This is a genomic window from Aliivibrio sifiae (genome assembly GCF_002954705.1).
GTDB classification, from domain to species: Bacteria; Pseudomonadota; Gammaproteobacteria; order Enterobacterales; family Vibrionaceae; genus Aliivibrio; species Aliivibrio sifiae_A.
In genome coordinates this window covers 298,897-356,442 of record NZ_MSCO01000003.1, presented here as the reverse complement: position 1 = coordinate 356,442, position 57,546 = coordinate 298,897, and the positions used below count along the sequence as shown (strand labels likewise).

Below are 57,546 nucleotides of genomic sequence, written 5' to 3'. Positions count from 1 at the left end.
ACCCCAGTCACGCCATCTTGCGGTGTCTGGTATAAGATTTCAATACGCTCTAATGTTTTCTCTAGAATTGAATCGACATTCTGTGGACCTTCATTTTCAGTCGTACGCTCTTCGGCAATAGCAAATACTTTACTTTCCGCCATATCAAGCAAATCTTCAGACGTTCGACCTTGAGGATCATAACCAGCATCTGCAATCTCATTAGCTACACCAATAAGATTACGTACCATGGCACGTTCACGAACAATATCTGCATACGCATTAATATTCGCCGCACTTGGGGTATTCTTGACTAAATCAGCAAGATAGGCAAAACCACCCACTGAATCTAGTTTTTCATGACGTTCAAGATGCTCAGATAAAGTAATCAAATCTAGAGGCATACTATTTTCTAGGATGGATTTAACTGATTCAAAAATCAGTCGATGTGGTCGGCTATAAAAATCACCAGCCACTACTTTTTCTGCAACAGAATCCCAACGCTCATTATCAAGTAGTAAACCACCAAGTACAGATTGCTCTGCCTCTAATGAATGCGGCGGTACTTTTAACGCATCAACTTGTGCATCGTGTTTACGGTTTTGATTTCGATTATCGGCCATTACTACTTTTTCACCATCCTAAATTTAGCTCTACATTATAACCAAAAGAAACATGGATGAAATAACAATCCTTCCATACCAACCTCACCATTCGCAAAATAAAGATTTTGACTCAAATTTAACTCTTTAATCCAATAAAAAACCTATACTATCTAACCTCTTTACTTTTTCTGAGATTGATACGTGTTAAAAAAAGTTTTACTTACAGGGCTTATCGCAATTAATGCATCTGTTCATGCAAGTGAGATCGATACTGAAGACGCGGATACGTCACCTCCCTCTCCTAGGGAAAACCCAGTCGAAATAGATTATGGAAGCGACAACTCACTATCTCTTAATTGTAGCCTAGAACCGGTTTATACCTCTGGAGAGAACACTCATACCAATGAAGTAAAATATTACTTGTCGAAGGATGATTGTGAAGCCGAGACAGAAGAGCTTACTCTTGAAAAAAAACCAAGTATTAGCCCTATAGCCAGTGAAATAGAAGCTGAAGAACAGGATACAACCCCACCTTCACCATGGGAAAGCCAAGTCGAATTTGGTTATCAATCAAGTAAAGGTAACGATGACTCCCAGTCTCTCAATGGTCGTCTAGAAGCAAGTTACACCGCAGGACAACATCGTCACACCGGCGAGGTTAAGTATTACTTATCAAAAGATGATGGCGAAACAGATAAAGATCAATTAAGCCTTAATTTACAGAGTGACTATAAAATAAGCCCTGATTATTACCTTTATGCCAACTTTAAAGGTTTAGAGACCAAATATAGTGCCTATTTTAAAGATTATACCTTTTCAGGTGGTTTAGGTTACCAAGCAAGTAATACCGAAACCTTAGTATTAGAACTGGAATTAGGTCCTGGTTACCGTTATCAAAATCCAAACCTTGATGAAATTGATGATGATGATCTTATCTTTCCAGAAACCGTTGCCGAGGCAATTATACGAACAAACATGACGTTATCATGGAAACCGATGGACGTTATGACACTAGCCTCTGAAGTCACCGTTATTAGTGGTAAAAGCAACACTCGTGTCGATTCAGAAATCAGCGTGACGAATAACATTACCGAAGAAATAGCCCTGAAAGTAGCACAATCTCAAGAGTATCTAGATCGTGTACCTCCCGGACTAAGTAAAACCGATTCTGTTTTTTCAGTTAATTTACTTTTCTTATTTTAAGTACCTATCTCTATTAGTGCAGTTCTTCATGTTTCTTTACTAAGCCAAAATCCGCCAATATTGCATAAGCGGCAGGGATCATGAAGAGCACTAATAACGTTGAAGTAAAAATACCAAACACAATAGAAACGACAAGAGGCTGAATAACTTGAGCCTGTAAACTGGTTTCTAATAACAGTGGCAGTAACCCTGCTGCCGTTGTTATTGACGTTAAAAATACCGCTCTAAACCTTTCTTGGCTCGCTTTTACAACAGATTCATATACCGAATCTCCATCATCAACATGATGTCGAATGTATTGCACTAATAAAATAGAATCATTCACCACTATCCCAGCCAAAGAAACAAATCCCATAATACTCGGCATACTTAATGGATGATTTAATAATACATGCCCCCACAGTACACCTATCAAGGCTAATGGAATAGCTAACATAACCACAAAGGGTTCAAGGTAGCTTCTGAATTGAAAACTTAAGATAACAAACACACCAAATAAACCCAGCATGAATCCCGTGCCCATTGATTGCCCTGTTTCTGCGGTATCCTTCGCTTCCCCTTCAAAATCAAAACGTAAACTTGGGTATTTTTTCTGAAGTTCAGGAGCAAGCTCTTTTCTAAATTGATTTAGTACTTCGGCCGAGCTCACTTGTGAAGCATGAACATCACCGAAGACACTTAAGGTTCTTAATCCATTGATACGTTGAATTCGAACATAATTACGCTGAAAATCTAATGTTGCAACAGAGGCTAGAGGTATTTGCTCTCCTGTAGGCAAAATGATAGGAAAGTTCTCTAACGTATGTAAATTACCTGCTTGCTCTTTATTTAAACGAACTTCAATTTCAATATTTTCAACACCGAGTTGGATCTCATCGGCCGTTTGTCCGAAATACGCTGCACGTAATTGATTGGCAACCAATTGGCCTGTAACCCCGTAGGTTTCAGCCCCAGGACGAAGCTTCACAAGCACTTCTTCCTTACCCATTCGCATATCATCAAGCACACCATAAACCCCTGCAAACTCATTGAGATAAGCTTGTACTTCTAGGGAGGCAGACTTTAGCGTATGTAAATCATCATCCATCATGCGAATTTCAATCGCTCGACCACCCGGCCCCATCGTCGGTTGTTTATAAACCATGGTAATTGGCTCAGCTAACTCTCCAACTTCTGCACGCCACGCATCAATAAAATCATCAATGAGTGTATTTCGTTTTTCTGCCCCTAATAAATCTAAACGGATGGTCGCCAGATGAGGTCCTGATTCACTCGCGTCAGCATTGGTATTAAATTGCTGAGTAATATGCTCAACAAGTTGACGTCCCCCCTCGTTCTTGTCACTCCATTCTTTATTTAGCTTTTCGGCAGCAGAAACAATTTTATCTACGACAATTTCAGTCTGAGAAAGTGAGGTACCCGGTGGCAAAATAATTCGAGCTTCCGCAATGTCGCCATCTAATTCAGGAAAACCCACGAACTTAAGCGCGCCACCAGAAATGAGTGAAAAAGAAATCAATAAACTGGCAATCACGGCACCTAAAAAGGCATAACGCCATTCCACCACTTTTGTTACTGCTTTCACTAAAGTGACATTTCTAAAATATTCAAAACGATCTAAGATTTTCTTTTTAAAACCGGTAATTGGCTTGTCTTTTTTCGCCTTATGTAAAGAGTGACTAAGGTGATTGGGAAGAATTAAAAATGCTTCAATTAAACTCAGAGTTAATACAAGAATAAGCACTTGAGGAATAACTTTCAGTACCGCCCCCATCTCTCCTTGCAAAAACATCAAGCTACCAAAAATACATACTGTCGTTAAGAAAGAAGACAATACGCCGGGAAAGACTTTTTTGACGCCGTTATACACCGCATCATCTATCTCTTGTCCTCGATCTAAATGTGAGGCAATCGATTCTGCAATTACAATGGCATCATCCATCATGATCCCTATTGCCATTAACAGTGCGACGAGTGACATAATATTAATAGAAAGTCCTAAACTCGCCATTAAAAATAAGCCACCAAGAAACGCAACTGGCAGACCTGCTGCAACCCAAAAAGAGTAACGGAAAGTAAAAAATAACCACATGGTTAAAAATACAAGAATGATCCCTTGCCAACCATTTTTCACCATCATGGTTAATCGATCCCATAATAAAGAAGAAAGATCATTGGTCATTTCTAATGCGACACCATCAGGAGCGATGGACTGCTGATATTTAACAAACTCAGTCACACGATCTTTAATTCGTAAGGCATCTTCTTCTTTGTTTTTACTGATCTTAAGTAAGGCTGACGGCTTACCATCAAACAATACTTTTTGCTCATCAAGCTCAAAGCGATCGGTTATCGTGGCAATATCACCTAAACGGATCAATGCGCCATTATCCGATGCTCCCATCACCGTTTTAGCTAATTCTTGAGGCGTTGTTTTTCTTTCATCGAAACGAATTAAAAAGTTTTTTTCTGGTGTTTCAATGCTACCGCTGGGTAGCTTTACATTTTGCTCAGCCAGTTTATTTGCAATATCACTGACATTTAAGCCAAGCTGACGAATCGCACTTTCATTTAATTCAACACGGTATTGATGATCAGAAAACCCACTTACTTCAACCAAAGAAACATCATAATCAAGCTTTAAACTTTGTTTAAGTTTTTCCGCATACGCTTTCAACTCTGGCCATGTAGTATCCGCAGTAATAGCAACATCCACCACAGGTTCATTCCAATCTAGCTCTTGAACTATCGGAGATTCTATCTCCTTAGGGAAATCATTAATCGAATCAATTTGAGTTTGAACATCAACCAGCATTCGCCCTATATCTGCTTTTTCATTCAGCTTAATCACTAAACGAGCAGAGCCTTCAATTGCCTCACATTTTGTTTCTTCTATATTTCCTAAGCCATCAACGGCATCCTCCATCCGAACACAAATGCTTTCCTCCACTTCTTGTGGCGATGCACCAGGATAAACAACACCAGCCAAAATATAAGGCGGACTAAATTCAGGAAACGTTTCACGCTTTAATTGAGATAAGGACACTAAACCAAGCAGCAATATAGAGAGCATTAATAAATTGGCTGCCGTTGGGTGTCTTGCAAAAAACTTAATCATTCCACAAGCTCCTTCTTAGGAACGACTGAACGTAACTGCATGCCATTAATAGCAGGAAGAAGATCATTTAAAATCAATAAATCTCCCTCATTAATGCCACCAGAAATGACCACTTGATTATCTCTTCTAAAGACTATTTTTACAGGAAGTATAGTTAATTGATTATCTTGATTTAACAAATAAATCTTATCACCATGAAGGGCACTTTCTGGGATCACCCACTGCGGTGAAGCCTCTCCTTCAATTAATGCTTTTACAAACATGCCATTAACCAACGGAGGTAATGAGCTTGGCTTAAGCATTTTATAGTCTTGTTGGATCTCTAAAATTACACCAACAGTCGCTTGGTTTGGATCGACAGTTTCACTGATACGCTCAACTTGAGCTTTCCACTGAGCATTAAAACGACCACTGCTCAACTGCACTATTGCTTGAAGCGGTAATGAATCAATATTTGGCATTCCTTGCTCATTAGGCAGAAATACATGAAAGCTTTGCGCTAAAGTTTGCATATCATGAATCGATACTTGTGCTTCCATTTCCATGGTTTGAATGCCATGTGCAATAAACATTTCTTGTTGTAGATTCACCACTTGATCGGCTTCAATATTCACTTCTGAAATACGAACATCTGTAGGTAATACGATGGAGGTTTTATCTAAAGATCGTTGTGCTTCCTTTAACTTTGCTTGATTCACTTTGACCATTGCTTGAGCGACTTTCCGCTCATCTGGCAATAACAAAATTTGGTTTTGAATATCTTGCACGACTTTCTGTTGTGCTAAATACGATTGATTTTGTTGATCCAGATCCGATTGAGAAGTTAGCCCTTTTTTCTGTAGATTTACTTTACGATTTAGCTCTTTCTTACTGATGGATAATCTATTTTTTTCAATTTTTAACGTGTTTCTAATGTTTTTTTCTTCAAGATCGACTTTCGCTAACTGTGTTTCACTCGAACCCAAATCAGCCTCAGCTTGAGCAAGCTTTAATTCATAATCGAGTGGATCTATGCGTAAGACTTCAGTTCCCGCTAACAAGACATTACCTTTGTTTAGATCCGGATGGCGATACACGACTTTACCCGAAACTTCTGCAATCGCCTTCCATTCAAATTTAGGTCTTATTTTGCCAAAACCAATCACTTGAGGAGCGATATTCTGTTGTTCTAAAGAGAGAGTTTTCACAATTTTTGAACGGTCTTCTAATGGCTTTACTTCAGCTGATGGACGCAATTTTGTGACCGTAATTAAAATAATGACACCCGCAGCAACCACAGGAAAAAAAAGGAGTTTTTTATTTATTTTCATTAGTATTATCTCTCTTATTTTGTAACAAACCTTCAGTTAACAATCGGATATTATGCTCGAGTAAATCAGTTAAAAATGCTTCATTTAACTCAATATTATGAAAATCCAACATTTTCTTTGGTGCCAAAAAAGGAAAAACCATCAAACTCATCATTGATAGTCTAGCTTTACTTGGATCGACCCCTTTTTTAAATAATGCATGGCTCATATCTGGTGCAAATAGCTTGTCTTGCATCGGTTGTAAAATACCAAAAATAATTTGCTGAAGGTTGGCTTGCTGTTCATTATCCGCCTCCATAATTCTTAGTATCAGTTTAGGAAATGCTGGCACTTTTATCATTGCTTGATAATAAGCACGCATGAAATCAACCAAATCTTGTTCACTATTATTGACTAAAGCTAATTGAAACTGACTTACCACTGGAGATATCGTTTCCTTAAACATTGCTTCAAACAACCCCTCTTTGTTACCAAAGTAATAACGGATCATTGCGATATTTACCTTCGCATTATCAGCAATTAACCTTGTTGATACTTTATTATAAGGCTGAGATACAAAAAGCTCACGAGCATGAAAAATGAGCTGCTCTCTCACTTCTGATTCCCCTTTTGGTCTGCCTAATTGCTTTGCCATTGATAACACCTTATTTACACTACATTCAATTTATGATTATTAATCACACGATTAATTATAAGTAAGTAAGAAAATTGTGCGATCCCTTTAATTCATCCATATTTAATCATTTGATTAATTAATCTCTACTATTCAAAAAAAACATCTCTTTTGTGCAGTAATCCATCACAGCAATCGTTTTTCTTCCTATTTTGTAACATTTAAGCAAAAAAACATTAATAAGTAGTGAAAATGGGATTTAGGGGTTGACGATACTTACTGAGTGCGATATTAATTTGTTAATTATTTTTATGGATTGTATTTCAAATGAAAACAGCATCTTCTTTATTTCTAAACCTCCTCCTGATCGTGAACATCTCACGCGGGTAGGTTGTGGAACAAAAGAAGCCATAAACCAAATTTTAAAACCCGCTGAACATGGCGGGTTTTTTTATGGAAAACCGTCGTTAAAGCGCACGACATACACAAGGAAGCAAGCCCATGAGCGATCAAGTCATTATCTTCGACACCACCTTACGAGATGGCGAACAAGCACTATCAGCAAGTTTAACCGTAAAAGAAAAACTGCAGATTGCGTATGCGCTTGAGCGTCTGGGAGTTGATGTCATCGAAGCAGGCTTCCCTGTTTCATCTCCTGGTGATTTTGAGTCAGTTCAAACCATCGCAAAACACATTAAAAACAGTCGTATTTGTGGGCTTTCCCGAGCCGTTCCTAAAGATATTGATGCCGCAGCTGAGGCATTAAAAGTCGCAGAAGCGTTCCGAATTCATACCTTTATTTCAACTTCTACTGTTCATGTTCAAGATAAATTACGTCGTAGCTACGATGATGTGGTTGAAATGGGTGTAAGAGCCGTTAAACACGCACGTAAATACACCGATGATGTTGAGTTTTCTTGTGAAGATGCAGGTCGTACGCCAATTGATAATTTATGTCGCATGGTAGAAGCTGCCATCAATGCTGGCGCAAATACAATTAATATTCCAGATACTGTTGGCTACACCATTCCAGGTGAATTTGGTGGCATTATTCAGCAATTATTCAACCGAGTTCCAAACATTGATAAAGCAATTATCTCTGTTCATTGTCATGATGACTTAGGAATGTCTGTTGCTAACTCTATTGCTGCGGTTCAAGCCGGAGCTCGTCAAGTTGAAGGCACAATTAATGGTATTGGTGAGCGTGCAGGTAACTGTTCTCTAGAAGAAATTGCGATGATTTTGCAAACTCGTTCAGAGTACCTAGGCGTTCATACGGGTCTTAAAAATGATGAAATCCACCGCACCAGTAAATTAGTAAGTCAGCTTTGTAATATGCCAATTCAGAGCAATAAGGCTATCGTAGGCGCAAACGCCTTTAGCCACTCTTCAGGCATTCATCAAGACGGTATGCTTAAGAATAAAAACACTTATGAAATCATGACGCCAGAGTCTATTGGCCTTAAAAACAAAGCATTAAATCTAACCAGTCGTTCTGGTCGCGCTGCAGTTAAAAGCCACATGGATGCGATGGGTTATAAAAACGAAGAATATAATCTAGACACTCTATATGCAGATTTTGTGAAGCTAGCGGATCGTAAAGGCCAAGTATTTGATTACGATTTAGAAGCCCTAATGCATTTTGCTAACTTACGTGATGAAGATGACTTCTATAAGTTGAACTACCTAAGCGTTCAATCTGGCAGCGTAATGGCGACAACTAGTATCAAACTACTTTGTGGTGATGAAGAAAAATGTGAAGCCGCTGTCGGTAATGGTCCTGTTGATGCCCTTTACCAATGTATCTACAAACTAACAGGCTATGAAATCGTCCTAGATAAGTTTGATCTAACAGCAAAAGGCGAAGGTGAAGATGGCTTAGGTCAAGCGGATATTATTGCGAACTATAAAGGTCGTAAGTATCACGGTACTGGCCTAGCAACAGACATTATCGAAGCTTCTGGTCAGGCACTGCTTCATGTTATTAACAGCATTCACCGTGCAGACCAAATTGCAGAGATTAAACAAAAGAAAGTAGCTACGGTTTAAAAGAGCCGAAACAAATTTTAAATCAGGGAAATACAAACCTTTCCTGATTAACCAAATTAAATAAAAAGATTAAAGGATTAACATGACGAATAAAACATACAAAATTGCGATTTTACCGGGCGATGGTATTGGCCCAGAAGTGATGGAACAAGCACATAAAGTTCTAGATGCTATTGAGAAAAAACACGCCATTTCATTTTCACGCGAGCAGCACGATGTTGGCGGCATTGCGATTGATAACCATGGTTGCCCGCTACCAGAAAGCACAGTCAAAGGCTGTGAAGAATCAGATGCTGTATTATTTGGTTCGGTTGGCGGTCCTAAGTGGGAAAACTTACCACCTAACGATCAACCTGAGCGTGGCGCCCTACTTCCTCTGCGTAAACATTTCCAGCTATTTTGTAATTTACGTCCTGCACAAATTCACAAAGGATTAGAAAACTTCTCTCCACTGCGTGCTGATATTTCTGGTAACGGTTTTGATATCGTCGTGGTTCGTGAGCTTACTGGTGGTATCTACTTTGGCCAACCAAAAGGTCGTGAAGGTGAAGGTCCTCAAGAGAAAGCCTACGACACTGAAATTTACCACCGCTACGAAATCGAACGTATCGCAAAGATTGCTTTTGAATCTGCTCGTCTACGTAATAAAAACGTCTACTCAATTGATAAAGCGAACGTTCTGCAAAGCTCTATCCTATGGCGTGAAGTGGTAGAAGAAGTGGCACAAGGTTACCCAGATGTAAAACTAAGTCATATGTATATTGATAACGCGACCATGCAGCTCATCAAAGATCCCTCTCAGTTTGATGTGATGCTATGTTCAAACATCTTTGGTGACATCATCTCTGATGAGTGCGCGATGATCACAGGATCTATGGGCATGCTTCCTTCTGCAAGTCTGAATGAGAGCAACTTTGGTCTGTATGAACCCGCAGGTGGTTCAGCGCCTGATATCGCAGGTAAAAATATTGCTAACCCTGTTGCTCAAATCTTATCTGCAGCACTCATGCTACGCTATAGCCTAGGTGAAGAAGCAGCAGCACAAAGTATTGAAGCTGCCGTATCTAAAGCGCTATCAGCAGGCGAGCTAACGGCTGACTTAGCTGGCGATAAACCAGCACTAACTACATCAGCAATGGGCGATAAAATCGCTGAGTACATTTTGAATTCGTAATTCAAGGAAGAAGCAATGTCTAACGCAAAAACATTATACGAAAAAATTTACGATGCCCATGTTGCTGTAGCGGCAGAAGGCGAAAACCCAATTTTATACATCGACCGCCATTTGGTTCATGAAGTTACATCACCACAAGCCTTTGATGGCCTGCGTGAAAAAGGACGTAAAGTTCGCCAAGTAGGTAAAACCTTCGCAACGATGGATCACAACGTATCGACACAAACCAAAGACATTAATGCCTCTGGTGAAATGGCTCGAATCCAAATGGAGACGCTATCAAAAAACTGTGAAGAATTTGGCGTGACCCTTTACGATCTAAACCATAAATACCAAGGTATTGTGCACGTTATGGGTCCTGAACTGGGCATTACTCTACCGGGCATGACGATTGTTTGTGGTGATTCACACACTGCCACTCACGGCGCATTTGGTTCATTAGCTTTTGGTATCGGTACCTCTGAAGTTGAGCATGTCTTAGCGACACAAACGCTAAAACAAGCACGTGCTAAAACCATGAAAATCGAAGTTAAAGGTAAAGTAGCCGAAGGCATTACCGCTAAAGACATCGTGCTAGCAATCATTGGTAAAACAACGGCTGCTGGTGGTACTGGTTACGTGGTTGAATTCTGTGGTGAAGCAATTACTGACCTAACGATGGAAGGTCGTATGACGGTATGTAACATGGCAATCGAATTAGGTGCTAAAGCGGGCCTAATCGCACCAGACCAAACGACATTTGATTACATTACTGACCGTAAATTCTCACCTCAAGGGGAAGATTTAACGGCTGCGATTCAATATTGGTCGTCACTAAAAACGGACGATAATGCAGAGTTTGATGCCGTAGTTACTCTTGAAGCCTCTGAAATTAAACCACAAGTCACTTGGGGCACAAACCCAGGTCAAGTAATCGCCGTTGACCAACCTATCCCTGCTCCAGAGAGTTTTTCTGACCCTGTAGAAAAAGCGTCGGCTGAAAAAGCATTAGCTTACATGGGACTTGAAGCTGGAAAATCTCTGTCTGATTACAATGTAGATAAAGTATTTGTTGGCTCTTGTACTAACTCACGTATCGAAGACATGCGTGCTGCTGCTGCCGTAGCAAAAGGCAATAAAGTTGCCGCTCATGTTCAAGCGCTAATTGTTCCGGGTTCAGAGCAAGTAAAAGCACAAGCGGAAAAAGAAGGTCTAGATGTGATCTTTAAAGAAGCCGGTTTTGAATGGCGCCTACCGGGTTGTTCTATGTGCCTTGCAATGAACAATGACCGTTTGGGTCCACAAGAGCGCTGTGCGTCAACATCAAACCGTAACTTTGAAGGTCGCCAAGGCCGTGATGGTCGAACTCACCTAGTGAGCCCTGCAATGGCTGCTGCTGCCGCAATTGCTGGTCACTTTGTTGATATCCGTACTATTACTGAAAATGCATAAAGGAATTTACTATGTCAGGTTTTAAGCAACATACAGGTCTAGTCGTTCCTTTAGATACGGCGAATATTGATACCGATGCGATCATTCCAAAGCAATTTCTACAAAAAGTAAATCGCACTGGTTTTGGTAAGCATTTATTTCATGACTGGCGCTTTTTAGATGATGGTGGAGAGCAAGCAAACCCTGAGTTTGTAATGAATGCACCACGCTATCAAGGTGCCAGTATTCTGCTAGCTCGTGAAAACTTTGGTTGTGGTTCATCTCGTGAGCACGCTCCTTGGGCATTAGCGGATTATGGCATCCAAGTAATGATCGCACCTAGCTTTGCTGATATTTTTTATGGCAACTCAATTAACAACCAAATGATCCCTGTTCGTTTGACTGACGCTGAAGTGGATGATATTTTCCAGTTCGTCGAAGCAAATGAAGGTGCTGAAATTACCGTTGATTTAGAAGCAATGTTAGTAACTGCTAACAATAAGCAATACCGCTTTGAGATTGATGAATTCCGCCGCCACTGTTTACTGAACGGTTTAGATAATATTGGTTTGACGTTACAACACGCGGATAAAATTTCAGAATATGAAGCGAAGATCCCTAGTTTCTTAAAATAGGATTCAGGAAATAATAGAGGTTGATATGAACGTATCAACCTCTTTTTTGTCTATAAAACACAGGCCATCTATAATAAATAATTATTAGTAAACAAAAGTCAGGTACCTTTCTATGAAAACCCTTATTTCCTCGTTACTTTTGCTTTTCTCATTCAATACGTTCGCTGCACCACAATCTGAGTTATGGGATTATTGGGATGTCAGTAATGAAAAAAATGCCACCACTATTTCACATCAATATTGGCAACAAACCTTAGATAAATACCTTATCACTCAAGGGGAATATACCCTTTTTGATTATGGCAACATCACTGATGCAGATGAGCGAACATTAAATAGTTACTTACGCCAAATTCGACGAATTGACCCAAGAGAGTACAAAAAATCTGAACAATACGCTTATTGGGTAAACCTTTATAATGCAATTACAGTAAAAATAATTTTAGATAATTACCCTATCAAGTCGATTACTAAATTAGGAGGGCTATTTAGCTTTGGGCCTTGGGATGAAGACGTCATTACTGTTGCAGGGAAAACATTAACCCTTAACGATATCGAACACAGAATTCTTCGCCCAATATGGAGCGATCCTAGAACGCATTACGCGGTGAACTGCGCAAGCTTAGGTTGCCCTAACTTACAATCAAAAGCATTTACCGCCAGAAATAGCGATAAGCTATTAGATAAAGCCGCAGCTGAATTCATTAATAGTGAAAAAGGCATACTTATTACTGATAACAAAATCCAACTCTCATCTATCTATGATTGGTTTGCGGTCGATTTTGGTAATCAGCAGCAACTTTTTGAGCATTTAAAAAAATATCGCCCTGAATTAAAACAATTCAAAGGCGATATCAGTTACGACTATAATTGGAAGTTAAATAAACAATAAAAATTAAAAGGGATTACTTAATCCCTTTTGCTTTTTTAATTAAATCGTAAGCGCCTTGAATTTCTTGTGCTTTTTCTTTAGCCATATCCATCATCTCTGGTGGTAATCCTTTTGCTACCAATTTATCAGGATGATGCTCGTTCATTAACTTACGGTGTGCACGTTTAATGGTTTTAGCATCCGCATCTTCATTGATACCTAGTAAATTATACGCATCTTTCAATTGGTCCGCAGAACTTGCTTTCTGCCATTGACCTTGATGAGAGCCACCTTGCTGACCAGAAAAACCACCACTGCGCTGAAAACGAAAGGCCGCTTCTTGCATTTTCAAACGTTTTTCAAGTTGTTCAGCACTAAAGCCAAGTTCTTCAGCTACAATGTGTAAAATGTCTCTTTCACTTGGATGAATATCACCATCTGCAATTGCTGATGCTATCTGAAGCTCTAAAAAGAACTGCAACAGATCATAGCGACCACCGGTAATTGAACGGATTTTCTGTAACGTTTCACGTAATGGAAAATCGTTTTCTTTCCCTTCTCTAAATGCTTCTTGAGCTTCTCTTTTTTGCTCAGCACTTAGATTCATACGATCCATCATCATCGCAGCAAGCTGAATTTCTTGAGCAGTAACTTGCCCTTTGGCTTTAGCTACATGACCCATAACGGCAAAAGCCGCATGGAAAAACTCTGCTTGTTTTTGAGTTTGAGAAGCCCCGCCAGTTTGAAAAGTAAAGCCACTGTTTGCCATGCGCTTTGCTTTATCAAATTGATGGCCAATAAAGATCCCTAATGCCGCGCCAAAAAAGCCGCCAAATAGAAAACCAAAAAAACCACCCAATATCTTGCCGAATATTTGCATTTTAAATTCCAATTAATGAATTATTTTATTTTTACTCTGTCACATAATGAGCAAACGCAGCCTACTACTTTACAACCATTAATAGATGATAGCGACATCTTATAGGTGGTTTGGGCATAGCTTTTGCTTTATTATAAACAAGTGACTCTGTCTAGTCTCTTTGAGTATATCAGCGGATTAATATAACGAACAGGAACGTCTAACTCGATGCCTTTTACCTCTCGCAGCCTACTTGCTTCATTTGCTGGATGCCTTCTTTACGGTTCTCCCGTCATTGCTGATGATGGAAGCACAACCGTACCTCCAGAAAATAGCATTATCTTCCCTTTACAGACCAACGCAGTTAATTCTTGCCCGGTGCCTGAAAAAATGTCAAAAGAGGAAGAAGATCAACAACCAGTACTAATTCAAGCTGACAGCGTTGAAGCCAAAAATAATTCTAAGGCGACCTATAAGGGTAATGTTCATATTATTAAAGGTCGTCAAGAAATAAAAGCAGATAACATAACGTTACACCAACAAGAAAACATTGCGATTGCAGAAGGTAACGTTGACTATTCAAGCATGGAAATGAGGTCAAAATCAGACAAAGTCACTACTGATTTAAGCACCGAAGATACCACAATGATTAATGCGGCCTATAAAATGTCATGCCAACCAATTCGTGGTACTGCTAGCCGTGTATTAAAAACCGGTCAAGAAATCTATCAGTTAGAAGATGCTTCATTCACTACTTGTCCGGCAGACGATAACAGTTGGCGCTTTAAAGCCAGCGATATTGAACTCGATCAATCTGATGAATGGGCAACCTTCTATAATGCACGTTTTGAAGTTCTTGATGTGCCGATTTTATATCTTCCTTATATTACCGTTCCAGTTGGCGATAAGCGTAAAACAGGGGTATTAATTCCAAGTGCAGGTTTAGACAGTAAAGATGGTTTTGAACTTTCAGTCCCTATTTATTGGAATATCGCACCAAATTACGATGCGATTACCACGATTAATTATATGGAAAAACGTGGTACTCAATTAGAAGGTAATTTCCGCTATTTAACCGATTTAGGCGTTGGTGAATTAAATGCAGAATATCTTGGGGACGATGCCAAAAACCAAGATAAAGGCGCTCGTTGGGGGGCCAGTTGGAATCATTCCGGTATATTTAGGCAACACTGGAAATTTGAAGTTGAATACGCTCAGGTTAGTGATGTTACTTACTTCCAGGATTTAAACTCTAGTATTGGTACACGTGATGAAGGTCAATTGACACAATCAGGGGAAGTCTCATATCGTTCTCAAGATTGGGATCTCACCATGCGTGTGCGTGATTTTCAGGTTTTAGTCGAAAATCAAAAACCATATAGACTAATGCCTCAGGTTGAGTTTAATTACTACGCTCCGCAATTTTATAATTCTCTAGATTTTAATTTTCATAGTCATGTTAGTGAATTTGCCACAGATGATAAAACCAAACCATCTGCAACTCGAGTTCATATGGAACCTAAATTAAGCTTACCACTGAGTGATACTTGGTGGTCTTTAACCCCTGAAGCCAGCTTACTTTATACCCACTATACTCAAGATTTTGATAAGAATAATCCTTCTCTATCCAGCTTGGAAGAAGATACATCACGAACCATTCCAGAAGTAAGGGTTAATGGTGCTATTTATTTAGACAGTACACAGAAGTTCTTGGGAGAGTATTTACAAACCCTCGAGCCAAAAATTCAATACTTATACGTACCAGAAGTTGACCAAAGTGAGATCTATGGCGGTCAAGGTGAAGGTGGCTACGATAGTAGTAAACTTCAGTTAGATTATTATGGCCTATTCAGAGATCGTCAATACAGTGGTGTTGATTATATTGCCGCTGCAAACCAATTTAGTATTGGCGCAACATCTCGATTTTACGATGATTCTTATAAAGAACGAATGAATATATCTTTTGGGCAGATATTATATATGGATGGTTCTGGTACATCTAAAAATAATGATAACAAGAATTCATCTGCATGGGCGATAGAAAGTGATTTTAACTATAATGACTATCTATTCTATCATGGTGGTATTCAATACGACTCTAACGAAAGTGAACTACAAGTAGCAAACAGTACCTTAGAATACCGCCACAGTCGTGGCTATATTCAAGCTAACTACCGTTATGTTAGTAAGAGTTATATCGATGATAATGTATCCTATTCTGATCCTGGACCGTCATCTGTGACACGTTATGGTATTTATCAAGCAGGTTTATTAGCACGATACAACATTGGTAATAATTGGAATCTCAATGCTCAATACTTTTACGATACAAAAGAAGAGTTCATGCTAGAAACTTTAGTTGGCGCGACCTATTTAAGTGATTGTTGGTCATTTGGCTTAACCTATAGCGATCAAATTATTGCACCAGAAACCTCAGGTTTAATTGGAAGCTACGAACCAGAATATGAAAGTAACCTCATGCTTTCCATCGCGATTCGAGGTTTAGGCACTAACACTGGCATCACCTCTGGTTCAGCAACCAACGCTTTAGGCTATGGTCGCCCGTTTTATTTAAATAATTAATTTATATGGATATACATGGAATGCTGTTTCCCTAAAGGCATTTCATGCTCCTTACTCTTGGATGACACTATGAAAAACTGGAAATTTCCATTTATTAGCACTCTATTAATGATGCTAGCTATAAATGTACAAGCTGCTCCTGTCGAATTAGACCGAGTTGTTGCCATTGTTAATGAAGGTGTTGTCCTTCAAAGTGATATCGACACATCAATTAAAACAGTAAAAATTAACGCTCAGGAAAAAAACCAACCATTACCTGAAGAATCAGTACTTCGCGAACAAGTACTTGAAAAACTAATTGTAGATACCATTCAAAGCCAACAAGCAGAAAAAATGGGGATTAGAATTGACGACACTCGTTTAGAAGAAGCACTAAAAGGCATTGCAAAAGAAAACAACATGACTCTTGCGCAGTTACAACAAAAAACAGCAGCTCAAGGGCTACCGTATGCAAGTTTTCGTGAACAAATCCGTAAGGAGATTGCAGCAAGTGAAGCTCGAAACGCACAAGTTCGTCGTCGTATTAATATTCTTCCTCAAGAAGTAGAAAGCCTTGCTTTATTACTGTCTGAAGAAACACAAGCAACGGTTCAATACAAAATTAGTCACATTCAACTAAGAACAGAAGATGGCGCGACCCAAGCGGATAAAGAAGCGGTAGAACAACAGGCTAAAGATTTAACTGAGCGTTTAAAGCAAGGTGCAGATTTTTCCACTATGGCATACACCTACTCAAAAGGTCCTAAAGCTCTGCAAGGTGGAGATTGGGGTTGGATGCGAAAAGAAGAAATGCCGACCATTTTTGCCGACCAGATCACAGGAGAAGGAAAGAATAGCATTATCGGTCCTTTCCGCTCAGGCGTAGGTTTTCATATTCTTAAGATTGATGATGTAAAGGGACTTGAAACGATTGCAGTTACCGAAGTAAATGCGCGCCATATCCTGATCAAAACCTCAGTAATCATGAGTGATGAAGGTGCAAAGCGCCAATTAAATAATATTATCGCAGACATAAAAGCGGGTAATTCTACTTTTGGTGAAATGGCTAAACGCTATAGCCAAGATCCAGGCTCAGCGGCAAGAGATGGTGAGCTAGGTTTTCAAACTCCTGATTTATACGTACCTGAATTTAAACATCAAGTAGAAACACTGCCTGTAGATCAAATCAGCGCACCATTTAAAACGGTTCATGGTTGGCACATTGTTGAAGTATTAGAGCGTCGCCAAGTCGATAGAACTGATGCCGCAATGAAAAACAAAGCTTATCGCATCCTAATGAGTCGTAAATTTAATGAAGAAGCCGGGGCTTGGCTACAAGAAATCCGTGCAAGTGCTTATGTTGAAATTCTACAAGATGATAATGGTGAAGAAAATAATGAATAAGATTAAGCGTATCGCAGTTACTCCAGGAGAACCTGCAGGTATCGGACCAGATCTTGTTTTAACTATTGCACAACAAGATTGGCCTCACCAATTAGTTATTTGTGGTAATAAAAACGCACTAAAGCAGAGAGCCAAACTGCTCGGTATTAATATTGCTATTGAAGACTACAACGCTCATGAACCAGCAAAAATGCATAAGGCAGGATCTTTAATTGTCGATAATATCGAATTGAATGACGATGTCGTTGCAGGTGAGCTAAATGAAGCCAATGGTCATTATGTTCTTGATACCTTGCGTCGAGCAGCACAAGGTAATATGGACGGTGAATTTGACGCAGTCGTAACTGGTCCTGTGCATAAAGGCGTTATCAACCGTGCAGGTGTTGCCTTTAGTGGCCACACTGAATTTTTTGCTGAGCAATCCAATACACAGCAAGTTGTAATGATGCTAGCGACAAAAGGGTTACGTGTTGCGTTAGTAACTACTCACATACCTCTTGCTTATGTTGCCAAGGCCATTACAGCGGATCGCTTAAAACAAGTTACTCGAATCTTACATCAAGATCTTATCACCAAGTTTGGAATTGCTAACCCATCCATTTTTGTCTGTGGATTAAATCCACATGCAGGCGAAGATGGCTGTCTTGGACGTGAAGAAATTGATATCATAGCCCCAGCATTAAATAACTTGCGTGAAGAAGAAGGAATGAACCTTATTGGTCCATTGCCGGCAGACACGTTATTTCAAGATAAATATTTACAAGAAGCAGATGCGGTACTTGCAATGTATCACGATCAAGGACTTCCTGTGCTAAAATTCAAAGGCTTTGGAAAGTCAGTAAACATCACATTAGGTTTACCGTTTATCCGAACCTCAGTAGACCATGGTACTGCATTGGAATTAGCAGGTACTGGAAAAGCAGATGCAGGAAGCTTTATTACCGCACTAACCCATGCAATTGAACTGGTAGAAAATAAATGAGTACAAGAAATGATGTCCATCTAGGCCATAAAGCGAAAAAACGCTTTGGTCAAAACTTCTTAAATGACCCTTATGTGATCGATGGAATCGTATCTGCAATTAACCCTTTATCAGGTCAAAACCTAGTAGAAATTGGTCCTGGTCTTGGCGCTATCACAGAGCCAGTTGGTCGTGAAGTTGATAAGTTTACGGTTGTCGAGCTTGACCGTGACTTAGCCGCTCGTTTGCGCACTCACCCTGAATTGGGTAGCAAACTAACTATTCATGAAGGCGATGCAATGCGCTTCGACTTCACGCAACTTATCCAAGAAGGTAATAAATTACGTATTTTTGGTAACTTGCCATACAACATTTCAACACCGTTAATGTTCCATCTTTTTGAGTTCCATAAAGACATTCAAGACATGCACTTTATGCTACAAAAAGAAGTGGTAAACCGTTTAGCTGCAGGACCTGGTACTAAAGCTTATGGCCGCTTAACAGTAATGGCTCAATATTACTGTAAAGTTATGCCTGTACTTGAAGTGCCGCCAACTGCATTTGTTCCGCCACCAAAAGTGGATTCAGCGGTTGTTCGCTTAGTACCTTATGAGGTACTTCCATACCCGGCTAAAAACCTGAAATGGTTAGACCGTGTATGTCGTGAGGGCTTTAATCAACGTCGTAAAACAATTCGTAACTGTTTTAAAGCATTGCTAACAAAAGAACAGCTAGAAGAATTAGGTATTAACCCTTCTCTTCGTCCTGAGAACCTAACGTTAGAACAATTTGTAACGATGGCAAACTGGTTAAATGACAACTTCCAAGCTGAATCAAAAGAATCAGCTTAAGTTAAGCGTATAATCAATAACAGTTAAATATAAAGGTGACTTCATTGTCACCTTTTTTCTATCTAAGCTTTAATAATGAGATGAGAGGAAAGAGACATGGCGACCTATTTTGTAGGTGATATTCAAGGATGTCTAGACGAACTATTATTATTGTTAGACCAAGTTAGCTTTGATAAAGAAAAAGACCAACTATGGTTAACAGGAGATCTCGTCGCTCGCGGTCCAAAATCATTAGAAACCCTTCGCTTTGTGAAATCATTAGGGACAGCAGCAGTTACTATTCTTGGCAATCATGATCTGCATTTACTTGCCGTCTCTCAAGGCATTTCTCGTGTAAAAGAAAAAGATAAAACAGCCCCTATTTTCTCGGTTCCAGATAGCAAAGAGTTATTAACTTGGCTACGCCAACAGCCATTATTGGCAATTCACACTGAACATAAAGTTGTTATGACTCATGCAGGTATTTCTCCTCAATGGGACATTAATACCGCGATTAAATGCGCTCGTGAAGTTGAAGCGGTTTTACAATCAGATAAATGGACTTGGTTATTAGAGAACATGTACGAAAACCAACCCGATTTATGGCGAGAAGATCTTACTGGTATTGAGCGCTATCGCTATATTATCAATGCTTTTACACGCATGCGTTTCTGTCTTCACAACGCAAGTTTAGATATGGACTGTAAACAACCACCACAAGACTTATCATCAGAAGATAAAGATAAATTAGTGCCGTGGTTTGAGTTAAGCTCTCGTCTTCCTCTGACTCATAAAGTCATATTTGGCCACTGGGCTGCATTGATGGGGTATGAAGGGAATGACGTGATAGCGTTGGATACAGGTTGTGTCTGGGGGGAGTATATGACGATGTATCGTGTTGATGATGGGAAGTATTTTACTCAAAAAGCGTTGAGCTAGAAACGATACGCTTCACTGACTAGAGACTTATAAGAGCAAAGAATTCAGATCGGTCGTAAACTCCCTAGTAGAGTTCAGAATTAAACGCTGAAATATCAACGACTACGTCTGAATTCTGCTAGCGAAGCGATCTGAACCCTGTTCTTATAGAAGCGAAGCGCTCTAGATTCTAGTTAGCGCAGCGTATAGTCTCTATCGTTCTAAAACCACAAACTCCATATCGTACTTATTCTTTTCATCTTTCGAATACGTTTCAGAATGAGTCTGCTTCCAACCCTCACCCCAATCTGGGAATTGAGTGTCACCATCAATATCCGCATCAATAAACGTAAGATACAGCTTGTCAGCATCAGTAAGACAGGCTTGGTAAATTGAGCCACCACCAATGATCATTAGCTCTTCAATATCACTGGCGGCTTGTTTCGCTTCATCAATTGAAGTCACACAAGTAACACCTTCGATCTTCAAGTTCGCATCACGGCTTAATACAATGTTCAAACGACCCGGTAAAGGACGACCAATCGACTCATAGGTTTTACGCCCCATCACAATTGGTTTACCCATAGTACATTGCTTAAACCATGCAAAATCAGCAGGTAAGTGCCATGGCATTTGATTATCAACACCAATAATTCGGTTCTTTGCCATTGCGGCGATCATGCTAATTTTCACAATAATTCCTTATGTCACTAAACACTTAAACAATCGACTTTCTACGGTAAAACAGCAGCCCCGGCATAGCAAGGCCAATTGCTAATGCAGCAATGGTAAATAACGTTTTCACTAAGTTATCAATCATCATGGCCCATAATTCTGGAGAATAACCAAGATGGTTAATTTCTACCACTGCGATCATCGCTTTAAAGGCAAATACACCAGGGATCATAGGAATTAAGGCTGCGACTGTAAATACTTTAGGGTGGGCAAGAAAACGATGTGACCAGTGTACCCCAATCATACCTACCGTTGTTGCAGCACATAACGTTGCCCACTCTAATGGTGCTCCATAATGCATTAATAAAAATCGAGTTCCATGGCCAATCGCTCCACCAATTGCACAATATTTTAATGCTTTCACTGGAACATTAAAAACCAGAGCAAAACCAACAGCAGGGATCATTGCAAAAAACATATCGTTTAATAACGCTATAAATAAATCAAAAAAAGAACTCATCGCTACACTATTCATCAATTAATCCATCCCCATACACCGACTAAATTCATTGCACCAACAATACCGATACTGGTTGATAAAGTAAGTAAGGTGGCAAATGTCCAGCGTGCTATTCCCATATTTACGTAGCCTTTCACCATATCAGCCACAGCATTAATTAACGGGAAGCCAGGAACTAACATCAAAACGGACGAGGCCATTGCGAGAAAAGGGATATTACCAATATTGTAAATAACAGCTTGAGAAGAAATAAGAGTGGTAACAAAAGCTGTGATGCCAAAGTTAAGTAAGGGATTAAAATGTCGATGTCCAATCTCTTGTCTCACAATCATACCGAGAGAAGAAGCAAGAAATGTCATCATAAATACTGGCCAATCACCGCCAGCCAATCGGCTAAAACTAGCACAAGAAAGTCCGATCATAACAACCACCAACCAACGATTGTATCTTTCAGGGCTAATAGCATCTAATTTTACTGCAGCTTCATGACGATCTAACAAGCCCTTTTCAGACATAATGCAGATCCTTTGAATCTCAGTGACCGCTCGCATGTTAATCCCACGATCAGGCGCTCTTCGGGCAGTTGTCATACAATGTTCATCAATCATTGTTGTGATAACAAGTGAGCTGGCTGATAATGAAATTTCAACATCATCCGCACCTACTGCAAGTCCTAATCGTCGACTAACATCTGATACTAAACTACTTTCAGCACCATGCTGAAGTAACATCTGCCCAGCTTTAGCGACTAAACGTGATATTTCCCTTTGTTTTTCGTCCATTTTATTCGTAATAGTTAACTAAATGAATCCTCTATTCTATGCTATTCATTTCTATCTTTAATGACCTAAATAAAAAAAACCGCAACAAGTGCGGTTTTTTATAATAATTATCTTGATTAAGATTTAGTCACGGACATAGATAACATGACCGTCATCTTCTTCGTCATCCCAATCATCATCACCGTCTTCAGTAATAACGTTTTGACCTGAAATAGCATCTTTATGGTAATCATCCCACATGAAGTCGACTTTATCAGCCGCTTTCTCTTCATCAGTTTGAATCTCTTTTGGTAGAGTATCCATAAAGTCAGATAGCTCATCACATACTTCTTGAGTACCAGTGCGACTTACCGCTGCAATTTTAAAGTAGCGATCATCCCAAGCAAGTGCTTCTAAGATCTCAGCGATCTTTTCATCAGTTTCTTCTTCACGTAGAAGATCAGTCTTATTAAATAATAACCAACGAGGCTTACCAGCAACTTTCTCACTGTAACGCTCTAATTCATCAATGATAGTTAGTGCATTTTGAACAGGATCACTGCCATCAACTGGAAGGATATCAATTACATGAAGCAATACACGACAACGCTCAAGGTGCTTCAAGAAACGAACACCAAGACCTGCACCTTCAGCAGCCCCTTCAATTAGACCAGGAATATCAGCAACAACGAAGCTCTTATTACCACGTGCACGTACAACACCTAAGCTAGGAATAAGCGTAGTAAATGGGTAGTCAGCTACTTTTGGTTTTGCAGCAGATACAGCGCGGATAAATGTCGACTTACCAGCATTTGGTAAACCAAGCATACCAACATCAGCAAGCAAAAGAAGTTCTAAACGAAGTTCACGAACCTCACCTTTTGTTCCCATTGTCTTTTGACGAGGTGCACGGTTAACAGATGATTTAAAACGAGTGTTACCTAAACCATGCCAGCCGCCTTTAGCAACCATGATCTTCATGCCATGAGCCATTAGCTCTGCAACTTTCTCACCAGTATCAATATCAATAGCACGCGTACCAACAGGTACTTTCAACGTAATATCTGCACCACGTCGACCAGTACTGTTTGTGCCACCACCATTTTTACCACGCTCTGCATCATAAAAACGGTTAAAACGGTAATCAATTAGGGTGTTTAGATTTTCATCCGCTTCTAGGTAAACATCACCACCGTCGCCGCCATCGCCGCCATCTGGGCCGCCCTTAGCTACGAATTTTTCACGCCAAAAACTAACAGTACCGTTACCGCCGTCGCCTGCATCTACTTTAATTGTCGCTTCATCAACGAATTTCATTTTCTTCTCCGAGCTGTAGCGCTGGTAATCTTTTCATTAACTGTTCTATTCTGATACAGATTATTTACTGCAAATCAAAATGACATTATGAGAGTGGATCTTCTATGATCTTTACGCTACGTAATATATCAATATAGTCACTAGGTAAGTATTCTAGCATTTAAACTCATTAGTTATACCAACCTAAAATAAGTATAAACGACAAAATAATTAACTGGTGACTATCCATAAATAAAAAGCCCCGCCAAGTGGCAGGGCTTTTAAAATTAGTTTTTAAAAACGATTATTCAGCGTCGATAGAAACGAATTTACGGTTTTTAGGACCTTTAACTTCAAACTTCACTTTACCTTCAGATAGAGCGAATAGAGTGTGGTCTTTACCGATGCCTACGTTAGTACCAGCGTGGAATTTAGTACCACGTTGACGTACGATGATGTTACCTGCAAGAACAGATTCGCCACCGAAACGCTTAACACCAAGACGTTTGCTTTCTGAATCGCGGCCGTTACGAGTAGAACCGCCAGCTTTTTTATGTGCCATTTGTTATTCTCCTTAAATTAAGCGCTGATGCCAGTGATTCTGACTTCAGTGAACCATTGACGATGGCCCTGTTGCTTACGAGAATGCTTACGACGACGGAACTTAACGATTTTAATTTTATCGCCACGACCGTGCTGAACTACTTCCGCAGTTACTTTACCGCCAGCTACTAAAGGTGCACCAACAGTGATTTCTTCACCGTTAGCAATCATAAGAACGTTGTCGAAATCAACTGTTGCGCCAGTCTCAACGTCTAATTTTTCCAAGCGAAGAGTTTGACCTTCACTTACACGGTGTTGTTTACCACCAGATTGGAAAACAGCGTACATATTTTACTCCGCTACTTTCGCACTACCATTTAATTTGTTTACTCAACAATTTTGGTGTGCGTTAAACTTGTCATCAATAGGGCGTGGATTCTACGCGAATGATTTCAATCTGACAACCCAAAATTGAAGAAAAATGATGAAAAGATAAACGAAATACTCAATCGGCTAAAAGAGAGGAATTTTCGACTGTATTGCGACCCTCAACTTAGTGTATTATTTATGTTATCACTTATTAAAATAAAGCCTAACTTAGGCCCTAACCTTGCTGGAAGAATAATGGATTTTAAAGCTATCCAAGCCCTCACGGCTGATGACATGGCAATCGTAAATGAAACTATCTTAGCCCAACTAAATTCAGATGTTGCGCTTATCAACCAACTTGGTTTCTACATTGTAAGCGGCGGCGGAAAACGCTTACGTCCTGTGCTTGCCATTTTATCTGCAAAAGCACTTGGATACGAAGGTAAAGACCACACAATGGCAGCTGCCTTTATTGAATTTATTCACACTGCAACATTACTTCATGATGACGTTGTCGATGAATCAGATATGCGTCGTGGTAAAGCGACGGCTAATGCTGAATTTGGTAATGCCGCAAGTGTACTCGTTGGCGATTTTATTTACACTCGCTCATTCCAAATGATGACAAGCTTAGGATCCATTAAGATCCTTAGTTTAATGAGTGAATCAGTTAATGTGATCGCTGAGGGTGAAGTTCTTCAATTAATGAACTGCAACGATCCTAATACGACCGAAGAAAGTTACATGCAAGTAATCTATTCTAAAACTGCTCGCTTATTTGAAGCGGCGACTCAGATCGGCGCGCTCCTAAATAACGCTCCATTAGAAATCGAAACAGCACTACAAAATTACGGTAAATATTTAGGCACGGCTTTCCAATTGATCGACGACGTGATGGATTACACTTCAGATGGCGAAGACATGGGTAAAAATGTCGGTGACGATCTTGCTGAGGGTAAACCAACACTTCCTTTATTACATGCTATGAATAATGGTAATGAAGAACAAGCAGCAATGATCCGTGAAGCAATAGAAAAAGGAAATGGCATAGATAAATTAGAGCCTATCCTTGCTTGTATGAAAGAAGTGGGATCATTAGAATATACAAAACAAAAAGCAGATGAAGAAGCAGATAAAGCAATTGCAGAGTTAACTATATTACCCGAATCTGAATATAAAGAAGCATTAAAAGCGTTAGCGCACTTAGCCGTTAAACGCAGTAAATAACACTTTACGCTTAAAAATAAGAAAATAAAAAAGGCAGATAAATAACTATCTGCCTTTTCTCTTTTAATAACTCTAATTGGTATTATTTAACGAACTCTTCACCAATTTTAATATCTGCTTGTAGCGTTTCTAGCATGCTATCAAGTGCTTCTTGTTCAAATGCGCTCAACTCACCATAAGACTGAATCTCTTCAACCCCATTTTTACCAAGTAAAATTGGTTGCGCAAAGAAACGAGCATGCTCACCGTCACCTTCAACATAAGCACATTCAACAACACCTTTCTCACCGCTAAGCGCTTTAACTAGTGATAAACCAAAACGACATGCTGCTTGACCCATTGAAAGCGTTGCAGAACCACCACCCGCTTTTGCTTCTACTACTTCAGTACCCGCATTTTGAATGCGTGGAGTTAATGCAGCAACTTCTTCAGCAGTGAACTCAACACCTTCAACTTGAGAAAGAAGAGGAAGAATTGTTACGCCAGAGTGACCACCAATAACAGGTACACGGATCTCACCTGGATCTTTATCTTTCAACTCAGCTACAAATGTTTCAGAGCGGATCACATCCAATGTCGTGACACCAAATAGCTTATTCTTATCGTATACACCCGCTTTCTTTAATACTTCAGCGGCAATTGCTACTGTTGTATTTACCGGATTAGTAATAATGCCTATACATGCATTTGGGCAAGTCACTGCAATTTTTTCAGCTAATGACTTAACAATACCGGCATTAATATTGAAAAGATCTGAACGATCCATTCCTGGTTTACGAGCAACACCAGCAGAAATTAAAACCACATCGGCGTTATCAAGAGCTGGTGTTGGATCCTCACCACAATAACCTTTAATAGAAACCGGTGTTGGGATATGGCTAAGATCCGCAGCAACACCAGGTGTTACAGGAGCAATATCATAAAGAGCAAGATCAGATCCTGCTGGTAATCGATTCTTAAGAAGTAATGCTAACGCTTGTCCGATGCCTCCTGCGGCGCCAATAACAGCAACTTTCATGTTCGTTCTCCTTGAGTGGTAGAGGTATATTTTTATTATTAATTTACTTTCAAACTGAAAGTGACGTTATAGCAAGCTCAAATTAAATTCAATGCTATTTGCTTCGCTTTGCGACCTTACGCAATGACATCCTAACCAGCTACAAACTGAACGCGACTCTACTTGCATTTATCCTTGTTTGTAAATGAAATTGTCTAACGAATTAGAGATCTTGGGCAAAAAGAAATGAATAATTCATGAGTAAGTATTCACATAAATGCCATTTTGATTTGGTTATACTTAAATAATTATGCGAGAATAGTTATAATTATTGCAAAAAGAATCAAAACATCATGCGAAATAATGAAAAGCAAGAACTATTAGTTAAAGAATTTAAATCCATTCTTAAAGCAGAACGATTTGGTTCGCAAGGTGAAATTGTTGATGCCCTTCGTATCTCTGGTTTCGATAACATAAATCAATCAAAAGTATCACGAATGCTAACTAAGTTTGGCGCGGTTCGAACTCGTAATGCCAAAATGGAAATGGTGTATTGCCTACCCATTGAACTTGGCGTACCTACGGTTTCAAGCTCTTTACGTGAACTAGTGATGGATATTGATTACAACAATGCATTAGTTGTTATTCACACAGGCCCTGGCGCTGCTCAATTAATTGCTCGCTTATTAGACTCTTTAGGTAAATCTGAAGGTATTTTAGGTGTCGTTGCTGGCGATGATACTATCTTCATTACACCAACCAGAAACATTGAAGTCTCGAAGTTATTCGATTCTGTTTGTGACCTATTTGAATACAGTATTTAAACCAGCTTCTTTATAAAGGTCGCTTTTCTTTTATTAAAGCGACCTCTCTCCGTATATTCTTCTCCATTAAAATCATTAGTAAATACAGCAGAAATGTTAAAACCACACATTGTGCTAATTATTAATAGAATCAATAGTTATTTATTTCACAGTTTTGACATAATTTAATTAACACTATTTTAAAAAGTGCGCATTAATTTGCTATCATTCACATGCCATTTCTGTAACAGGAAATTTAAAACACTTTACAATGAAGTGAATAAATACGGTTTCTTACTTTCATTATCTCTCACTTTTAGAGATCTTTTAAAACAGTAAAGAAACACAATAATAAGGAAAGGAATAACATGGCATTAAAAACCTTAATTAAAGCAAGCGCTATTGCTGCAGCAATGTTTGGTGCAGGCATGAGCTCAGCAAGTGCTCAAGATTTCATTACTATTGGAACAGGCTCTGTAACAGGTGTTTATTACCCAACGGGTGGTGCTATCTGTAAATTAGTGAATAAAGATCGCAAGGAGCATAATGTTCGCTGTTCTGTGGAATCAACTGGTGGTTCTATCTATAACGTAAATACTATCCGTTCAGGCGAACTGGACTTTGGTATCGTACAGTCAGATTGGCAGTACCATGGTTACAACGGCACAAGTAAATTTGAAGCTCAAGGCCCTTATAAGAAACTCCGTGCGATGTTCTCTCTTCATACAGAACCTTTTAACATCATCGCTCGTAAAGATTCAGGTATTAACAACGTTGCTGATCTTGAAGGTAAACGTGTAAACATTGGTAATCCAGGGTCTGGTGACCGTGCAACAATGGGTGTCGTAATGGATGCCATGGGTTGGACAAATGATAGCTTTAAGCTTGCTTCAGAGCTAAAAGGTTCAGAGCGTTCTCAAGCTCTTTGTGATAATAAAATTGATGCTTTCATTTACATGGTTGGTCACCCAAATGGCTCAATCAAAGAAGCAACTACATCATGTGACGCAAAACTAGTATCTGCTACTGGACCTAAGATTGATAAAATCGTTGCTGATAACCCTTACTATGCATACAGCACAGTTCCAGCAGGTATGTATCGTGGTACAGAAGGTGATGTTAATAGTTTTGGTGTAGCAGCAACAATGGTAACAACATCAGATGTTTCAGACGAAGTTGCTTACAGCGTAGCAAAAGCAGTGTTTGAAAACTTTGATACATTCAAACGCCTTCACCCTGCATTTGCAACCTTGAAAAAAGAAGACATGGTAAAAGCAGGTCTTTCTATTCCACTACACCCTGGTGCTGTGAAATATTACAAAGAAGTTGGTCTACTAAAATAGTTTTTCTTCTACGTACGTAACTTTTGATAAGTAACGTGACTATAAAGTGAAGAGGCCATTGGTCTCTTCATTTCTTCGCTCCCCCCTGATCTTTCCATACAACGGATAACAATCAATAATAAAACGGATTTGAAGATCGGTTATTTCTAGCCTATATATTGGCTTATATTCAGTAATCTAATACTTAATGATTGAGTGTTAGATTCGACCATCACTAAGGAAAAGTACATGACGCAGTCGTCAAATACGTCACAAGATGTGCAAGAAATGGTGGCCCAATCTGATACAGGTGCCCGTTCACCGCAAGGATTATCAGGCCGAATTCTATGGTTTGTTCCACTATGTTGGTCTCTATTCCAACTCTGGTATGCTTCCCCTTTACCGTTCATTTTTGATTTCGGCATACTTAATGATACAGAAGCTCGCTCAGTACATTTAGCGTTTGCTATCTTTTTAGCTTTCACCGCGTATCCCGCCTTAAAAAACTCACCACGAGATCGTATTCCAGCCATTGATTGGGCTCTTGCTTTCGCTGGTAGTTTTTCTGCTGCTTATATTTATATTTTTTATGCACAACTTGCTGATCGTTCAGGGGCACCAACAACTCCTGACATCATTGCATCAGTCGTTGGTATGGTGTTATTGCTTGAGGCAACTCGTCGTGCTTTAGGTCCACCACTTATGGTTGTAGCTGCAGTATTTTTGCTTTACACCTTTGCTGGCCCTCATATGCCAGATGTAATTGCACACAAGGGCGCGAGCCTAAACAAAGCAATGTCACACCTATGGTTAACAACTGAAGGTGTTTTTGGCGTTGCTTTAGGCGTTTCAACCTCATTCGTTTTCTTATTTGTGCTTTTTGGTGCCATGCTAGAAAAAGCAGGCGCAGGTGCTTATTTTATTAAAGTGGCTTTCTCTTTACTTGGTCATATGAAAGGCGGTCCAGCAAAAGCGGCGGTCGTTGCTTCTGGCTTATCTGGCCTAGTATCTGGTTCTTCTATCGCTAACGTCGTAACCACAGGTACGTTTACGATTCCACTAATGAAACGTGTTGGCTTCTCTGGTGAAAAAGCAGGAGCTGTCGAAGTTGCCGCCTCAACCAACGGACAGTTAACACCACCAATTATGGGTGCAGCAGCATTCTTAATGGTTGAATACGTTGGTATCTCTTATGTAGAAGTAATTAAAGCTGCGTTATTACCCGCCCTAATTTCTTATATCGCCCTACTTTACATTGTTCATCTAGAAGCATGTAAAGCAGGAATGACCGGCCTTCCTCGTCGCCATACACCAAAGTTACTTCACAGCTTACTTTCATTCACAGGAACCATTTTAGGTCTTTGTGTTATGAGCGCTGCTGTTTATTACGGTATTGGCTGGACTAAAGATGCCTTTGGTGATGCCGCAACCCCAATTGTAACCGTTGCTCTATTACTTTCTTATGTTGGCTTAGTTAGCATCTCTGCAAAATATCAAGAACATGCCATGATGGCGATTGATGAAGAACTGACTGAAGTACCCGATCCAGGACCAACCATTAAATCTGGCCTGCATTTCTTATTACCAATCGTCGTATTAGTATGGTGTTTAACAGTTGAACGCTTCTCACCGGGTTTGTCTGCTTTTTGGGCATCAGTATTTATGATTTTCATTTTACTGACTCAGCGCCCATTAATTGGTTTCTTTACCAAAGAAGGCAATGCCGCTGAACAAGTAAAACAAGGGTTTGATGATTTACTAGAGAGCCTAGTATCAGGCGCTCGAAACATGATTGGTATTGGTGTGGCGACCGCAGCGGCTGGTATTGTTGTTGGTGTCGTAACCTTAACGGGTATCGGACTAGTCATGACTGACTTTGTAGAATTTATCTCTGGTGGTAGCATCATTCTTATGCTGTTATTTACCGCGGTAATTAGCCTAATCTTAGGAATGGGCTTGCCAACAACGGCTAACTACATTGTTGTATCCACTTTGATGGCTCCAGTTATTGTAACTCTAGGTGCTGCGCACGGTTTGATTATTCCATTAATTGCGGTTCACTTATTTGTGTTTTATTTTGGTATTTTAGCCGATGACACTCCTCCTGTAGGTCTAGCCGCATTTGCAGCTGCCGCGATTGCTAAATCAGATCCAATCCGCACAGGTATTCAAGGTTTCACCTACGATATTCGTACCGCTATTTTGCCTTTCATGTTTGTCTTCAATACCCAACTATTGCTAATGGGCATTGATTCTTGGTGGCATTTAGCTCTAACAATTATCTCTTCTATCATTGCTATGTTGACCTTCTCAGCGGCAACTCAAGGCTGGTGGTTTACGAAAACAAAATGGTGGGAGGTCGTTTTACTACTTCTGATCACTTTTTCATTATTCCGTCCTGGTTTTTGGTGGGATAAGATCTATCCTGCCAAAGATTATTATCAAGGTATTGAGATTGCTCAAATTGCTGAAGACTTAAATGTGGGACAATCACTGACATTAGAAGTTGTCGGTCAGAATCTTGAAGGTGATGTCGTAAGTAAAACGGTTCGTTTGCCTTTTGAAGATCGAGCAGTTACTGGTGAAGATCGAGTTAGCTCTATGGGACTTATGTTATCTGAGATTGATAACAAAATGATCGTAGACATGGTCGAGTTTGGCAGTCCTGCTGAAGCTTCAGGAATAGATTTTGATTGGGAAATAAAGAATGTGGTTCTTGATGCAGACCGACCATTAAAAGAATGGGTATTTGTACCAACTCTTCTTTTATTGTTTGCACTAGGCTTTAATCAGCGTCGCCGAGCTAAAAAGGAAAACTTAGCGGCATAAATTAATGAATGGAATCTAAGGGGAGAAGTACTCCCCTAATTAGGTAATAAAAATTATGTATAAACAAATTTTGGTTCCAGTAGATTTAAATGATAAAGGCTTTGCTGATAAAGCGGTTGAACTAGCAGTTTGGCACGCAAAACATTCTAATGCTGAACTTCATTTGCTGAATGTATTACCTGGGATTCATATGTCGATGGTGTCGACTTATTTTCCTAAAGGTGCAGCAAAGCAAATGAAAGACGATGTATCAAAACAACTGAATGAATTTGCGGCTAAGTTTGTAGATGAAGACGTGGTATATAGAGTACACGTTGCGGAAGGTAAACCTTACGTCACTATTTTAGATTATGCTGAACGTCTAGGCGCAGACCTAATCGTAATGCCAAGTCATAAACGCTCTAAAATAGATAAAGTCATGCTCGGTTCTGTAGCGAGTAAAGTAGTCGAAAACTCTCCAATCAACGTTATGGTAGTTAAACCTCAAGGTTAACTTATCTGTAACTAAAAATAAAAGGAGCTCATCGGCTCCTTTTTTGTTTTTAGTCGTATATGAAAACCCTTACTGCTTAGGTAAAGTTTTATAATCAGGTCTTATTGGCGCAATATCCATTAAATCTAACACACCAGATTTTGCTTCTGGGTAAAACTCACAAGGCGCAAATAAACTGATAAATTGCTCAGTCTCAGGATGATAAAAACTCAATTCAGCTGAGTGCAATTGCAAACGTTCAGAAAACGCCAGAGCCTCTTCACATGCGTAAAACTCATCACCGACAATCTCATGACCTTCTTCCATCATATGCACACGCAGTTGATGAGAGCGGCCCGTAATCGGTAATAAACGCACTAATGTTGTCTTATCTTCAACCTGTATCACTTGATACCCCGTTTGTGATGGCTTTCCATGCTCGTAACACACCATTTGGCGTGGACGATTTGGCCAATCACAAATTAGCGGTAAATCAATATGACCTTCTGTTTTCTCGACTTTTCCCCATACTCGTGCGTAATACACTTTATGAGTTAAACGGTACTGAAACTGTTTTTTAATGTGCCTTTCAGCTTCTTTATATAAAGCAAAAATCATCAGTCCAGACGTCGACATATCAAGGCGGTGTACAAGTTGAGCTTCTGGAAACTCAGCAATAACACGGGACCATACACTGTCATAGTGCTCTGGCGCCCTGCCGGGGTTAGAGAGTAATCCGGCAGGTTTATTCACCGCAAGAATCGCTTCGTCTTGATAGACAATATCAAGCGGTTCCATTGGTGGATTGTATTCAAGCATTGCCATGATTAGTTATGGCTCACAACGATTAAACGCAGTGAATCAAGCTGAACTTGCGCTTTACCTATGTATCCAGAAAGCTCACTCATTTGAGTTTCGATTTGAGTTAACTCTTCATCACGGATATTTGGGTTTACCGCTTTCAATGCTTGTAAACGCTCTAGCTCTGCATTTAATGCAGCTTTCATCTCTGCGTTTGCATCGACTCGAACCGCTTCAATACGATCTTCAATGCTTACTTCAGCCGTATCAATTAGCGCATGGATCTCTTTTTGAACAGAGTTCACAAGCTTACTTGCCATATGGCGGTTGACCGGACTTAACTGACGATTAAAGCTTTCAAACTCAACTTGAGCTGAAAGATCATTACCTTTACCATCCATCATTAAACGGATTGGCGTTTTAGGTAAGAAACGACCGATACCACTTTGCTTAGGCGCTTGTGCATCCACCACATAAACCAATTCAAGTAATAAAGTACCCGCTGGTAGAGCTTTGTTCTTTAATAAAGAAACAGCCGTAGCGCCCACACCTTCAGTTAATACTAAATCAATACCACCTTGGATCATTGGGTGTTCCCAGCTGATCAAATTCATGTCTTCACGAGAAAGTGCCGTTTCACGATCAAACGTAATCGTACAACCTTCGTAAGGTAAACCTGGGTAGCTTGAGACCAACATATTTTCTGCCGGAGTAACAACAATGGCATTTTCGCCTTTGTCATCCTGATTCAAACCAATCGTATCAAATAGGTTTAATGCAAAATTAACTAAGTTCGTATCACCGTCAGTTGCTGCAATTTTCTCAGCAAGGGCTTTGGCTTTCTCACCACCATTAGAGTGAACTTCTAATAAGCGATCTCGACCTTGCTCTAATTGCCCTTTTAATTCTTTATTAAGTTCTGCAGATTCTTCAATCAAAGATTCTAATCCATCTGATTTACCCGTCGCCAAAATGGCAATGATCGTATCAGAGAATTTTTCATATACCGCTCGACCTGTTGGACAGGTTTCACCAAAAGCATTTAAACCTTCATCAAACCAACGAGCTAATAATTCTTGAGATGTGCCTTGTAAATACGGAACATGAATCTCAATATCGCGTTTTTGACCAATACGATCCAAACGACCAATACGTTGCTCAAGTAGATCAGGATTAAACGGTAAATCAAACATCACCAATTGGTTAGCAAACTGGAAGTTACGACCTTCAGAGCCAATCTCTGAACAGATAAGTACTTGTGCACCACCTTCTTCTTGTGCGAAGTAAGCCGCTGCTTTATCACGTTCAATGATAGACATACCTTCATGGAAAACCGTACCACGAATACCTTCACGCTCACGTAACGCTTGTTCTAGTTGCAACGCTGTTGAAGCACGAGAAGCAATAATTAGTACTTTCTCATTACGGTTCTCTTTTAATAACTCAAGCAACCAGTTAACTCGTGGATCAAACTGCCACCACGTTGCACTATCACCTTCAAACTCTTGAAAGATCTCTTCAGGATAAAGCATTTTCATTGCACGAGCTTCATCACTCATGCGGCCACCCATCATCGTCGCCACACGCATAGAAGTCGCATATTGTGATGGTAAAGGCATTGGCATTAAGTTCAAGTTACGTAATGGGAAACCTTTAATAGCAGCACGAGTATTACGGAATAACACTCGACCAGTACCATGACGATCCATTAGATTATCGACTAATTCTTGGCGCGCTTGGCTTTGTTGTTCTTCTGAATCTGATGATTCAATAATTCTAAATAGCGGCTCTACATCTTGCTCTGTAAGTAACTCTGTAATTCGATTTTTTGCATCATTCGGTAACTTATCACCGCTCATCAAAGCAGTAACGGCATCAGCAACAGGTTGATATTGGCGCTCTTCTTCAACAAACGCATCGTAATCATAGAAGCGATCTGGATCTAATAGGCGCAAACGAGCAAAGTGACTTTCATGACCTAATTGCTCAGGTGTTGCCGTTAACAGTAAAACGCCAGCGGTTTCTTCTGCAATCGCTTCGATTACTTGATATTCACGACTTGGTTTTGTTTGGTTCCATTCAAGGTGATGAGCTTCATCAACAACAAGAAGATCCCAATCAGCTTCAACAACTTGCTCAAAACGACGCTTACTCTTACGAATAAAATCTAATGAACACAGTACCAATTGTGCGGTATCAAATGGGTTTTCTGAATCAGCATAAGATTCAATACAGCGCTCTTCATCAAAAATAGAGAAATGTAGGTTAAAACGACGCATCATTTCAACTAACCATTGGTGCTGCAATGTTTCAGGCACAACAATTAATACACGCTCAGCACGGCTAGAAAGCACTTGTTGATGAATGATCATGCCAGCTTCAATTGTCTTACCTAAACCAACTTCATCAGCCAGTAAAACACGCGGTGCGTAACGACGACCAACTTCTTGAGCGATAAATAATTGGTGCGGGATCAAACCTGCGCGCATACCACACAAACCACGCATTGGATTTTTATGTTGCTCATACTGATTTTGAAGTGCACGATAACGCAAAGCAAAGCGATCCATGCGATCTATTTGACCTGCAAATAATTTGTCTTGAGGTTTATTAAAGCGGATCTGGTGACTTAATAACGTCTCACGAAGAACAACATTTAATTCATCTGTATCTACACGAGTACCTATATAAGTAAGTAGTCCACCGTCTTCAATAACATCTTCAACTTCAAGTGACCAGCCCTCATGGCTTTCAATTGTGTCTCCCTTATTGAACATCACTCGGGTAACGGGTGCATCGTGTTTTGCGTATAAACGGTTTTCTTCTGATGCGGCAAAAAGTATGGATACGGTTCTATCGTCAACAGCAACCACTGTTCCTAAACCCAAATCACTTTCTGTATCACTGATCCAACGTTGGCCCAAAGCAAATGACATAGTAGTAATACACCTCAAAATTAATTAATTGATTTTATATAGAGTGAGAATTTTAGAACCGAGAATAGACAGCCTAAATGGCGAGGTTCAAAAGGGCGCCAATCTTACTGTATGAGAGCAGTTAGGTCACGCCTATTTATCATAAAACTGAGTGTAGACGATTATACCTAACTTGAGAGCGAAAAGTTTACTTAACCGCATCTAAATATCGGCTTAATTCTGGAGGCGTTACTTGCGTCATTAACTCTGATATTAAACCATAACTTAATACTTTATGGCTGCAGACAAAAGCATAATGAGAAGCAAGTGCTTTGGCATCTTGAATGCTATGCGTCACCATGAGTACCGTTAACTTTTGACTCTTAATGAGTTCTCGGATTAATGCAATCATCTCCTCTCTCAACATAGGATCAAGCGCAGAAAAAGGCTCATCTAATAATAAAACAGGCTTCTTTTGGACTAAGCAACGAGCTAAAGCGACTCGTTGTTTTTGGCCACCAGAAAGTTGTTCAGGTAATCGATGTAATAATTCACCTACCCCCACCTGCTGAGCGGCGCGAGTGACTTGCTCTTTTTCTTTATCACTGAGACGTAAATTAGGCTTAATTCCCAGGCCAATATTATCGGCAATCGATAAATGAGCGAAAAGATTATGTTCTTGAAATAACATAGACAATGGTCGCTGATGAGGCGCTAGTGATAACAACGATTGTTGCTCAATACTAATATTGCCAGATTCAGGGTCAATAAATCCTGCAAGCAAACTAAGTAACGTACTTTTTCCTGCACCACTTGGACCGAGAATAGCGACCACATCTCCTTCATTCACAGTTAAGTCAAATTCAAACAACTCTGAATAGTAACGATATTTCACACCCGAAAAATTCAACATTACGCTTCACCTTTACGTTTAGAAGAAAATAACCATTCCACCACAGCAAATACTCCTACACTTAGTACCAATAAGCTCAGAGAGATAACCGCTGCAGCTTCCATTTGATAACTGCCTAATAATTGAAAAAGATATAAAGGCAATGTCCGAAAATCCTGACTACCAAACAAGGCAATTGCACTTAAATCTCCTACCGACATAATAAATGCTATTGCAAACGCATGAGCCATTGGTTTTCTTAACGCTCGCCATTCAATTAACCGAAAACGAGTAAAGCCATTTAAGCCTAGGCTTCCACATAGTAAATGATATTGCTGTGCGATATGAAGTAATGGCTGAGCAAGCGTTTTTATCACATAAGGCAACGCCATTAATGCATTAACTAATACCACTATCCAAATCGCAATTGAAAAGATATCTGTAATGTTTCGCAATAACAAAAATAATCCAGTACTAATCACTAATCCGGGAGTAACCAAGATCATCGTACCAATCAAATCCAATTTATCAGCCAACAAACGTTTTTCATTTAATCTTAATGCTCTTGTCGTATGCAATAAAATAACACCAAAAATCATAGCTAATACTGCTGCACTTAACGCGACAATCAAAGAATTGACCAATGCTAACCAAAATTCAGGCGATACTAATACTGTCGTCAACTCTGAATTTAGACCGCTAATTACGACCATAAATAGTGGTGGCAATAAAAAGAGAATAAGAAATACAATCCAAATTCTATCCCATAATCGCTCTTGTTTTGAATCTTGGTACAACACTGCTTGATGTATAGAAGAGCCAGAATCAATGGCAACTGAGATTGAGAAACGCTGGATAATTAAAGAAAGTACACCGCATAATAGCATTTGCCATAAAGCTAAAATGGCACCCGACTGCAAATCAAAATCAAATTTAATTACTTGGTAAATAGCAAGTTCAATGGTGGTTGATTTAGGTCCTCCCCCCAGTGCCATTACCGTTGCAAAACTGGTAAAGCACAACATAAAAACTAAACCTGCGACATGAGGAAGTTGTTGCTTCACTCTAGGCCAAGCTACTAATTTATATTTATTCCATCCTGAAAGCCCTAAGTGCGCAGATAGTTGATGTTGCTCAGCAGGAATAGAATCTAATGTCTGTAAAAGAAGGCGAGTGGCAAAAGGAAAGTTAAACAGAACATGTGCTAATAAAATGCCATTTAAGCCATATATAGAAAAAGGAAGAGAATAACCAAACCTTTGGAACAAATCAGCGATTAAGCCACTATTACCATAAATAGAAAGTAAACCAAAAACACCTACTAATACAGGAAGTACAAGTGTCGTAGCACAAAGCTTAAGCAGCAAATCTCTGCCTATAAATTGTCGGCGTGATAATGCATACGCAGTGGGGATCGCAAGACTAATACTCAATAAAGTGGATAGAAAAGCTTGGTATAAACTGAATTTCGTAATATACAAATAATAAGGATCAGACCAAATTAGACTTAAATCTAGGCTTGGTGATTCTAAAAACAGGGCGCTGATAGCACCACCAACAAAGCCAATAATAATAATAGCAATAATATATCCCCAAATAGGGACTGAATTATAAGAGGAGGTATTTTTCATAGTTACCAAAAAGAAAGGAGCACACCAGCACCCCTTATTTAAAATTAGAAGGTCAGAGCGTGTTGCCATTCACGGATCCACGATTTACGTTGCTGTGAGATCTCTTGTGAACTAAACGACAACCCTTTATTTGGTACCGTTAATGTTTCAAAACCATCAGGTTGTTTAACATCGGTTACTGGGTACATCCAATTTCCTGTAGGCATTGCTGACTGAAATTTATCATTCAAAATAAAGGCCAGAAATTCATCTGCCAATTTATTATTCGCTGTATTTTTCACTTTAGCAGCAACCTCAACTTGCATATAATGGCCTTCTGAAAAGTTAGCTGCCGCAAAACGATCGTCTTTTTCAGCAATCAAATGGTAGGCTGGTGATGTCGTATAAGACAAAACTAAATCAGACTCTCCTTCTAAGAACATACTATAAGCTTCAGACCACCCTTTGGTTACTGTCACTGTTTTCTTAGCAAGCTGTTTCCATGCTTGTGCTGTATCATCACCATAAACTGACTTCATCCATAGCAATAAACCTTGACCCGGTGTAGAGGTTCTTGGATCTTGATAAATAATTTTTAAATCATTACGAATTTCAACTAGCTCTTTCAAACTTTTTGGAGGATTTGCTACTTTCTCTTTATTGTAAACAAACGCAAAGTAACCAAAATCATAAGGTACAAACGTTGTATCATTCCAGCCACCAGGCAAAGTTACTGAATCAGTACTAATTTGATGCTCAGCTAATAGTCCTGTCGCTTTTGCCTCCGCCATTAAGTTGTTGTCTAAACCAAGAACAACATCCGCTTTCGTATTTTTACCTTCAAGGCGTAGACGATTTAAAATAGACACGCCATCATCTAAAGCGACTAGCTTTAAGTCACATTCACACTGAGCTTCAAATGCAGCTTCAATCGTTGGTCCTGGGCCCCAATCAGCCGCAAAAGAGTCATAAGTGTAAACGGTTAGAGTCTCTGTATCTGCAGCAGAAACAGAAAAAGAAGACGTCGCAATGATAGCTAACGCTGTCGGTAATAATTTAAATGGAGAGGAAATAGAAAGAGTGTTCATTATGTGCGCTTACATCCTTTTGAGCGGCACAGAATTAAGGTGATATTCTCTAAGAGGATGCCATCTCAATCCCTACGCCAGCATTATCTGAGTCAGGTAGTACGGGTTTAAGCGAGCATTATCCAATGCTTACTAATCTCAGCGAATACCAATCTAGATAACTAGTTGATATAGGTTGCTCCCCGATGAGAGGGCATATTGTATGTGTGAATGCTTTATTGAGCCAGAGGTTTATTATTCCCTCTGACGCTGATCATACCCCCAACGAGGAACAAGCCCTTGCTCAACGCCTAAATGATCTAATATCCGAGCAACCATAAAATCAATTAAATCTTCAATAGAATTAGGTTGATGATAAAAACCAGGAGCTGCAGGCATGATCGTTGCTCCCATTTGAGATAACTTAAGCATATTTTCTAAATGCAACGTCGAAAATGGCGTTTCTCTTACGACCATAATCAGTTGGCCACGTTCTTTTAATACGACATCGGCAGCCCGTTCAATAAGGTTGTCTGAAATGCCATGGGCAATAGAAGCAACACTACCAGCAGAACATGGGCACACGACCATTTTCTTTGGTGCTGCAGATCCAGAAGCAACCGGTGAGAACCAATCTTCTTTACCACAAACCGTTAAATTATCAGCATTACACTTAAGATGTTCAACCAATGCTGTTTTCATTGCATCAGGGCCACTTGGTAACTTTAAATCGTGTTCAGTCGCCATCACTACACGAGCAGCTGATGATATTAGAAAATAAACATGATAGTCAGCAGCAAGCAAACATTCTAATAACCGTAAACCATAAGGAGCGCCTGAAGCTCCCGTCATAGCTAATGTAATTGCTTTTTTTTGAGATTTCATTTATTGGCTCAACTTATCAAGTAATTTACCGTGAATCCCTTCAAAACCACCATTGCTCATAACTAATATTTGATCACCAGGTTGCGCTTCGGCCACAATCATATCAACAAAGCAGTCAATATCATTATGAGTATATGCAGGCTGAGAACACTGCTGTACTACATCCTTAACTGACCACGAAATATTATCAGGCTGGAAAAGGTAAACACTATCAGCAGCATGCAAAGAAGCTGCCAACGTATCCTTGTGCACTCCTAACTTCATGGTACTTGAACGAGGCTCTAGTACAGCAATAATTTTCTTATTACCCACTTTATTACGTAAGCCACCTAAGGTTAGATCAATCGCTGTTGGGTGGTGAGCAAAATCATCATAAACCGTAACCCCGTTCACCTCACCTTTAAACTCAAGACGACGCTTAGTATTAATAAACTTACCTAAAGCTTCACACGCTAGATCAGGAGTAACCCCAACGTGACGAGCAGAAGCGACAACCATAAGCGCATTACTGACGTTATGATCACCTACTAAGTCCCAATGAACTTGTCCTACTTTCTCGCCTTCAAAATAAACTTCAAATAGACTGCCATCCTTTTTTAGCTTTATTGCCTTCCAATGACCATCTTCACCGGTAAATTCAAGTTCACTCCAACAGCCCTGCTTTAAAACCTGCTCAAGTGGTTTATCTTGCTCAGGTGCAAAAATACGCCCTGTACTAGGAACCGTCCTAATTAAATGATGAAATTGACGTTGAATAGCAGCAAGATCATCAAAAATATCAGCATGATCAAACTCTAGATTATTTAGAACTAACGTACGAGGACGGTAATGAACAAACTTTGAACGCTTATCAAAAAAAGCACTATCATATTCATCAGCTTCAACAACAAAAAACATACTTTCGCCTAAACGAGCCGATTCGCCAAAGTTACCAAGTACACCGCCCACTAAGAAACCAGGTTTATAGCCACACTCTTCAAGTACCCATGTAAGCATGCTCGCGGTGGTCGTTTTACCATGGGTTCCGGCAACCGCCATTACCCAGCGTTCTTGTAATAAGAACTCTTGAAGCCACTGTGGCCCTGAGGTGTATTTCAGATTTTTATCCAATACATATTCAACGCACGGGTTACCGCGGCTCATTGCATTACCAATCACAACAAGGTCTGGCGCAGGTTCTAGCTGACTTGGGTCAAAGCCTTCAATAATCTCAATACCTTGAGATTCTAATAATGTGCTCATTGGTGGATACACGTTAGCATCGCATCCAGTAACCTTGTGTCCAAGTTGACGAGCTAATGTCGCAGCGCCCCCCATAAAAGTGCCGCAAATACCAAGAATGTGAATATGCATAATAAAAACCGTCTTATATTAAATTAAGTGAGTAATCCCGATACAGAGTTACTTCAATACTCTTAAAAAGTTCTATGCTATAGAATGAATTACAGCAAACAGTAACACAACTACCGTAAAAATAAATCAGTACCTGACCCCACTTATCATTGATATCTAATAACAGAGAATAAAGGAATAACTATGTCTGAAATAAGAACCCTCGGTGAGTTTATTGTTGCAAAGCAACATGACTTTCCTCATGCAAGTGGAGAGTTGTCATCGTTAATTGGGTCAATTAAGTTGGCAGCTAAAATTGTAAACCGTGAAATTAACAAAGCGGGACTTGTTGATATTACGGGGGCTTCTGGTGAAGAGAATATTCAAGGTGAGCAACAACAAAAGCTAGATCTTTACGCTAATGACAAATTTAAAGCTGCATTAGAAAACCGTGACCAAGTTTGTGGTGTAGCCAGCGAAGAAGAAGATGAAGCGGTTGCTTTTAATAAAGAACTCAATCAAAACGCTAAATACGTTGTTTTAATGGATCCATTAGATGGTTCATCAAACATTGATGTAAACGTCTCTGTTGGAACCATTTTTTCAATATATCGTCGTATATCTCCAATCGGGACACCAGCAATAGAGGAAGATTTCCTACAGCCAGGTAACAAGCAAGTCGCGGCTGGCTATATTATTTATGGTTCTTCTACCATGCTAGTTTATACAACAGGTAATGGGGTTCATGGTTTTACTTATGACCCATCCCTTGGTGTATTTTGTCTATCTCATGAAGATATGAAAGTACCGCAAGATGGGAACATCTATTCCATTAATGAAGGAAATTACATCCGATTCCCTGAAGGAATTAAACAGTATTTAAAGTATTGTCAAGAAATGAAGCCTGAAGATAACCGTCCATATACTTCACGTTACATTGGTTCCCTTGTCGCTGATTTTCATAGAAATTTACTGAAGGGTGGAATATACCTTTATCCAAGTACTCAAGCCTATCCAAACGGTAAATTACGATTACTTTATGAGTGCAACCCAATGGCAATGTTAATTGAAGAGGCAGGGGGAAAAGCGACAGATGGTGAACAACGTATTCTTGATATCAAACCAACAGAATTACATCAACGAGTCCCTTTCTTTGTTGGCTCTAGCAATATGGTAGATAAAGTTCAGGATTTTCTTGATGAATGGCAAGATTAATCATTAATTTGCCACAATTCAGATACAAAAAAACCGAGTCCTAAGACTCGGTTTTTTCTTGAAACTACTACTGATTACTCAGCTGCAGCTTCTACTTCTGGGCGATCTACAAGCTCAATGTAAGCCATTGGCGCTTTATCACCTGTACGGAAACCGCACTTCAGAATACGAGTGTAACCACCAGCACGTTGTGCAAAGCGTGGACCTAACTCGGTAAATAGTTTTGCTACAACTTCGTTATCACGAGTGCGAGCAAATGCTAGACGACGGTTAGCAACACTGTCTGTCTTAGCTAATGTAATCAAAGGCTCAACTACACGGCGAAGCTCTTTTGCTTTTGGTACAGTCGTCTTGATAATCTCGTGACGAACCAAAGAGCAAGCCATATTGCTAAACATAGCTTTACGGTGGCTGCTGTTGCGGTTGAGTTGACGACCACTCTTACGATGGCGCATGACCTAATCCTTCTAACTAGATAATTAGTGAACTGATTAATCTTCAGCGATAGACGCTGGTGGCCAATTCTCTAGGCGCATGCCCAAAGAAAGTCCACGTGAAGCTAGAACATCTTTAATTTCAGTTAAAGATTTCTTACCAAGGTTTGGCGTTTTAAGTAGCTCAACCTCAGTGCGCTGCACCAGATCACCAATGTAGTGAATCGCTTCTGCTTTCAAACAGTTAGCAGAGCGAACCGTTAGTTCAAGATCGTCTACAGGACGCAGTAGGATCGGATCGAACTCTGGCTTTTCTTCTTTCTCTTCAGGAACTCGTACATCACGAAGATCTACAAATGCATCCAGTTGCTCAGCTAAAATTGTAGCAGCACGACGGATAGCTTCCTCAGGATCAAGTGTACCATTTGTTTCCATATCGATAACAAGTTTGTCTAAGTCAGTACGTTGCTCAACACGTGCCGCTTCAACCGAGTAAGAAATTTTATCTACTGGGCTGTAAGTTGCATCGATAAGCAAACGACCGATTGGACGCTCATCTTCTTCAGTATGGATACGCGCTGTTGACGGTACATAGCCGCGACCACGCTCTACCTTGATTCTCATGCTAATTTCAGCATTATCATCAGTTAAGTGGCAGATTACATGCTCTGGGTTCGCAATCTCAACATCACCATCATGGGTGATGTCACCTGCAACAACAGGGCCTGCACCAGACTTGTTAAGAGTAATGATAACTTCATCTTTACCCTCAACCTTAACGGCAAGGCCTTTAAGGTTTAGAAGGATTTCAAGGATATCTTCCTGAACACCTTCTTTGGTGCTGTACTCATGTAATACGCCTTCGATTTCTACTTCAGTTACGGCACAACCCGGCATTGAAGATAGTAAAATACGACGTAGAGCGTTACCTAGAGTATGGCCAAAACCACGCTCTAACGGCTCAAGAGTTACTTTTGCGTGAGTCTGGCTAACTTGTTCGATGTCAACTAGACGCGGCTTTAGAAATTCTGTTACAGAACCCTGCATTGTGTCCTCTCTTTATTTAAGCCTTACTTAGAGTAAAGCTCGACGATCAAGTGTTCGTTGATGTCGGCAGACAAATCAGAACGTTCAGGAAGACGCTTAAACGTACCTTCCATTTTGCCAGCATCTACTTCAATCCAAGTTGGTTTTTCGCGTTGTTCAGCAACTTCTAGAGCAGCTTTAATACGTGATTGCTGTTTAGCTTTTTCACGAATCGAAACAACGTCGTTAGCCGCAACTTTGAAAGAAGGAACGTTAACTACTTTACCATTAACTAGAATAGACTTATGGCTAACTAGTTGACGAGATTCAGCACGTGTAGCACCAAAACCCATACGGTAAACTACGTTATCTAGACGACCTTCAAGAAGTTGAAGTAGGTTTTCACCTGTGTTGCCTTTAATACGAGCAGCATCTTTGTAGTAGTTACGGAATTGTTTTTCTAGAACGCCGTACATACGACGAACTTTTTGCTTCTCACGAAGCTGAACGCCATATTCAGATAGACGACCGCGACGAGCGCCGTGTACACCTGGAGCGTTATCGATCTTACACTTGGTATCGATCGCACGTACGCCTGATTTAAGGAATAAATCAGTGCCTTCGCGACGGCTAAGCTTCAGCTTAGGACCCAAATATCTTGCCATGTTCTTTCTCCAATATTCCTAGAAACGAAACTTAAACGCGACGTTTCTTAGGTGGACGACAACCGTTATGAGGGATCGGAGTAGCATCAACGATGTTTGTGATGCGGTATCCAGCAGCGTTTAGTGCACGGATAGTTGACTCACGACCAGGACCAGGGCCCTTAACCATAACTTCAAGGTTCTTAACGCCATATTCTTTGGCCATTTCACCACAACGTTCAGCAGCAACTTGTGCAGCAAACGGAGTAGATTTACGAGAACCACGGAAACCAGAACCACCTGCAGTAGCCCAAGCTAGTGCATTACCTTGACGGTCAGTAATGGTTACGATTGTGTTGTTGAAAGAAGCATGGATATGCGCTACGCCATCCGCTACTTGCTTGCGAACGCGCTTACGAGCGCGAGTAGGTTGTTTTGCCATTGTACTCTCTACCTTATCCGATTATTTTTTGATCGGCTTGCGCGGACCTTTACGGGTACGTGCGTTGGTTTTAGTACGCTGTCCACGTAATGGTAGACTGCGACGGTGACGAAGACCACGATAACAACCAAGGTCCATAAGACGCTTAATGTTCATCGATACTTCACGACGTAAGTCGCCTTCGACAGTGTATTTGGCAACACCATCACGCAGAATATCAATCTGCTCATCATTCAGTTCACTGATCTTAACATCTTCAGCAATACCAACTGCAGCTAAAATAGCTTGCGAGCGAGTCTTACCGATGCCGTAAATCGCTGTTAAAGCGATTACTGCGTGTTTATGATCAGGAATGTTAATGCCTGCTATACGGGCCACTATTCACTCCTAGTACTTTTTCTTAAGAAGAGTCACAACAAAGCCCGATGAGGATACGTTGCGACTATAACTACTTCTTTTGCACACAAAAGGTAGGCCGAGAATAATACTCGGCCTAACTTAATATATCAAGTAAAAATTTCTGCTAATTAACCTTGGCGTTGCTTATGCTTTGGTTCAACACAAATTATACGCACAACACCGTTGCGCTTAATAACTTTACAGTTGCGGCAGATTTTCTTAACGGAAGCACGAACTTTCATTGCTAAACTCCGTAAATGGACCTGAAATTAACGGCCGTAGCCTTTCAGATTAGCTTTCTTCAAAACGGACTCATACTGCTGAGACATCAGATGAGTCTGAACCTGTGCCATAAAGTCCATGATAACAACAACTACGATTAGTAGGGAAGTACCGCCGAAATAAAAGCGAACGTTCCAAGCTATCATCATAAACTCAGGGATCAGACAGATAAAGGTAATATACATCGCACCAGCTAAGGTTAAACGGGTCATAACTTTATCAATATATTTCGTAGTCTGTTCACCTGGGCGGATTCCGGGTACGAATGCACCAGACTTCTTCAAGTTATCAGCTGTTTCACGCGGGTTAAACACCAACGCTGTATAGAAGAAACAGAAGAAGATAATTGCTGCTGCATAAAGCATTACGTATAACGGCTGACCAGGGCTTAACGCCATGGAAACATCAGTTAACCAACCGAATGTTCCTTCACCATTACCACCAAACCACTGAGCCAATGTCCCAGGGAATAGTATAATACTAGATGCAAATATTGCAGGAATCACACCAGCCATATTAATTTTAAGAGGCAAGTGAGTACTTTGAGCTGCAAATACCTTACGGCCTTGCTGACGCTTCGCGTAGTTAACAACAATACGACGTTGACCACGTTCCATGAACACTACAAAGTAAATTACTGCAAACGATAACACTGCAATTAGTAATAGAAGAAGCACGTGCAGTTCACCTTGACGCGCCTGCTGGATCGTTTCACCGATAGCTGGTGGTAAACCTGCAACGATACCTGTGAAAATAATCAAAGATATACCGTTACCGATGCCACGCTCAGTAATTTGTTCACCTAACCACATTAAGAACATGGTACCAGTTACTAAACTTACTGTAGCTGTCAGATAGAACATCATGTCAGGATTAGCAACTAACCCTGGAATCATGCTTGGTAAACCGGTTGCAATCCCAATTGCTTGGAATGTCGCCAGCACCAAGGTGCCATAACGTGTGTACTGGTTAATCTTACGACGACCAGACTCACCTTCTTTTTTCAATTCTGCTAGAGGTGGATGAACAACTGTTAACAGCTGAACAACGATAGATGCCGAAATATACGGCATAATACCTAGAGCAAGAATTGAGGCACGCGACAGTGCACCACCAGAGAACATGTTAAACAGTTCAATGATGGTACCCTGCTGCTGTTCGAAAAGATCAGCAAGGACAGCAGCGTCAATCCCAGGAATTGGCACAAATGAGCCTGCTCGGAACACTAAAAGCGCACCTATAACAAATAACAGACGCGATTTCAGTTCAGCTAGGCCGTTCTGAGCACTATTTACTTCTTTTCCTGGTTTCTTTGCCATTGTACCTCATCCTTCGAGGATTATTCCTCGATCTTACCGCCTGCAGCTTCAATCGCAGCTTTAGCGCCTTTCGTTACGCGTAGACCTTTAACAGTTACAGCAGTAGCGATTTCACCAGAAAGTACAACTTTCGCGAACACAATGTTCTTAGTGATTACGTTAGCAGCTTTAAGGCTGTTTAGATCGATAACGTTACCTTCAACTTTAGCAAGTTCGCCTAAACGAACCTCTGCAGTTACTAGGCTCTTACGTGAAGTAAAGCCAAATTTAGGTAGACGTTGTTTCAGAGGCATTTGACCACCTTCAAAACCAACGCGAACTTTACCGCCAGAACGTGATTTTTGGCCTTTGTGACCACGGCCACCAGTTTTACCTAGGCCTGAACCGATACCGCGACCTACGCGCTTCTTAGAAGCGTTAGAACCAGCAGCCGGTGATAGAGTATTCAAAAACATTACTGATTACTCCTCAATATTAACCATATAGCGAACTTTGTTGATCATACCGCGGTTACACGGAGTATCAGCAATTTCTACTGTATGGTTGATGCGACGAAGACCTAGACCTTTAAGACACAAAACGTGCTTAGGTAGGCGACCGATAGAGCTTTTAGTCTGAGTTACTTTGATAGTTTTAGACATGGTACTTACTCCGAAATAGATTCAACAGTTAGACCACGCTTAGCAGCTACCATTTCAGGTGACTTAACACTACTTAGGCCAGAAATCGTTGCACGAACAACGTTAATTGGGTTAGTAGAGCCGTAAGCTTTAGCTAGTACGTTGCGGACACCCACAACTTCTAGCACTGCACGCATAGCACCACCAGCAATGATACCTGTACCTTCTGAAGCAGGTTGCATGTACACTTTAGAACCAGTGTGGCGACCTTTAACAGAGTGGTGAAGAGTACCTTCGTTAAGTGCAATCGTAAACATGTTACGACGTGCTTTTTCCATTGATTTTTGAATCGCTGCAGGTACTTCACGGGCTTTGCCGTAACCGAAACCTACGCGACCATTACCGTCACCAACAACTGTTAGTGCAGTAAAACTAAAGATTCGACCACCTTTAACCGTTTTAGAAACACGGTTAACAGCAATTAGCTTTTCGTTCAAATCTGTAGCTTGTTGTTGTTCTTTAGCCATCTTCCAACCCTACCTTAGAATTTCAGACCAGCTTCGCGAGCAGAATCTGCTAGCGCCGCTACTCGGCCGTGGTATTGGAAACCAGAACGATCGAAAGCAACATTAGTAATGCCTTTTTCGATAGCGCGCTCAGCAATCAGTTTACCAATTGCTTCAGCAGCCGCTTTGTTGCTAGTGTTTCCAACTTGCTCACGGATTGCCTTTTCTACAGTAGAAGCGGCAGCGATAACCTCTGAGCCGTTTGGTGCGATTACCTGAGCGTACGTATGACGCGGAGTACGGTGCACTACAAGGCGAGTTGCACACAGTTCAGCAATCTTACGACGTGCACGTGTAGCACGACGGATGCGAGATGCTTTCTTATCCATAGTGATACCCTACTTCTTCTTAGCTTCTTTAGTACGCACGATTTCATCGGCGTAACGAACACCCTTGCCTTTGTAAGGCTCAGGTTGACGGTATGAACGAAGGTCCGCAGCAACTTGACCAACTAATTGCTTATCACAACCAGTTAAAACGATCTCAGTTTGAGTTGGACACTCAGCTTTAATACCTTCCGGTAGAGCGTGCTCTACAGGATGAGAGAAGCCAAGAGTAAGGCCTACAGCGTTGCCTTTCATAGCAGCACGGTAACCTACGCCTTTAAGAATTAGCTTCTTAGTAAAGCCTTCATTTACACCGATAACCATATTGTTTACTAGTGCACGAGCTGTACCAGCTTGTGCCCAAGCATTAGCAACGCCTTCGCGTGGACCAAATACAATAGAGTTATCTTCTTGTGAAACAACTACAGCGTCGTTAAGTACGCGAGTTAGTTCACCTTTACCACCTTTAATAGTGATTTCCTGGCCGTTCAGTTTAACTTCTACGCCAGCAGGAAGAACCACAGGTGCTTTAGCAACACGAGACATATCCTACTCCTATTAAGCTACGTAGCAGATAATTTCGCCACCAAGACCAGCTTTACGCGCAGCGCGGTCAGACATAAGGCCTTTTGATGTAGAAACAACAGCAATACCAAGACCACCCATAACAGATGGTAACGCGTCGTTCTTCTTGTAAACACGAAGACCTGGACGAGAAACTCGTTGGATTTGCTCGATAACTGGTTTAGCTTGGAAATACTTAAGAGTGATTTCTAGCTCAGGTTTGATTTCGCCTTCAACAGCGAATTCAGCGATGTAGCCTTCAGCTTTAAGAAGTGCAGCAATTGCAACTTTAAGCTTTGAAGAAGGCATTTTAACAGCAACTTTATTTGCTGATTGACCGTTGCGAACGCGGGTCAGCATATCCGAAATCGGATCTTGCATGCTCATAAGATTTACTCCAAATGATTAAGTGGCAATTACCAGCTAGCCTTACGAAGACCCGGAATCTCGCCTTTCATGCAAGCTTCGCGAACCTTAATACGGCTTAAACCGAATTTACGTAGGTAACCGTGTGGACGACCAGTTTGGTTGCAACGATTACGCTGACGAGATGCACTTGAATCACGAGGTAGAGCTTGCAATTTAAGAACTGCATCCCAACGCTCTTCTTCAGAAGCATTTACATCGCTAATTAGAACTTTTAACGCAGCACGCTTTTGAGCGAACTGAGCTACAAGTTTTGCACGTTTAGCTTCACGTGCTTTCATAGATTGTTTAGCCATAACAGTAACCCTTCACCTTACTTACGGAATGGGAAGTTAAAGGCAGTCAGCAGAGCTCGGCCTTCCGCATCTGTATTCGCTGACGTCGTGATAGTAATATCAAGACCGCGTACACGATCAACTTTATCATAGTCGATCTCAGGGAAGATGATTTGCTCGCGAACGCCCATGCTGTAGTTACCGCGACCGTCAAAAGACTTCGCGCTAACACCACGGAAATCACGTACTCGTGGAAGTGCAATAGAGATTAAACGCTCTAAGAATTCCCACATACGTTCGCCACGCAGGGTTACTTTACAACCGATTGGGTAGCCTTCACGGATTTTGAAACCAGCAACAGATTTACGTGCTTTTGTAATCAATGGTTTTTGACCAGAGATAATTGCCATATCGGCAGCAGCGTTTTCTAGTAGTTTCTTATCGTTGATTGCTTCACCAACACCCATGTTTAGGGTAATTTTTTCAACCCTAGGGACTTGCATGACGCTTGTGTAGCTGAACTCTTTGGTAAGCTCAGCGACTACAGACGACTTGTAGTAATCATGCAGTTTCGCCATAGTAGAACTCCAAATTACTTCTATTAGTTAGAAACAGTTTCGCCGTTAGATTTAAAGAAACGAACTTTCTTACCATCTTCAAAACGGAAACCGATACGGTCCGCTTTACCAGTTGCTTCATTGTAGACCGCGATGTTAGAAGCATCAATTGCTGCTTCTTTCTCAACGATTCCACCTTGTTGACCAAGAGCCGGAACTGGCTTCTGGTGCTTTTTAACAAGGTTGATGCCTTCAACGATAACTTTACCGGTCTCAAGAACCTTAGTTACTTTACCTTTCTTGCCTTTATCTTTACCGACAAGAACGATTACTTCGTCATTACGACGGATTTTAGCTGCCATCTGACCGCTCCTTACAGAACTTCTGGTGCTAGTGAAACAATTTTCATGAATTTCGCATTACGAAGTTCACGAGTCACTGGACCAAAGATACGTGTACCGACTGGTTGCTCAGTAGTGTCATTCAACAATACGCAAGCGTTACGGTCAAAGCGAATGATAGAACCGTCTGGGCGACGAACGCCTTTACGGGTGCGCACTACTACCGCCTTCAGAACATCACCTTTTTTAACTTTACCGCGAGGAATTGCTTCCTTAACAGTAACTTTAATGACGTCTCCGATATGTGCATAACGGCGGTGAGAGCCACCCAGGACCTTAATACACATTACCTTGCGCGCGCCAGAGTTATCTGCAGCGTCAAGTGTACTTTGCATTTGGATCATTGTTAGTGCTCCGCTAAATATTTAAATAGACCCATCACGGGTCGGACTGCCTCTCTAAAAGAGGATGGGGAGTGTATCACCATTCTTTTCATAAAGGTAGTCAAAAAATAAACAGCTCCAAAAAAAATTAATTGGAGCTGTTTACATGTATCGCTATCGAATCAGCAAAAATTAAGCTTTTGCTTTTTCAATAATGTTTACCAGAGTCCAAGACTTAGTCTTAGACAGTGGACGACATTCACGAATCGCAACTAGGTCGCCTTGGCCACACTCGTTGTTTTCATCATGTGCGTGAAGCTTAGTCGTACGCTTGATGTATTTACCGTAGATCGGGTGTTTCACCATGCGTTCAATAGCAACAACAATAGACTTGTCCATTTTGTCGCTAATTACACGACCTTGCATAGTACGAATTTTCTCGCTCATTATGCGCCAGCCTTCTCATTCAGTAAAGTTTTAACACGTGCGATATCACGACGTACAGCTTTCAGAGTATGAGTTTGCTGTAGTTGACCAGTCGCAGCTTGCATGCGCAAGTTAAACTGTTCACGTAGCAAATTCAAAAGCTCTTCATTTAGCTCTTCAACGTTTTTCTCGCGTAGATCTTGTGCTTTCATCACATCACCTGCTTAGTTACAAAAGTAGTTTTGATAGGCAGTTTACGTGCCGCTAGGCGGAACGCTTCACGTGCCAACTCTTCAGGTACGCCGTTCATTTCGTACATAACCTTTCCAGGTTGGATTTGGGCTACCCAGTACTCAACGTTACCTTTACCCTTACCTTGACGAACTTCAAGCGGTTTTTCTGTGATAGGTTTGTCTGGGAACACACGGATCCAGATTTGACCTTGACGCTTAATGTGACGCGTCATAGCACGACGTGCCGCTTCAATTTGACGAGCAGTTAGACGACCACGGCCTACAGCTTTAAGACCGAATTCGCCGAAGCTCACTTCAGTACCTTTAGCAAGACCACGGTTACGACCAGTCATAACCTTACGGAACTTAGTACGTTTTGGTTGTAGCATCAGTCAGCTCCTTACTTACGGCTTCTACGCTGCTTCTTAGGCTTGTCAGCCTTAGGCTCTACTGCATTAGCAGCTGGCATACCGCCTAGAACTTCACCTTTGAAGATCCAAACTTTAACGCCGATCACACCGTATTGAGTGTGAGCCGAAGAAGTTGCGTAATCAATGTCAGCACGTAAAGTATGTAGAGGCACACGACCTTCACGATACCATTCAGAACGTGCGATTTCAGCACCGCCAAGACGGCCGCCTACTTGTACTTTGATGCCTTTCGCGCCTAGACGCATTGCATTTTGTACCGCACGCTTCATAGCGCGACGGAACATAACACGACGTTCTAGTTGAGAAGCAATGCTATCAGCTACAAGTTGAGCGTCTAGCTCTGGCTTGCGAACTTCTGCAATGTTGATTTGCGCTGGAACACCTGCGATTTTAGCTACGCCTGCGCGTAGTTTTTCTACGTCTTCGCCTTTCTTACCGATTACTACGCCTGGACGAGCAGTGTGAATAGTCACACGGATGCTCTTCGCAGGACGCTCGATAACGATGCGAGATAGAGATGCTTTTTTCAGTTCTTTAGTAAGATACTGACGTACCTTGAAGTCGCCGTCTAGGTTGTCAGCGAACTCTTGGCTACTAGCAAACCATGTAGCATTCCAAGGCTTAACGATGCCAAGACGAATACCATTAGGATGTACTTTTTGACCCATTTGCTTAATCTCCTAGTCTTTAACGATCAGCTACAACGATAGTGATGTGGCTTGAACGCTTCAAGATGCGATCTGCACGACCTTTAGCACGAGGCATAATACGCTTCATGATAGGGCCTTCGTCTACGAAGATTTTAGCGACATTTAGATCGTCGATATCTGCACCTTCGTTGTGTTCAGCGTTTGCGATAGCAGACTCAACAACTTTCTTAATTAATACTGCAGCTTTTTTGTTGCTGAAAGTAAGAATTTCAAGAGCTTGGTCTACTGATTTCCCACGAATTTGGTCCGCAACTAAGCGAGCCTTTTGTGGAGAAATGCTGGCAAAACGATGTTTAGCAATAGCTTCCATATTCTACCTCCTAACGCTTTTTAGCTTTCTTATCTGCAGCATGGCCGCGATAAGTACGAGTAGGTGCAAATTCGCCCAGCTTGTGACCAATCATGTCTTCTGTAACGAAAACTGGTACATGCTGGCGACCATTATGGACAGCGATGGTCAAGTTGATCATAGTTGGAATGATCATTGAACGACGGGACCAAGTCTTAATAGGCTTTTTGTCTCCGCTTTCCACCGCTTTCTCTACCTTCTTCAGCAAGTGTAGGTCAATAAAAGGACCTTTCTTGAGAGAACGTGGCATGGCGATTCCTCTTTATAGATTATTTGTTACGACGACGTACAATGTACTTGTCAGTAGATTTATTCTTACGAGTCTTGAAGCCCTTAGTTGGCATACCCCAAGGTGATACTGGGTGACGACCGCCTGATGTACGACCTTCACCACCACCGTGTGGGTGATCCACTGGGTTCATTGCAACACCACGTACCGTTGGACGAACACCGCGCCAGCGTGTAGCACCGGCTTTGCCTAGCTCACGTAGCATGTGTTCAGAGTTACCAACTTCACCGATAGTCGCACGACCTTCAGAAAGAACTTTACGCATCTCACCAGAGCGTAGACGTAATGTCACGTAAGCGCCATCACGAGCAATGATTTGTGCGTATGCACCAGCAGAACGTGCAACTTGCGCGCCCTTACCAGGTTTTAATTCAACACAGTGAACAGTAGAACCTACTGGGATGTTGCGCAATGGTAAGCAGTTACCTGCTTTGATTGGCGCATCAACACCTGATTGAACTGTATCGCCGGCTTTAATACCTTTTGGTGCGATAATGTAACGACGCTCACCGTCTGCGAACAGAACAAGTGCAATGTTTGCACTACGGTTTGGATCGTATTCTAAACGTTCAACGATAGCTGGGATGCCATCTTTAGTACGTTTAAAGTCAATTAGACGGTAGTGTTGCTTATGACCACCACCAACGTGACGTACTGTAATACGACCGTTATTGTTACGACCACCAGATTTAGAGTTTTTCTCTAAAAGAGGTGCGTATGGCTTACCCTTATGTAGGTCAGCGTTAACGATTTTTACAACGTGACGACGACCAGGGGAAGTCGGCTTACATTTAACAATAGCCATTTTTAACTACTCCTGTTATTCCGCGCCGCCAACGAAGTCTAGGTCTTGACCTTCTTTCAAGATTACGTACGCTTTTTTCACGTCTGAACGACGGCCTTGGCGTGCACCTTGACGTTTGGTCTTGCCCTTAGTGATAAGGGTATTTACAGACTTAACTTCAACTTCAAACAACTTTTCTACTGCTGCTTTAATCTCTTTCTTAGTTGCATTGATTGCTACTTTGAAAACAATAGTGTTATTGCCTTCAGCAGCCATCGTTGCTTTTTCAGAGATATGTGGGCCACGTAGGACTTTTAGTAGACGCTCTTCACTGATCATGCCAGCATCTCCTCAACTTGCTTAACTGCAGCTGCAGTCATTAGAACCTTGTTGAATGCAACTAGGCTTACTGGATCAATACCAGCAACGTCACGTGCGTCAACTTTATATAGGTTACGAGCAGCTAAGAATAGATTCTCGTCTACTTCGCCAGTTACGATAAGAACATCGTTAAGCTCAAGCTCTTTAAGCTTAGCAACTAGCTCTTTAGTCTTTGGTGCTTCTACAGAGAAGTTGTCAACAACGATCAAACGGTCTTGACGAACTAACTCAGAAAGAATGCTCTTTAGAGCACCACGGTACATTTTTTTGTTTACTTTTAAGCTGTGATCTTGTGGTTTCGCAGCAAAAGTAACACCACCTGAACGCCAGATTGGGCTACGAATAGTACCCGCACGAGCTCGGCCTGTACCTTTTTGACGCCATGGCTTAGCGCCACCGCCAGATACTTCTGAACGTGTTTTTTGAGCGCGAGTACCTTGACGAGCACCTGCTGCATAAGCAACAACTACTTGGTGTACAAGAGCTTCGTTAAACTCACGTCCGAAAGTAGTTTCGGAAACAGTTAGTGCCGCAGCACCTTTAACCATTAGTTCCATTACATACTCCTAAGACGTTATGCTTTAACAGCTGGTTTAACGATCACGTTGCCACCTGTTGAGCCTGGTACTGCACCTTTAATAAGAAGCAGATTGCGCTCAGCGTCAACACGTACGATCTCTAGGTTTTGAGTCGTACAACGCTCAGCACCCATGTGACCTGCCATTTTTTTGCCTTTAAATACGCGACCTGGAGTTTGACATTGGCCAATTGAACCCGGAGCACGGTGAGACAAAGAGTTACCGTGAGTCATATCTTGAGTACGGAAGTTCCAACGCTTAACAGCGCCTTGGAAGCCCTTACCTTTAGATGTACCAGTAACGTCTACTTTTTTGATTTCGTTAAAGATTTCAACACTTAGCTCAGCGCCAACTGCGAATTCTTCACCGCTTTCTAAACGGAATTCCCAAAGACCGCGACCTGCTTCAACACCTGCTTTCGCAAAGTGACCAGCTTCAGGCTTAGATACGCGGTTAGCTTTCTTAGAACCACAAGTAACTTGAATTGCGTTGTAGCCATCTGTTTCTACAGTTTTCACTTGAGAAACACGGTTAACTTCAACTTCAACTACTGTTACTGGGATAGAAACGCCTTCTTCGGTAAAGATGCGGGTCATGCCCACTTTACGACCGACTAGACCAATCATAATAATCTCCCCTTAACCTAGGCTAATTTGAACATCAACGCCAGCAGCAAGGTCTAAACGCATTAGTGCGTCAACAGTTTTATCTGTTGGCTCAACAATGTCGATTAAACGCTTGTGAGTACGAATTTCGTACTGGTCACGTGCGTCTTTGTTAACGTGAGGAGAAGTAAGAACAGTAAAACGCTCTTTACGAGTAGGTAGTGGAATAGGACCACGAACCTGAGCGCCAGTGCGCTTAGCTGTTTCAACGATTTCCGCTGTAGACTGATCGATTAGCTTGTAATCGAATGCTTTTAGGCGGATACGTATACGTTGGTTCTGCATGAGACAGAGCTCCAATAATAAATACACAAACAATATCGCCACTCAATCCCGTTAAAACGAGAGAATGCCGATTGATTTATGTGAAACCATAGGTCCAAAATTAGGACACATTGTCAGTTAACTTATATTAGAATTTAGTCTAATGATTGCTCAACAGTCTAATTTCAAATAATGTTAACCGCGAACATAAGCTGAGTATTCATTCTAAGTACTAACCCTACTCTGTAGGAATCAGCACTTTCCTCGCTGCTCATTGGTTCACAACTGACTTAAGCCAGTGCGATGCATTATACAGATCACACTTTTAGTTGCAAGCATTGTTTGAAAAACAAACGAAAAAAATCATGACTAGAAACGATGAGAGAAACAATCAAACATAAGCCCCTCCTCTCTAAGTAATATTTTCATTTCAACAAAAAATGACATATTAAATAATACCAACGTGATTAATTAGATCCTTGTTATTGGTATCACTACCATTTACTTGCTCTTATAGTATCTAGAGCAAAGCGTTCTAGTTAGCGAAGGGGATAGTATTTATTTATGGGCAACAAAAAGGGAAGCCTAAGCTTCCCTTTTTTAGTCATGCGATTTATCGCAAAATCTTCAGCTATTAAGCGAAGATTTTAGCAACAACACCAGCACCAACTGTACGGCCACCTTCACGGATTGCGAAGCGTAGACCTTCGTCCATTGCGATTGGAGCGATTAGCTCAACCGTCATTTGAACGTTGTCACCAGGCATTACCATTTCAACACCTTCTGGAAGTGTGATATCA

Annotated in this window: 65 protein-coding genes (1 of these 65 only partly in view); 17 read left to right on the top strand and 48 right to left on the bottom strand. The window is 40.8% G+C overall.

Features of this window, described 5'->3' with window-relative positions; translation table 11 throughout:
- On the bottom strand, positions 1–602 hold the start of the coding sequence (locus BTO22_RS19090) for a replicative DNA helicase (protein ID WP_060993923.1). Its footprint begins 796 nt before the window's first position; only the first 602 of its 1,398 coding nucleotides appear in the window; it begins with the start codon at positions 600–602; its stop codon lies beyond the left edge, outside the window.
- A gap of 462 nt (positions 603–1,064) precedes the next feature.
- On the opposite strand from BTO22_RS19090, the gene BTO22_RS19085 reads away from it, so the two are divergent.
- Complete coding sequence (locus BTO22_RS19085; protein WP_258132718.1) at positions 1,065–1,787, top strand: DUF481 domain-containing protein; 723 nt, start codon at positions 1,065–1,067, stop codon at positions 1,785–1,787.
- Positions 1,788–1,800: 13 nt separating this feature from the next.
- On the opposite strand, the gene BTO22_RS19080 is transcribed toward BTO22_RS19085, so the two are convergent.
- Genes BTO22_RS19080 through BTO22_RS19070 form a run of 3 tightly spaced genes read right to left on the bottom strand, consistent with a single transcriptional unit; the run spans position 1,801 to position 6,849 of the window.
- Complete coding sequence (locus BTO22_RS19080; protein WP_105056844.1) at positions 1,801–4,905, bottom strand: efflux RND transporter permease subunit; 3,105 nt, start codon at positions 4,903–4,905, stop codon at positions 1,801–1,803.
- Complete coding sequence (locus BTO22_RS19075; RefSeq protein WP_105056843.1) at positions 4,902–6,215, bottom strand: efflux RND transporter periplasmic adaptor subunit; 1,314 nt, start codon at positions 6,213–6,215, stop codon at positions 4,902–4,904. Before BTO22_RS19075 ends, BTO22_RS19080 begins: the two co-directional genes overlap by 4 nt.
- Positions 6,202–6,849, bottom strand: a complete 648-nt coding sequence (locus BTO22_RS19070) for a TetR/AcrR family transcriptional regulator (protein ID WP_105056842.1) — start codon at positions 6,847–6,849, stop codon at positions 6,202–6,204. Before BTO22_RS19070 ends, BTO22_RS19075 begins: the two co-directional genes overlap by 14 nt.
- Before the next feature lie 480 nt (positions 6,850–7,329).
- Between BTO22_RS19070 and leuA the strand changes: the two genes are divergently transcribed.
- The 5 genes from leuA to BTO22_RS19045 all read left to right on the top strand — a co-directional run bounded on the left by leuA (position 7,330) and on the right by BTO22_RS19045 (position 12,988).
- Positions 7,330–8,877 (top strand): 2-isopropylmalate synthase, encoded by a 1,548-nt coding sequence (gene leuA / locus BTO22_RS19065; RefSeq protein WP_105056841.1) that lies wholly within the window; start codon positions 7,330–7,332, stop codon positions 8,875–8,877.
- Positions 8,878–8,959: 82 nt separating this feature from the next.
- Complete coding sequence (gene leuB, locus BTO22_RS19060; protein ID WP_105056840.1) at positions 8,960–10,051, top strand: 3-isopropylmalate dehydrogenase; 1,092 nt, start codon at positions 8,960–8,962, stop codon at positions 10,049–10,051.
- Between the two features lie 15 nt (positions 10,052–10,066).
- Complete coding sequence (leuC, locus tag BTO22_RS19055) at positions 10,067–11,482, top strand: 3-isopropylmalate dehydratase large subunit (protein ID WP_105056839.1); 1,416 nt, start codon at positions 10,067–10,069, stop codon at positions 11,480–11,482.
- Between the two features lie 11 nt (positions 11,483–11,493).
- On the top strand, positions 11,494–12,096 hold the full coding sequence (gene leuD, locus BTO22_RS19050; protein ID WP_105056838.1) for a 3-isopropylmalate dehydratase small subunit: 603 nt from the start codon (positions 11,494–11,496) through the stop codon (positions 12,094–12,096).
- Positions 12,097–12,208: 112 nt separating this feature from the next.
- On the top strand, positions 12,209–12,988 hold the full coding sequence (locus BTO22_RS19045; RefSeq protein WP_105056837.1) for a DUF547 domain-containing protein: 780 nt from the start codon (positions 12,209–12,211) through the stop codon (positions 12,986–12,988).
- Positions 12,989–13,001: 13 nt separating this feature from the next.
- On the opposite strand, the gene djlA is transcribed toward BTO22_RS19045, so the two are convergent.
- Positions 13,002–13,847 carry a co-chaperone DjlA gene (gene djlA / locus BTO22_RS19040; protein WP_105056836.1) on the bottom strand — a complete coding sequence of 282 codons (846 nt, stop codon included), beginning with the start codon at positions 13,845–13,847 and terminating at the stop codon, positions 13,002–13,004.
- Positions 13,848–14,054: 207 nt separating this feature from the next.
- Between djlA and lptD the strand changes: the two genes are divergently transcribed.
- From lptD to BTO22_RS19015, 5 genes are all read left to right on the top strand, one after another.
- Complete coding sequence (lptD, locus tag BTO22_RS19035) at positions 14,055–16,409, top strand: LPS assembly protein LptD (protein ID WP_105056835.1); 2,355 nt, start codon at positions 14,055–14,057, stop codon at positions 16,407–16,409.
- Between the two features lie 69 nt (positions 16,410–16,478).
- Entirely contained in the window at positions 16,479–17,792 is a 1,314-nt protein-coding gene (surA, locus tag BTO22_RS19030; protein ID WP_105056834.1) for a peptidylprolyl isomerase SurA, read from the top strand.
- Positions 17,785–18,774, top strand: coding sequence for a 4-hydroxythreonine-4-phosphate dehydrogenase PdxA (gene pdxA, locus BTO22_RS19025; protein ID WP_181044701.1), 990 nt, complete (start codon positions 17,785–17,787; stop codon positions 18,772–18,774). The genes surA and pdxA overlap by 8 nt, the downstream gene beginning before the upstream one ends.
- The gene (gene rsmA, locus BTO22_RS19020; protein WP_105056832.1) at positions 18,771–19,604 is read left to right on the top strand and encodes a 16S rRNA (adenine(1518)-N(6)/adenine(1519)-N(6))-dimethyltransferase RsmA; all 834 of its coding nucleotides are present in this window, start codon (positions 18,771–18,773) and stop codon (positions 19,602–19,604) included. The genes pdxA and rsmA overlap by 4 nt, the downstream gene beginning before the upstream one ends.
- Positions 19,605–19,700: 96 nt before the next feature.
- Positions 19,701–20,522 carry a symmetrical bis(5'-nucleosyl)-tetraphosphatase gene (locus BTO22_RS19015; protein WP_105056831.1) on the top strand — a complete coding sequence of 274 codons (822 nt, stop codon included), beginning with the start codon at positions 19,701–19,703 and terminating at the stop codon, positions 20,520–20,522.
- Between the two features lie 192 nt (positions 20,523–20,714).
- On the opposite strand, the gene folA is transcribed toward BTO22_RS19015, so the two are convergent.
- The 6 genes from folA to rplU form a co-directional block, all read right to left on the bottom strand.
- Positions 20,715–21,194: a type 3 dihydrofolate reductase gene (folA, locus tag BTO22_RS19010; protein WP_181044700.1), complete on the bottom strand. Its 480-nt coding sequence runs from the start codon at positions 21,192–21,194 to the stop codon at positions 20,715–20,717.
- A 25-nt stretch (positions 21,195–21,219) separates the two neighbouring features.
- Positions 21,220–21,711, bottom strand: a complete 492-nt coding sequence (locus BTO22_RS19005) for a threonine/serine exporter family protein (RefSeq protein WP_105056830.1) — start codon at positions 21,709–21,711, stop codon at positions 21,220–21,222.
- Entirely contained in the window at positions 21,711–22,478 is a 768-nt protein-coding gene (locus BTO22_RS19000) for a threonine/serine exporter family protein (protein ID WP_105056829.1), read from the bottom strand. The genes BTO22_RS19005 and BTO22_RS19000 overlap by 1 nt, the downstream gene beginning before the upstream one ends.
- Before the next feature lie 123 nt (positions 22,479–22,601).
- The gene (gene cgtA / locus BTO22_RS18995; protein ID WP_105056828.1) at positions 22,602–23,774 is read right to left on the bottom strand and encodes an Obg family GTPase CgtA; all 1,173 of its coding nucleotides are present in this window, start codon (positions 23,772–23,774) and stop codon (positions 22,602–22,604) included.
- Positions 23,775–24,057: 283 nt separating this feature from the next.
- Complete coding sequence (gene rpmA, locus BTO22_RS18990; RefSeq protein ID WP_012549189.1) at positions 24,058–24,315, bottom strand: 50S ribosomal protein L27; 258 nt, start codon at positions 24,313–24,315, stop codon at positions 24,058–24,060.
- 17 nt (positions 24,316–24,332) lie between these two features.
- Positions 24,333–24,644: a 50S ribosomal protein L21 gene (gene rplU, locus BTO22_RS18985; RefSeq protein ID WP_060993942.1), complete on the bottom strand. Its 312-nt coding sequence runs from the start codon at positions 24,642–24,644 to the stop codon at positions 24,333–24,335.
- A 276-nt stretch (positions 24,645–24,920) separates the two neighbouring features.
- On the opposite strand from rplU, the gene ispB reads away from it, so the two are divergent.
- Positions 24,921–25,892 (top strand): octaprenyl diphosphate synthase, encoded by a 972-nt coding sequence (ispB, locus tag BTO22_RS18980; protein WP_105056827.1) that lies wholly within the window; start codon positions 24,921–24,923, stop codon positions 25,890–25,892.
- Positions 25,893–25,974: 82 nt separating this feature from the next.
- Here ispB and mdh read toward each other — a convergent pair whose 3' ends face one another.
- Positions 25,975–26,910, bottom strand: a complete 936-nt coding sequence (gene mdh, locus BTO22_RS18975; RefSeq protein ID WP_105056826.1) for a malate dehydrogenase — start codon at positions 26,908–26,910, stop codon at positions 25,975–25,977.
- Between the two features lie 332 nt (positions 26,911–27,242).
- On the opposite strand from mdh, the gene argR reads away from it, so the two are divergent.
- The 4 genes from argR (at position 27,243) to BTO22_RS18955 (ending at position 32,336) form a co-directional block, all read left to right on the top strand.
- Positions 27,243–27,713 (top strand): transcriptional regulator ArgR, encoded by a 471-nt coding sequence (gene argR / locus BTO22_RS18970; RefSeq protein ID WP_060993945.1) that lies wholly within the window; start codon positions 27,243–27,245, stop codon positions 27,711–27,713.
- 347 nt (positions 27,714–28,060) lie between these two features.
- Positions 28,061–29,035: a TAXI family TRAP transporter solute-binding subunit gene (locus BTO22_RS18965; RefSeq protein ID WP_105056825.1), complete on the top strand. Its 975-nt coding sequence runs from the start codon at positions 28,061–28,063 to the stop codon at positions 29,033–29,035.
- A 228-nt stretch (positions 29,036–29,263) separates the two neighbouring features.
- Positions 29,264–31,843, top strand: a complete 2,580-nt coding sequence (locus BTO22_RS18960) for a TRAP transporter permease (RefSeq protein WP_105056824.1) — start codon at positions 29,264–29,266, stop codon at positions 31,841–31,843.
- Positions 31,844–31,898: 55 nt separating this feature from the next.
- Entirely contained in the window at positions 31,899–32,336 is a 438-nt protein-coding gene (locus BTO22_RS18955; protein WP_060993948.1) for a universal stress protein, read from the top strand.
- Positions 32,337–32,405: 69 nt separating this feature from the next.
- On the opposite strand, the gene BTO22_RS18950 is transcribed toward BTO22_RS18955, so the two are convergent.
- The 7 genes from BTO22_RS18950 to mpl form a co-directional block, all read right to left on the bottom strand.
- Complete coding sequence (locus tag BTO22_RS18950; RefSeq protein ID WP_105056823.1) at positions 32,406–33,140, bottom strand: pseudouridine synthase; 735 nt, start codon at positions 33,138–33,140, stop codon at positions 32,406–32,408.
- A gap of 2 nt (positions 33,141–33,142) precedes the next feature.
- The gene (gene rapA / locus BTO22_RS18945; protein WP_105056822.1) at positions 33,143–36,052 is read right to left on the bottom strand and encodes an RNA polymerase-associated protein RapA; all 2,910 of its coding nucleotides are present in this window, start codon (positions 36,050–36,052) and stop codon (positions 33,143–33,145) included.
- Between the two features lie 187 nt (positions 36,053–36,239).
- Entirely contained in the window at positions 36,240–36,944 is a 705-nt protein-coding gene (thiQ, locus tag BTO22_RS18940; protein ID WP_105056821.1) for a thiamine ABC transporter ATP-binding protein, read from the bottom strand.
- Positions 36,944–38,554, bottom strand: a complete 1,611-nt coding sequence (gene thiP, locus BTO22_RS18935) for a thiamine/thiamine pyrophosphate ABC transporter permease ThiP (RefSeq protein WP_105056820.1) — start codon at positions 38,552–38,554, stop codon at positions 36,944–36,946. The genes thiQ and thiP overlap by 1 nt, the downstream gene beginning before the upstream one ends.
- A 44-nt stretch (positions 38,555–38,598) precedes the next feature.
- A complete protein-coding gene (gene thiB / locus BTO22_RS18930) occupies positions 38,599–39,621 on the bottom strand; it encodes a thiamine ABC transporter substrate binding subunit (protein ID WP_105056819.1) in 1,023 nt (340 codons plus the stop codon).
- Positions 39,622–39,855: 234 nt separating this feature from the next.
- Entirely contained in the window at positions 39,856–40,485 is a 630-nt protein-coding gene (locus BTO22_RS18925; protein WP_105056818.1) for a flavin prenyltransferase UbiX, read from the bottom strand.
- Complete coding sequence (gene mpl, locus BTO22_RS18920) at positions 40,486–41,838, bottom strand: UDP-N-acetylmuramate:L-alanyl-gamma-D-glutamyl-meso-diaminopimelate ligase (protein ID WP_105056817.1); 1,353 nt, start codon at positions 41,836–41,838, stop codon at positions 40,486–40,488.
- 183 nt (positions 41,839–42,021) lie between these two features.
- On the opposite strand from mpl, the gene fbp reads away from it, so the two are divergent.
- Positions 42,022–43,032, top strand: a complete 1,011-nt coding sequence (fbp, locus tag BTO22_RS18915) for a class 1 fructose-bisphosphatase (protein WP_105056816.1) — start codon at positions 42,022–42,024, stop codon at positions 43,030–43,032.
- 74 nt (positions 43,033–43,106) lie between these two features.
- Here the strand turns inward: fbp and rplQ are convergent, their stop codons facing one another.
- The 29 genes from rplQ to BTO22_RS18770 all read right to left on the bottom strand — a co-directional run.
- A complete protein-coding gene (gene rplQ, locus BTO22_RS18910; RefSeq protein ID WP_012549173.1) occupies positions 43,107–43,487 on the bottom strand; it encodes a 50S ribosomal protein L17 in 381 nt (126 codons plus the stop codon).
- 36 nt (positions 43,488–43,523) lie between these two features.
- Complete coding sequence (locus tag BTO22_RS18905; protein ID WP_060993957.1) at positions 43,524–44,513, bottom strand: DNA-directed RNA polymerase subunit alpha; 990 nt, start codon at positions 44,511–44,513, stop codon at positions 43,524–43,526.
- A gap of 23 nt (positions 44,514–44,536) precedes the next feature.
- On the bottom strand, positions 44,537–45,157 hold the full coding sequence (gene rpsD / locus BTO22_RS18900) for a 30S ribosomal protein S4 (protein WP_045103035.1): 621 nt from the start codon (positions 45,155–45,157) through the stop codon (positions 44,537–44,539).
- A gap of 31 nt (positions 45,158–45,188) precedes the next feature.
- Positions 45,189–45,578: a 30S ribosomal protein S11 gene (gene rpsK / locus BTO22_RS18895; protein WP_005303517.1), complete on the bottom strand. Its 390-nt coding sequence runs from the start codon at positions 45,576–45,578 to the stop codon at positions 45,189–45,191.
- 21 nt (positions 45,579–45,599) lie between these two features.
- Entirely contained in the window at positions 45,600–45,956 is a 357-nt protein-coding gene (gene rpsM / locus BTO22_RS18890; RefSeq protein ID WP_012549170.1) for a 30S ribosomal protein S13, read from the bottom strand.
- A gap of 149 nt (positions 45,957–46,105) precedes the next feature.
- Positions 46,106–46,219: a 50S ribosomal protein L36 gene (rpmJ, locus tag BTO22_RS18885; RefSeq protein ID WP_044583162.1), complete on the bottom strand. Its 114-nt coding sequence runs from the start codon at positions 46,217–46,219 to the stop codon at positions 46,106–46,108.
- 27 nt (positions 46,220–46,246) lie between these two features.
- Complete coding sequence (gene secY, locus BTO22_RS18880; RefSeq protein WP_045103036.1) at positions 46,247–47,578, bottom strand: preprotein translocase subunit SecY; 1,332 nt, start codon at positions 47,576–47,578, stop codon at positions 46,247–46,249.
- A 20-nt stretch (positions 47,579–47,598) separates the two neighbouring features.
- On the bottom strand, positions 47,599–48,033 hold the full coding sequence (rplO, locus tag BTO22_RS18875) for a 50S ribosomal protein L15 (RefSeq protein WP_105056815.1): 435 nt from the start codon (positions 48,031–48,033) through the stop codon (positions 47,599–47,601).
- A gap of 6 nt (positions 48,034–48,039) precedes the next feature.
- Positions 48,040–48,219 carry a 50S ribosomal protein L30 gene (gene rpmD / locus BTO22_RS18870; protein WP_045103038.1) on the bottom strand — a complete coding sequence of 60 codons (180 nt, stop codon included), beginning with the start codon at positions 48,217–48,219 and terminating at the stop codon, positions 48,040–48,042.
- A gap of 5 nt (positions 48,220–48,224) precedes the next feature.
- On the bottom strand, positions 48,225–48,725 hold the full coding sequence (gene rpsE / locus BTO22_RS18865; protein WP_060993960.1) for a 30S ribosomal protein S5: 501 nt from the start codon (positions 48,723–48,725) through the stop codon (positions 48,225–48,227).
- A gap of 14 nt (positions 48,726–48,739) precedes the next feature.
- Positions 48,740–49,093 carry a 50S ribosomal protein L18 gene (gene rplR, locus BTO22_RS18860; RefSeq protein ID WP_045103040.1) on the bottom strand — a complete coding sequence of 118 codons (354 nt, stop codon included), beginning with the start codon at positions 49,091–49,093 and terminating at the stop codon, positions 48,740–48,742.
- A 9-nt stretch (positions 49,094–49,102) separates the two neighbouring features.
- The gene (rplF, locus tag BTO22_RS18855; protein ID WP_105056814.1) at positions 49,103–49,636 is read right to left on the bottom strand and encodes a 50S ribosomal protein L6; all 534 of its coding nucleotides are present in this window, start codon (positions 49,634–49,636) and stop codon (positions 49,103–49,105) included.
- A 12-nt stretch (positions 49,637–49,648) separates the two neighbouring features.
- Positions 49,649–50,041, bottom strand: a complete 393-nt coding sequence (gene rpsH, locus BTO22_RS18850; protein ID WP_045103042.1) for a 30S ribosomal protein S8 — start codon at positions 50,039–50,041, stop codon at positions 49,649–49,651.
- Positions 50,042–50,070: 29 nt separating this feature from the next.
- The gene (rpsN, locus tag BTO22_RS18845; RefSeq protein ID WP_060993962.1) at positions 50,071–50,376 is read right to left on the bottom strand and encodes a 30S ribosomal protein S14; all 306 of its coding nucleotides are present in this window, start codon (positions 50,374–50,376) and stop codon (positions 50,071–50,073) included.
- A 17-nt stretch (positions 50,377–50,393) separates the two neighbouring features.
- Positions 50,394–50,933: a 50S ribosomal protein L5 gene (rplE, locus tag BTO22_RS18840; RefSeq protein WP_061005632.1), complete on the bottom strand. Its 540-nt coding sequence runs from the start codon at positions 50,931–50,933 to the stop codon at positions 50,394–50,396.
- Between the two features lie 23 nt (positions 50,934–50,956).
- Positions 50,957–51,274 carry a 50S ribosomal protein L24 gene (gene rplX, locus BTO22_RS18835; protein ID WP_060993964.1) on the bottom strand — a complete coding sequence of 106 codons (318 nt, stop codon included), beginning with the start codon at positions 51,272–51,274 and terminating at the stop codon, positions 50,957–50,959.
- A gap of 11 nt (positions 51,275–51,285) precedes the next feature.
- Positions 51,286–51,657: a 50S ribosomal protein L14 gene (gene rplN, locus BTO22_RS18830; protein ID WP_012549159.1), complete on the bottom strand. Its 372-nt coding sequence runs from the start codon at positions 51,655–51,657 to the stop codon at positions 51,286–51,288.
- Positions 51,658–51,828: 171 nt separating this feature from the next.
- Positions 51,829–52,083 carry a 30S ribosomal protein S17 gene (gene rpsQ / locus BTO22_RS18825; protein ID WP_105056813.1) on the bottom strand — a complete coding sequence of 85 codons (255 nt, stop codon included), beginning with the start codon at positions 52,081–52,083 and terminating at the stop codon, positions 51,829–51,831.
- Complete coding sequence (gene rpmC / locus BTO22_RS18820) at positions 52,083–52,274, bottom strand: 50S ribosomal protein L29 (RefSeq protein WP_005417238.1); 192 nt, start codon at positions 52,272–52,274, stop codon at positions 52,083–52,085. The genes rpsQ and rpmC overlap by 1 nt, the downstream gene beginning before the upstream one ends.
- On the bottom strand, positions 52,274–52,684 hold the full coding sequence (rplP, locus tag BTO22_RS18815; RefSeq protein ID WP_045103048.1) for a 50S ribosomal protein L16: 411 nt from the start codon (positions 52,682–52,684) through the stop codon (positions 52,274–52,276). The genes rpmC and rplP overlap by 1 nt, the downstream gene beginning before the upstream one ends.
- 11 nt (positions 52,685–52,695) lie before the next feature.
- Positions 52,696–53,394 (bottom strand): 30S ribosomal protein S3, encoded by a 699-nt coding sequence (rpsC, locus tag BTO22_RS18810; RefSeq protein WP_045103049.1) that lies wholly within the window; start codon positions 53,392–53,394, stop codon positions 52,696–52,698.
- A gap of 19 nt (positions 53,395–53,413) precedes the next feature.
- The gene (gene rplV, locus BTO22_RS18805; protein WP_045103050.1) at positions 53,414–53,746 is read right to left on the bottom strand and encodes a 50S ribosomal protein L22; all 333 of its coding nucleotides are present in this window, start codon (positions 53,744–53,746) and stop codon (positions 53,414–53,416) included.
- A 10-nt stretch (positions 53,747–53,756) separates the two neighbouring features.
- Positions 53,757–54,035, bottom strand: coding sequence for a 30S ribosomal protein S19 (gene rpsS / locus BTO22_RS18800; RefSeq protein WP_012549154.1), 279 nt, complete (start codon positions 54,033–54,035; stop codon positions 53,757–53,759).
- 19 nt (positions 54,036–54,054) lie between these two features.
- The gene (rplB, locus tag BTO22_RS18795; protein WP_105056812.1) at positions 54,055–54,879 is read right to left on the bottom strand and encodes a 50S ribosomal protein L2; all 825 of its coding nucleotides are present in this window, start codon (positions 54,877–54,879) and stop codon (positions 54,055–54,057) included.
- Positions 54,880–54,894: 15 nt separating this feature from the next.
- On the bottom strand, positions 54,895–55,197 hold the full coding sequence (gene rplW, locus BTO22_RS18790; protein ID WP_060993966.1) for a 50S ribosomal protein L23: 303 nt from the start codon (positions 55,195–55,197) through the stop codon (positions 54,895–54,897).
- Positions 55,194–55,796, bottom strand: coding sequence for a 50S ribosomal protein L4 (gene rplD / locus BTO22_RS18785; RefSeq protein ID WP_060993967.1), 603 nt, complete (start codon positions 55,794–55,796; stop codon positions 55,194–55,196). Before rplD ends, rplW begins: the two co-directional genes overlap by 4 nt.
- A 17-nt stretch (positions 55,797–55,813) precedes the next feature.
- Positions 55,814–56,443, bottom strand: coding sequence for a 50S ribosomal protein L3 (rplC, locus tag BTO22_RS18780; protein ID WP_060993968.1), 630 nt, complete (start codon positions 56,441–56,443; stop codon positions 55,814–55,816).
- 12 nt (positions 56,444–56,455) lie between these two features.
- A complete protein-coding gene (rpsJ, locus tag BTO22_RS18775) occupies positions 56,456–56,767 on the bottom strand; it encodes a 30S ribosomal protein S10 (protein ID WP_005417222.1) in 312 nt (103 codons plus the stop codon).
- A 613-nt stretch (positions 56,768–57,380) separates the two neighbouring features.
- The coding region (locus BTO22_RS18770; protein ID WP_445595388.1) for an EF-Tu C-terminal domain-related protein at positions 57,381–57,546 on the bottom strand (166 nt) is incomplete at its 5' end.

Coding starts and splice junctions, on each gene's coding strand:
- thiB (WP_105056819.1), bottom strand. CDS start 39,621: ATGAACACTCTTTCTATTTCCTCTCCATTTAAATTATTACCGACAGCG.
- leuB (WP_105056840.1), top strand. CDS start 8,960: ATGACGAATAAAACATACAAAATTGCGATTTTACCGGGCGATGGTATT.
- rpmC (WP_005417238.1), bottom strand. CDS start 52,274: ATGAAAGCACAAGATCTACGCGAGAAAAACGTTGAAGAGCTAAATGAA.
- fbp (WP_105056816.1), top strand. CDS start 42,022: ATGTCTGAAATAAGAACCCTCGGTGAGTTTATTGTTGCAAAGCAACAT.
- BTO22_RS19080 (WP_105056844.1), bottom strand. CDS start 4,905: ATGATTAAGTTTTTTGCAAGACACCCAACGGCAGCCAATTTATTAATG.
- BTO22_RS19075 (WP_105056843.1), bottom strand. CDS start 6,215: ATGAAAATAAATAAAAAACTCCTTTTTTTTCCTGTGGTTGCTGCGGGT.
- rpsD (WP_045103035.1), bottom strand. CDS start 45,157: ATGGCAAGATATTTGGGTCCTAAGCTGAAGCTTAGCCGTCGCGAAGGC.
- BTO22_RS18925 (WP_105056818.1), bottom strand. CDS start 40,485: ATGAAATCTCAAAAAAAAGCAATTACATTAGCTATGACGGGAGCTTCA.
- rpsH (WP_045103042.1), bottom strand. CDS start 50,041: ATGAGCATGCAAGATCCGATTTCGGATATGCTGACCCGCGTTCGCAAC.
- thiP (WP_105056820.1), bottom strand. CDS start 38,554: ATGAAAAATACCTCCTCTTATAATTCAGTCCCTATTTGGGGATATATT.
- mdh (WP_105056826.1), bottom strand. CDS start 26,910: ATGAAAGTTGCTGTTATTGGCGCCGCAGGAGGCATCGGACAAGCGTTA.
- cgtA (WP_105056828.1), bottom strand. CDS start 23,774: ATGAAATTCGTTGATGAAGCGACAATTAAAGTAGATGCAGGCGACGGC.
- rplP (WP_045103048.1), bottom strand. CDS start 52,684: ATGCTACAACCAAAACGTACTAAGTTCCGTAAGGTTATGACTGGTCGT.
- thiQ (WP_105056821.1), bottom strand. CDS start 36,944: ATGTTGAATTTTTCGGGTGTGAAATATCGTTACTATTCAGAGTTGTTT.
- leuD (WP_105056838.1), top strand. CDS start 11,494: ATGTCAGGTTTTAAGCAACATACAGGTCTAGTCGTTCCTTTAGATACG.
- rplX (WP_060993964.1), bottom strand. CDS start 51,274: ATGGCAGCTAAAATCCGTCGTAATGACGAAGTAATCGTTCTTGTCGGT.
- rplN (WP_012549159.1), bottom strand. CDS start 51,657: ATGATCCAAATGCAAAGTACACTTGACGCTGCAGATAACTCTGGCGCG.
- BTO22_RS19045 (WP_105056837.1), top strand. CDS start 12,209: ATGAAAACCCTTATTTCCTCGTTACTTTTGCTTTTCTCATTCAATACG.
- BTO22_RS19015 (WP_105056831.1), top strand. CDS start 19,701: ATGGCGACCTATTTTGTAGGTGATATTCAAGGATGTCTAGACGAACTA.
- rplV (WP_045103050.1), bottom strand. CDS start 53,746: ATGGAAGCTATTGCTAAACATCGTTTTGCCAGCATTTCTCCACAAAAG.
- lptD (WP_105056835.1), top strand. CDS start 14,055: ATGCCTTTTACCTCTCGCAGCCTACTTGCTTCATTTGCTGGATGCCTT.
- secY (WP_045103036.1), bottom strand. CDS start 47,578: ATGGCAAAGAAACCAGGAAAAGAAGTAAATAGTGCTCAGAACGGCCTA.
- rplD (WP_060993967.1), bottom strand. CDS start 55,796: ATGGAACTAATGGTTAAAGGTGCTGCGGCACTAACTGTTTCCGAAACT.
- rapA (WP_105056822.1), bottom strand. CDS start 36,052: ATGTCATTTGCTTTGGGCCAACGTTGGATCAGTGATACAGAAAGTGAT.
- rpsJ (WP_005417222.1), bottom strand. CDS start 56,767: ATGCAGAACCAACGTATACGTATCCGCCTAAAAGCATTCGATTACAAG.
- rplO (WP_105056815.1), bottom strand. CDS start 48,033: ATGTTTTTGAATACTCTATCACCGGCTGCTGGTTCTAACGCTTCTAAG.
- BTO22_RS18955 (WP_060993948.1), top strand. CDS start 31,899: ATGTATAAACAAATTTTGGTTCCAGTAGATTTAAATGATAAAGGCTTT.
- BTO22_RS18950 (WP_105056823.1), bottom strand. CDS start 33,140: ATGGCAATGCTTGAATACAATCCACCAATGGAACCGCTTGATATTGTC.
- rplF (WP_105056814.1), bottom strand. CDS start 49,636: ATGTCTCGTGTTGCTAAAGCACCTGTGGTTCTTCCTGCTGGCGTAGAA.
- rplQ (WP_012549173.1), bottom strand. CDS start 43,487: ATGCGCCATCGTAAGAGTGGTCGTCAACTCAACCGCAACAGCAGCCAC.
- rsmA (WP_105056832.1), top strand. CDS start 18,771: ATGAGTACAAGAAATGATGTCCATCTAGGCCATAAAGCGAAAAAACGC.
- rpsC (WP_045103049.1), bottom strand. CDS start 53,394: ATGGGTCAAAAAGTACATCCTAATGGTATTCGTCTTGGCATCGTTAAG.
- rplB (WP_105056812.1), bottom strand. CDS start 54,879: ATGGCTATTGTTAAATGTAAGCCGACTTCCCCTGGTCGTCGTCACGTT.
- leuC (WP_105056839.1), top strand. CDS start 10,067: ATGTCTAACGCAAAAACATTATACGAAAAAATTTACGATGCCCATGTT.
- BTO22_RS18965 (WP_105056825.1), top strand. CDS start 28,061: ATGGCATTAAAAACCTTAATTAAAGCAAGCGCTATTGCTGCAGCAATG.
- rpsQ (WP_105056813.1), bottom strand. CDS start 52,083: ATGAGCGAGAAAATTCGTACTATGCAAGGTCGTGTAATTAGCGACAAA.
- rplC (WP_060993968.1), bottom strand. CDS start 56,443: ATGATTGGTCTAGTCGGTCGTAAAGTGGGCATGACCCGCATCTTTACC.
- BTO22_RS18960 (WP_105056824.1), top strand. CDS start 29,264: ATGACGCAGTCGTCAAATACGTCACAAGATGTGCAAGAAATGGTGGCC.
- rpmA (WP_012549189.1), bottom strand. CDS start 24,315: ATGGCACATAAAAAAGCTGGCGGTTCTACTCGTAACGGCCGCGATTCA.
- djlA (WP_105056836.1), bottom strand. CDS start 13,847: ATGCAAATATTCGGCAAGATATTGGGTGGTTTTTTTGGTTTTCTATTT.
- BTO22_RS19005 (WP_105056830.1), bottom strand. CDS start 21,711: ATGAATAGTGTAGCGATGAGTTCTTTTTTTGATTTATTTATAGCGTTA.
- BTO22_RS19000 (WP_105056829.1), bottom strand. CDS start 22,478: ATGGACGAAAAACAAAGGGAAATATCACGTTTAGTCGCTAAAGCTGGG.
- BTO22_RS19070 (WP_105056842.1), bottom strand. CDS start 6,849: ATGGCAAAGCAATTAGGCAGACCAAAAGGGGAATCAGAAGTGAGAGAG.
- leuA (WP_105056841.1), top strand. CDS start 7,330: ATGAGCGATCAAGTCATTATCTTCGACACCACCTTACGAGATGGCGAA.
- rplU (WP_060993942.1), bottom strand. CDS start 24,644: ATGTACGCTGTTTTCCAATCTGGTGGTAAACAACACCGTGTAAGTGAA.
- argR (WP_060993945.1), top strand. CDS start 27,243: ATGCGAAATAATGAAAAGCAAGAACTATTAGTTAAAGAATTTAAATCC.
- rplW (WP_060993966.1), bottom strand. CDS start 55,197: ATGATCAGTGAAGAGCGTCTACTAAAAGTCCTACGTGGCCCACATATC.
- surA (WP_105056834.1), top strand. CDS start 16,479: ATGAAAAACTGGAAATTTCCATTTATTAGCACTCTATTAATGATGCTA.
- BTO22_RS18905 (WP_060993957.1), bottom strand. CDS start 44,513: ATGCAGGGTTCTGTAACAGAATTTCTAAAGCCGCGTCTAGTTGACATC.
- rpmJ (WP_044583162.1), bottom strand. CDS start 46,219: ATGAAAGTTCGTGCTTCCGTTAAGAAAATCTGCCGCAACTGTAAAGTT.
- rpmD (WP_045103038.1), bottom strand. CDS start 48,219: ATGTCTAAAACTATCAAAGTAACTCAGACTAAAAGCTCTATCGGTCGC.
- rplE (WP_061005632.1), bottom strand. CDS start 50,933: ATGGCGAAACTGCATGATTACTACAAGTCGTCTGTAGTCGCTGAGCTT.
- pdxA (WP_181044701.1), top strand. CDS start 17,785: ATGAATAAGATTAAGCGTATCGCAGTTACTCCAGGAGAACCTGCAGGT.
- rpsS (WP_012549154.1), bottom strand. CDS start 54,035: ATGCCACGTTCTCTCAAGAAAGGTCCTTTTATTGACCTACACTTGCTG.
- mpl (WP_105056817.1), bottom strand. CDS start 41,838: ATGCATATTCACATTCTTGGTATTTGCGGCACTTTTATGGGGGGCGCT.
- rpsN (WP_060993962.1), bottom strand. CDS start 50,376: ATGGCTAAACAATCTATGAAAGCACGTGAAGCTAAACGTGCAAAACTT.
- ispB (WP_105056827.1), top strand. CDS start 24,921: ATGGATTTTAAAGCTATCCAAGCCCTCACGGCTGATGACATGGCAATC.
- rpsE (WP_060993960.1), bottom strand. CDS start 48,725: ATGGCTAAAGAACAACAACAAGCTACAGATTTGAACGAAAAGCTAATT.
- rpsK (WP_005303517.1), bottom strand. CDS start 45,578: ATGGCAAAACAACCTACTCGCGCTCGTAAGCGCGTTCGCAAGCAAGTA.
- rplR (WP_045103040.1), bottom strand. CDS start 49,093: ATGGATAAGAAAGCATCTCGCATCCGTCGTGCTACACGTGCACGTCGT.